Below are 55,383 nucleotides of genomic sequence, written 5' to 3'. Positions count from 1 at the left end.
GGTCCCAGTTGGCCAGGTGCGGCAGGGCGAGTATCACGCCCTTGCCGGCGTCCATGCCGTCGGTGAGGTGGTGCAGGTCCTTGGGGGCGAAGCCGCCCTTGATCCGCTCGGTGCTCCACGCGGGGAGCCGGAAGGACTCCATCCAGTAACGCAGGTACGAGCGCATGCCCGCGCGCGAGAGGGCGGCGAGCCGCTCGGGGCTCGCACCGGGCACCACGCGCGCGTAGTTGCTCTCCAGGCGGCGCACCCCCGCGCCGCGCTGCTTCCACGCGATGTCGGCGATGGTGCGGCCGAGGCGCACGGCGGCGGGTTCGGGGAGCTTCTTCACGGTGCCCCAGCCGGCGCCGTACAGACCGTCGGTCAGCCGGTCCCGAGCGCTCACTTGGCCGCCTCGGTGCCCTGGCTGTCCTGCGCGGCGGCGTCCGCCTCCGCGGCCTCACGGCGGACCGTGACGACGCGCTGGACCAGCGTGACGAGGCTGCCGACGGCGACGATCCACAGGGCGACCGGCAGCAGGTACTGGATGCCGGGGACGCCGAACTTGTGCAGCCCGGCGATTCCGGCGGCGACCAGCGAGATGACGAGGCGCTCGGCGCGCTCGACCAGTCCGTTGACGGCCACCGGCAGGCCGATCGCCTCGCCGCGCGCCTTGGTGTACGACACCACCTGCCCGCTGGCGAGGCAGAAGATCGACACGGCGCACAGCACGTTGTCGTCGCCACCGCCCGCGTACCAGAGGGCGAGGCCGCCGAAGATCGCGCCGTCGGCGACCCGGTCGAGGGTGGAGTCCAGGAACGCGCCCCAGCGGCTGGAGCGGCCCAGCTGGCGGGCCATGTTGCCGTCGACCAGGTCGGAGAAGACGAAGAGCGTGATCACCACCGTGCCCCAGAAGAACTCACCCATGGGGTAGAAGACCAGCGCACCCGCGACCACACCGGCGGTGCCGATCAGCGTGACCGTGTCCGGGCTGACGCCCCGGCGGATGAGAAACGCGGCGAACGGTGTGAGGACACGCGTAAAAAATGCACGCGCGTACTTGTTCAGCATGGCCTTCCCGACGGTCGGTGTGCGCCGCGGCCCTCGCTGGCCACCGGCTGGCCCATCGTAGTCACGCGCGCACGTGGGCGGTGGCCGGGCACCCGGAGCCGTGGGCGAGCGGCCGGTGGGCGCCGGGATCGGGTCCTTCGTATGGACGCGGCGTGACGGGAGTGGAAAGCTCGAAGGACCGCGGGCGTCGCCGGAGCCGCCAGTGCACGCGGTCCCGCGTGTCCGCGCCCACAGTGACCTCACCGTGCACGGGAGGCAAGGACATGGGCGACAAGGCACACACCCATACCGGAGCCGCCGGAAGGGCAACGGCGGCCGACCACCCCACGTCCGTGAGGAACGTGGTGCTGGTCGGCCACTCCGGCTCGGGCAAGACGACCCTGGTGGAAGCTCTCGCGCTGACGGCGGGAGCGGTGAACCGGGCGGGCCGCGTGGAGGACGGCGGCTGCGTCTCGGACTACGACGACATGGAGCACCGCCAGCAGCGCTCCGTACAGCTCTCCCTGGTGCCGGTCGAATGGGACGGCATCAAGATCAACCTGCTGGACACACCCGGATACGCCGACTTCGTCGGTGAGCTGAGGGCCGGTCTGCGCGCGGCGGACGCGGCCCTCTTCGTCGTCTCGGCCTCCGACGGCGTGGACGGCGCGACCCGCATGGTCTGGGAGGAGTGCGCCGCCGTCGGCATGCCGCGCGCCATCGTGATCACGCACCTGGAGGCCGCCCGCGCGGACTTCGAGGAGATGACGCGGATCTGCGCGGAGGCCTTCGGCGGCGACGACCCCGACGCCGTACTGCCGCTGTACCTCCCGCTGCACGGTCCGCCCGCCCCCGACGGACACGCGCCCGTGACGGGGCTCGTGGGGCTGCTGTCGCGGAAGCTGTTCGACTACGCGTCCGGCGAGCGCGTGGCATCGGAGCCCGGCGAGGCGGAGCTGCCGCAACTCGACGAGGCCCGCTCGCTGCTGATCGAGGGGATCATCTCGGAGAGCGAGGACGAGACCCTCATGGAGCGCTATCTGGGCGGCGAGCAGGTCGACGTCAAGACGCTCATCGAGGATCTGGAGCGCGCCGTCGCGCGCGGGGTGTTCTTCCCCGTGCTGGCCGCCGCCCCCGCCGCCGACGGCGCCCGGCAGGGGCTGGGCACGGTCGAGCTGCTGGAACTGATCACGCGCGGCTTCCCGACGCCCCTGGAGCGCACCGCGCCGCGGGTCACCACCCCGGAGGGCGCCGGGCGCGAACTGCGGATGTGCGACCCGGAGGAGTCGCTGGTCGCGGAGGTCGTCAAGACGTCCTCCGACCCGTACGTCGGCCGGATCTCGATGGTCCGCGTCTTCTCCGGCACCCTGCGCGCCGACCAGACGGTGCACGTGTCCGGGCACGGGATGACCGACCGCGGGCACGAGGACCACGACGTCGACGAGCGGATCGGCGCCCTGTCGACGCCGTTCGGCAAGCAGCAGCGGCCGGTCTCGCACGTGATCGCGGGCGACCTCGCCTGCGTGGCCAAGCTGACCCGCGCGGAGACCGGGGACACCCTCTCGGCCAAGGACGACCCGCTGCTGATGGCCCCCTGGGAGATGCCCGACCCGCTGCTGCCGCTCGCCATCGAGGCGCACAGCAAACCCGACGAGGACAAGCTCTCCCAGGGCCTGGCCCGGCTGGTCGCCGAGGACCCGACGATGCGCCTGGAGCACAACCAGGACACCCACCAGGTCGTCCTGTGGTGCCTGGGCGAGGCCCACGCCGACGTGGCCCTGGAACGGCTGCGCAGCCGTTACGGCGTCCAGGTCGACGTCGTACCCCACCGGGTCGCCCTGCGCGAGACGTTCGGCGGCCGGGCGGCCGGGCGCGGGCGGCACGTCAAGCAGTCCGGCGGGCACGGGCAGTACGCCATCTGCGAGATCGAGGTGGAGCCGCTGCCGGGCGGCTCGGGCATCGAGTTCGTGGACAAGGTCGTCGGCGGCGCCGTGCCAAGGCAGTTCATCCCGTCCGTCGAGAAGGGCGTACGCGCGCAGGCCGCCAAGGGCGTCGCCGCGGGCCATCCGCTGATCGACGTGCGGATCACGCTGCTGGACGGCAAGGCGCACTCGGTGGACTCCTCCGACGCCGCGTTCCAGACCGCGGGCGCGCTGGCGCTCAGGGAGGCCGCGGCCGAGGCCAGGATCCATCTGCTGGAGCCGGTCGCCGAGGTGAGCGTGCTGGTCGGCGACGACTACGTGGGCCCGGTCATGAGCGACCTGTCCGGACGGCGCGGCAAGGTGCTGGGCACCGAGCAGACCAGCGGCGGCCGGACCCTCGTCAGGGCCGAGGTGCCCGAGATCGAGATCGGCCGCTACGCCGTGGACCTGCGCTCCCTCTCGCACGGCACCGCCCGCTTCGACCGCCGCTACGCCCGGCACGAACCGATGCCGGCGCAGGTCGCGGACCGGCTCCGCGAGGAGGTCCGGGTGGCCTCCTGACCGAGCCCGGCCCTCCGGTGCGGCCCGCCCGCACCGGAGGACCCGGCTCCGCGCGCCGGCGTCCCCGGCACGGCGCACGACGGCGCGTTCGAGGGTCAACCCGCGCGCGTGGGGGCGCCTTTGGCGGTCCCGTGACGCACGACGGTGCAGGCGGATACGCTGATGACCAGATCAACAGGTGTGCGGGGCAGGGAAGTCGGGAAGGCCGCAGGAGCGACAGTGGTGGCGATCGGGGGCGGGAATGACCGTTGACGGCGGTTACGCGGACTTCTTCGGACCGCAGGTGCCGCGCACGGACGACGGCGGCCAGACGGCCACCTTCGCGCTGGCCTCGGCCGCCTACCGCGACAGCGAGGCCGACGAGATACTCAAGGCCAACAGCGAATGGCACAAGTCGGCCGTGAGCAAGCCCCGGATCAAGTTGTTCCGGCCCAATCTCGGCGAGGCGTACTCCCGGGCGATCATCGACCGGATGCTGGGCCCCAAGCGGGCCCCGCTCATCCAGTCCTTCGGCACCCAGCCGCAGGTCGTCGTGGAGCACAGCCTCGCGGCGCACCGCATACGCAGGGACCGGGACAACTGGCTCAGTGCGGTGATGGTGCTGTGCGGGCTGCTCTTCCTGCCCGGGCTGCTGATCTGGCTGCTCGTCTTCCAGATCCGCACCACCGTCGCCCGGCGCGAGGACAAGCGGGCCGGCGCGCTCGCCACCGCGCTGCTCCTCGCGATGGCGGTCCTCGCCGTGCTCTTCCTGCTCAAGATGCCCTTCAGCGGCTTCTGGGCCTGGTACGCACGCGCCTGCGTCGTCGCCCCGGTGATCGGCTGGTTCTGGGCCAAGCGGATCTGCGAGCGCACGGCGCGGGACCTCCGGGAGCGCTGGAGCGGCCTCCTGTCCGGCGCCGGCGTGGGCGCGAAGGTGCCCGAGGCGGTGCCGAGCAGCCCCGGCGAGACGGCCGCGGAGGAGCTGCGGCAGTCGCTGGCCCGGCTCAGCGCCGAGCAGCAGTCCAACTCCGTCTTCTACGCCGGTCCCAAGGGCATCCTCGGCATGGGCACCCGCTGGGGCAACTGGCAGCTCGCCGAGGAGCTGGTCCCCGTCGACCCGGACCGGGAGATCAACCCGTTCCGCAGCTGGGACGTCGTCAAGGCCATCCACGACCGGCTGCGCATGCTGGAGCGCGGCCCGCTGCACACCGGCGGCTTCACCAAACCGACCGTGCGGCACTGGATCGTGACCCCGATCGGTGAGAACGCCGACTCGGTGTCCCGGCCCGAGGGCACGGACGTGGAGGCGTACCAGGTCAAGCCGCACGCGATACAGGAGATCTGCGACAAGCAGCAGTTCGGCGCGGGCGACCGGCACTACCTGGGCGTGCAGTGGACCCTGTGGGACGGCCAGTTGGTCATCTCCATGCTGATCACGGTGACGGTGCTGCACGAGACGCTGCGCATCGAGGTCACCGGGCACGCCCTGGGGCCGGTGCACTCCCTGTTCACCAGCAAGCCGGCGGCCAAGGAGAAGACGGTCCAGAAGTCCGTCAGGTTCTGGGAGACCCGCACGGTGAAGCTCCCGCTGGTCGACACCGACGAGGTGGTGCGGCTGGCCGCGCGGGCCCCGCTGACCTGGTACCCCCCGCTGCTGTACTGGCTGGGCGGCAAGCTCACGCTGCCGGAGCCCTTCGGCGTGCGGCACGCCTGGGCGGACCGGCCGTGGCGGCACCGCTTCATGGCCGACGACGCGCTGCGCGCGGCCACGCCGGTGCTGCGGGCGGTGCACTCGGCGGCGATCAAGGTGCTGAAGGAGAACGGCGTGGACACGGAGAAGTTCGGTGCCCGCGCGGGCGGCCTGAGCGGGGCGGTGCAGGAGGCGACGCCGAAGAAGGCGGACGTCTACGACGCGTAGGCCTCCGGCGGTCGGGCGGGGGTATTGGGGTGGGCGTCCCTGGGGGCTGCGCCCCCAGACCCCGCTTCGGCCTGGACGGCCTCGTCCTCAAACGCCGGACGGGCTGGTCGGTCCTCCCCTCGGCCGAGGGCTAAGCCGTCGGCCAGGCCTCCGCCAGCATCTTGCGGGTGTCGCCCAGGAGCTGGGGCAGGACCTTGGTGTGGCCGACGACCGGCATGAAGTTCGTGTCGCCGCCCCAGCGGGGCACGACGTGCTGGTGGAGGTGGGCGGCGATGCCCGCGCCGGCCACCGTGCCCTGGTTCATGCCGATGTTGAAGCCGTGGGCGCCGGACGCGGTGCGCAGCGCCGTCATCGCCTGCTTGGTCAGCTCGGCCAGCTCCGCGGTCTCCACGGTGTTCAGCTCGGTGTAGTCGGCGACGTGGCGGTAGGGCACGGTCATCAGGTGGCCGCCGTTGTACGGGTACAGGTTGAGCACCGCGTACACGTGCTCCCCGCGCCGGACGATCAGACCGTCCTCGTCGGACTTGGCCGGGATCGAGCAGAAGGGGCAGCCGTCGTCGGCGCCCGGGCCGCTCGGCTTGTTCTCGCCCTGGATGTAGGCCATCCGGTGGGGCGTCCACAGACGCTGGAACGCGTCCTGCGTCCCCACTCCCAGCTGCTGCTCCGGCTCACTCGTCATGCGTGCAGCATATGGCGTCGCCCAGGGCGGCCGGGAAAGGCCCCCGGGATCTCCCGGGGGCCCCTCACACCTGTCGGACCGGGCGATCAGACCTGCGCCCGCTCCTCGACGACCTTGGCGATCTTCGCGATGGCCTCGTCGGCGGGGATGCCGTTCTCCTGGGAGCCGTCGCGGTAGCGGAAGGAGACCGCGCCGTTCGCCATGTCCTCGTCGCCCGCGATGACCATGAAGGGCACCTTCTGCTTCTGGGCGTTGCGGATCTTCTTCTGCATGCGGTCGGAGGACGAGTCGACCTCGACGCGCAGGCCCTGCCTCTTGGCGTCCGCGGCGAACTTCTCCAGGTACTCGATGTGCGCGTCGCCGATCGGGATGCCCACCGCCTGCACCGGGGCGAGCCATGCCGGGAAGGCGCCCGCGTAGTGCTCGAGGAGCACCGCGAAGAAGCGCTCGATGGAGCCGAACAGCGCGCGGTGGATCATGACCGGGCGGGTCTTGGTGCCGTCCGCGGCCGTGTACTCCAGGTCGAAGCGCTCCGGCAGGTTGAAGTCGAGCTGGATGGTCGACATCTGCCAGGTGCGGCCGATGGCGTCCTTGGCCTGGACGGAGATCTTCGGGCCGTAGAACGCGGCGCCGCCGGGGTCCGCCACGAGCTCCAGGTTCTGCTTCTCGGCGACCTGGCGCAGCGTCTCGGTGGCCTCTTCCCAGGCCTCGTCGGAGCCGACGAACTTCTCCGGGTCCTTGGTGGACAGCTCCAGGTAGAAGTCGTTCAGGCCGTAGTCCCGCAGCAGGTTCAGGACGAAGGTGAGCGTCTTGTCGAGCTCCTCGGACATCTGCTCGCGGGTGCAGTAGATGTGCGCGTCGTCCTGGGTGAAGCCGCGGGCCCGGGTCAGGCCGTGCACGACGCCCGACTTCTCGTACCGGTACACGGTGCCGAACTCGAACAGGCGCAGGGGCAGCTCACGGTAGGAACGGCCGCGCGCGTCGAAGATCAGGTTGTGCATCGGGCAGTTCATGGGCTTGAGGTAGTAGTCCACGCCCTCGTCGAGCTGCATGGGCGGGTACATGCCGTCCGCGTACCAGTCCAGGTGGCCCGAGGTCTCGAAGAGCTTCCCCTTGGTCGCGTGCGGGGTGTAGACGAACTCGTAGCCCTCCTCCTCGTGGCGGCGGCGCGAGTAGTCCTCCATGACCCGGCGGATGATGCCGCCCTTGGGGTGGAAGACGGCGAGGCCGGAGCCGATCTGCTCCGGGATGGAGAACAGGTCCAGCTCGTTGCCGAGCTTGCGGTGGTCGCGCTTCTCGGCCTCGGCGAGGAACTCCAGGTGCGCCTTCAGCTCGTCCTTGGTGGGCCAGGCGGTGCCGTAGATGCGCTGGAGCATCGGGTTCTTCTCGCTGCCGCGCCAGTAGGCGGCGGCGTTGCGCATGAGCTTGAACGCCGGGATGTTGCGGGTGGTGGGCAGGTGCGGGCCCCGGCAGAGGTCCTTCCAGCACAGGTCGCCGGTCTTGGCGTCCAGGTTGTCGTAGATCGTCAGCTCGCCGGCGCCGACCTCGACGTCCGCGCCGTCGTCGTGCGAGGCGGAGCCCTTGAGGCCGATCAGCTCCAGCTTGTACGGCTCGTCGGCGAGCTCGGTGCGGGCCTCGTCGTCGGTGACCACGCGGCGGGAGAACTTCTGCCCCCGCTTCTGGATCTCCTGCATCTTCTTCTCGATGGCCTTGAGGTCATCGGGGTGGAAGGGCTTCTCGACGTCGAAGTCGTAGTAGAAGCCGTCCTTGACCGGCGGGCCGATGCCCAGCTTGGCCTCGGGGAACAGCTCCTGCACGGCCTGCGCCATGACGTGCGCGGTGGAGTGGCGCAGGATGTTCAGACCGTCCTCGGAGGAGATCTCGACGCCTTCGACGGTCTCGCCGTCCCGCACCTCGTGGGCGAGGTCCTTGAGCTCCCCGGACACACGGGCGGCGATGATCGAGCGCTCGCCGGCGAAGAGCTCGGCGGCCGTAGTGCCCGTCGTCACCACGCGTTCTTCCCGCTCGGAATCCCGCTGGATGATCACACGGACGTCTGACACCGGTCTCTCCTGACTGAAGGTGGGGCCGCGGCGCCATACCGGAGCGCACGCATGGGGGCGATCGTACCGACCCCGGGCCACCCAGCGCGAAATCAGTCCCCGCAGTCCCCTCCGTCGCCGCAGGTCTCCTCGAGGAACGCCGCGACCTCCACGTGTTCCTGGACGGCCTTCAGCAGCCGGTCCCGCTCCGCGTCGTCGACCTGTACGGGGGTGATCTCGCAGGCGCCGGTGAGCCGGCGGAACCCGCCCCGGCTCTCCAGCCGCCCGAGCACCCGTACCGGCAGCCCGACGAGGTGGGCGTGCCCGGCGATCCGGTAGCCCTCCTCGTCCAGCGCGACCCGCACGTGCGGCACCTCGGCCCCGGCCAGCACCCGCAGCCGTACGGTGCCCGTGCCGCGTGGTCCGGGCCGGCGCATGCGGACGACGGTGCCGGTGATGCGCACCGGCACGGAGGGCTCCGCGCGCAGGTAGCGGGCGGCGGCCTCGCGCAGGGCGGGCAGGTCTCCGGGGGTGAACTCGACGGGTTCGGCGAGGGCTCCGCAGCCCTCGGGTACGCCCGCGGCCGGCGCCCAGCCGACGGCGATCCGGGCTCCCTCGCTGCCCCGGACCAGGGCGACGAGCGACTCGGCCAGTTCGTGGCTGACGCCGGCGGCGACGGCCGCGTCGAAGGCCTCCATGCCGCCGGTGGCCCGCCGGTAGTCGACGGCCTCACGGGCGGCGTACAGGGCCTGGTGGAGGCGTACGGCGAGGGGGCGCCCGGTGCCGACCGGCAGGAACGCCGTGAGCAGGCGGCCGCCGGGGGCGGGGCCCACCAGGACGTTCTCCAGGGCCGCGCCGGCGGCTCGCCGGTGCCGGGCGCCGTAGTAGCCGGCACGCGCGCGCGTGGCGAGTGCTCCGGCGAGCAGCATCCGGCGGGCGGCGGAGCGCAGCCGCTCCTCCGCGGTCCAGGACGCGCTGTCTCCGGGCCCTGCCGGGATGTCGCGTTCCCAGCGGATCTCGTCGCTGGGGACGGTGAGGGAGAGCAGGATCTCGCGGGCGGCGGGCGTGCCGCTGCGGGACAGGGCGAGCAGCGCCTCGGCGAGCAGGTCGTCGCTGTCGGGGAAGGCACGGCTGGCGGGCACCAGGAGGCTGGTGGCGCCGGCCGCCGGGCCGGGCGGGGTCCAGCGGCCGTAGCGGCCCGGGGCGCCGCCGCGGCGCCGCCAGCCGTGCCGGTGGAGCAGAGCGGTCAGCACGGCCGGGTCGACGGTGCCGGACTCGGGCGGGCGGCCGTCCCCGAGGGGGTCGTCGAGGGCGTCGGCCGGGTGCGGCCGTACCGGCCGCAGGGGTCCGACGGACCGCCGGGGTTCGCCGGCCGGGCGGTGCGTCATGGTCTTCCTCCCGTCCCGACCCGCGTCATGATCTCGCACAGCGCCCGGTCGTCGAAGATCCGCGCGGTCGGTATCCGCACGGTGGTGCGCCGCCGTCCGGTGACGGGGTGTCCGGCGAGGTTGGTCCAGTAGCAGCAGTGCCTGAGGTCGAGCCGGTCGTGGCCGGCGCGCAGCCACTGGTCCCGGGAGCGGGGGACGATCATCACGACCAGGATCTTGTGCACCGACACCGGGGTGCGGGCGAGCTTCGCCAGGTGGTCGTTGTCCAGGGTGAAGGAGAAGAAGCGGCCCGCCGGGTGGGGCGGGAGCTGGTACGTCGCCTTCAGCTGCACCTTGATGGTGACCTCGTCGTCGACGGTGTGGCCGGGGGCGCTGTGGCTGACGTGCCAGTCGATGCCGTTGTCCGGGAAGGGCTGGGAGAGCGAGCAGCCCGCCGCGGCGGCGACGGCGTGGAGGTAGCCGACCTGCAAGGTCTCCATGCAGGCGGTGGTGGCGAGTGAGCCGCGTGAGGGCGCGGTGCGCTCCGGAAGCAGCCCGCCCCGTTCGGGCTGCGCAATGGCCATGACCAACAGCCTTCCAGAACTGGTGAATCCCCGCTGCGGGTCTGTGAACTGCAAAGACCCGTACTCCTGTTGTGTCCTTCCGGCGTACGGCGCAAACAGCCCGGGTATCACCGAACCGGGACAAGGGACGGCGCGTCAGCTGCCGCGCTCGGACGAGGAGTTGAGTGCCCTATGACGAGCTGGTTCGAGGGGCCGCTGGCCGCCTTCGACACGGAGACCACGGGTGTGGACATCGAGACCGACCGGATCGTGTCGGCGGCCCTCGTCGTCCAGGACGCGCCGGGACTGCGGCCGCGGGTGACCCGGTGGCTGGTGAACCCGGGCGTGCCGGTGCCGGAGGCGGCGACGGCGGTGCACGGGCTGACCCAGGAGCACGTGGAGCGGCACGGCCGGTGGCCGGCGCCGGTGATGTACGAGATAGCGGAGGCGCTGACCGAGCAGGCCCGGGCCGGGCGGCCGCTCGTGGTGATGAACGCGCCGTTCGACCTGACCCTGCTGGACCGGGAGTTGCGCCGGCACCGGGCCTCGTCGCTGGGCCGCTGGCTGGAGCGGACGTCGCTGCACGTGCTGGACCCGCGGGTGCTGGACAAGCAGCTGGACCGCTACCGCAAGGGCCGTCGTACTCTCACGGATCTGTGCGCGCACTACTGCGTGGAGCTGGAGGGCGCGCACGACGCGGCGGCCGACGCCCAGGCGGCGCTGGAGGTCGTACGGGCGGTGGGGCGCCGCTTCCAGGCCCGCCTCGAACGCCTCTCCCCCGCCGAACTGCACACGTTGCAGGCGGTGTGGCACGCGGGTCAGGCGCGAGGGTTGCAGGCGTGGTTCGCGCTCAACGGCAGCGAGGAGGCCGTGGACCCGGCCTGGCCCCTGCGACCCGACCTGCCGGCGGCGGCGTGAACCTTCGTTCCCGGCCCGCGTGAACGCCGGGGCGGGGGTGTGGGCGGCGGAGCCCCCACCACGCGCGGCGAAGCCGCGCAGAAACGACGAAGCGACGTGGTCCGCATGGTCTGCGGACACACGTCGCTGTCGTGAGGGTGGGCGATACTGGGTTCGAACCAGTGACCTCTTCGGTGTGAACGAAGCGCTCTCCCACTGAGCTAATCGCCCGGGAACGGACTGAACAATACAGGGCCCGGCACGCTTCCTTCAAACCGCGTTCAGGTGGGCGGCGAGGCCGCGCCGTCCGGCCCGCATCATGAGGCGGTGGTTGGCCCGGAACAGCGGTCGCCCGGGCACGGCGAGGCGGCGCAGCAGCGGCTTGCCGACGACGACCTCCTGGTCGTAGCGGACGACGGTGCCGGAGCCGCGCGGGGCGACCGTCCAGCGTGCCCAGCCCTCCATGTCGCCGCTCATCGCGACCTCCAGCACCCCTGCGGCGGGGTCCCGCCGCCCCTCCCGCACGGTCGTCCTCAGGTCGTACGGGAGGAGGGAGCGGACGCGGATGACGCCGGTGGTGTCGTCGATGCGGGTGACCTCGCGGACCTGGTGCCACCAGCGGGGGTAGTCCTCGATCCGTTCCAGGGCGCGGTAGACGTCCGGGGCGGGTGCGGGCAGCGGCCACAGGCTGCGGAAGCGGTAATGGTTCCAGTCCACCCGTGCAGTGTGCCCGCGCCCGCGTCCCACGCGGGTCCGCTACGGCATCCTGTCCCCCAGGAGTGCGAGGTTCTCGATGGCGGCGAGGCCGTAGAGGGCGGTGTCGTTGGTGGACACCCAGCTCGCCTCGCTGCCCGGGACCAGGGCGGCGGGGCCGGTCAGCTTCTCCGTCCTCCAGGGTGCCGACTCCTTGTAGCCGTCGGAGTCGTAGAACTTCTGCCACGCGCGCGTGGCGAGCTTCTCGTCGCCGGTGCGTACGGCGGCGTAGGCGTCGAGGCGCGAGTGGCCCTGGAAGAGGATGAGGCTGCCGAAGTTGGCGCCGTAGCGTTCGGCCTGTTCCGTCTTGCTGGCGTTGAAGTAGCGGCAGTAGTCGTAGTACGCCGCCTCGAACTTCGGCATGTCGACGAGGTCGATCAGTTCGGCGCACAGTTCGTTCAGGCCGAAGACGGCGGAGAGGTGGGAGACCTCGACCTTCGGGGTGTCGGCGACGGCGAACTTCCCGGTGTCGAGGTCGTACAGGCCGCTGCCCTGGACGAAGCCGTTGGGCTGGGCGGCGATGGTCTCCATGGTGGACAGGACGCGGTCCCTGGCCTTCTCCCACTTGGGGCCCTTGCGTTCCCACTCGGTGAGCCAGGCCGAGACCAGGCCGCTCCAGTCGGTGCCGAAGCCGATCGAGAGGGCGTTGCGGTCGGGGGTGTAGGGCTCGGTGCGGATCTTGCGGAGCGGGTCGAGGGCGAGGAAGGTCTCGTCGGAGTCGACGTTGGCGCGCATGAGGTCGCCGACGCGTTCGTCGGCGGTGAGGAAGTAGTAGAAGCGCCGGTAGGTGGTGTTGGCGATGCGCTGCTGCTTGGCGCTGTCGGCGTAGTGCTGGACGCCGTGCCGGGTGCCGAGGCCGGCCCATTCGCCCAGGTGGTAGACGTCGACCTCGCCGGTGTGCCGGGTCATGGCCTCGGCGAAGCGGAAGATGTCGGCGCGGCCGGAGCGCAGGTAGGCGTACCAGAGCCAGAGGTCCGGGGAGAGTTCGGAGTTGTCCCAGGCGTAGCCGCCGATGTCGTACCGCCAGGTGTGCCGGGCGGCGTCGTAGGTGTGCATGATGTCGCCGTAGTCCCAGAAGCCGTACCAGCGGCGCTGCTCCACCTGGCCCCTGTAGTAGGTGAAGAGGAAGTCGAGGTGGTCCTCGATCTTCGCCTTGGCGGGGGTGGAGCGGTCGGGTTCGGAGTAGAGGCCGGGGCCGAAGACCTTGGCCCTGATGAGCTGCTTGGGCGGGGCGGCGAGTTGCGGCAGGACGCGCACGGCCTCGATCTGTTCGGCGAGCTTCTCGGCGCTCGGGGTGGCGGCGTTGGCCCAGAGGAGCAGTTCCGAGGTGCGGGCGATGCCGTAGGGGGTGCCGAACTCCGGTTCGTAGTCCTCGTAGGTGATGTTGAGGCCCTCGAGCTGTTCGGGGAAGGTGTCCTGGCCCATGCCGTCGTGGTAGAAGCGCAGGTCCATGGGCTGGGCCTCGGGCGACCAGAGCCAGAGGGTGACCTCGGCCTCGTCGGTCTGGGCGTCGCGGATGTCGAGCTGGGCGGGGTGCTTCTCCCAGAAGTCGCGCAGCCCGAAGGAGAGGCCGCCGCTCGCGCCGCCGACGTAGCCGAAGCCGGAGGCGCGCCGTCCGCCGCCGGCGCCGATCCAGCCGTGGCCCTTCTTGGTGCGCTTGCGCAGGGTGAAGCCGTCGGCGGAGAGCTGGGAGAGGGTGTAGTCGCCCCATTCGGGGATGTACTTCAGGCGGGTGGTGACCCGTTGGTCCCAGGTGGCGGGGTCGGGCAGCCTCTCCCCGGCGAACTGGGCAGCCTGGACGGCGGCTCCCGGGTCGCGGCGCAGTCCGGTGATGCCCTTGACCGCCTCGCGGAGCAGTCCGGTGCCCTCGCCGCCGATGCGGACGTGGCGGTCGTAGGCCTCGTCGCGCATCGGGACGGTGAAGCGGACGCCGAGTCCGCGGATGAAGTCGCCGCTCGCCTTCCCGGGCTCCTGCGTCCCGTCGAAGGTGACGGTGTGCACCATGCGGAAGGAGTCGGCGCCCGCGTAGAAGTAGAGGCGGACGGAGAAGGGGAGCCAGCCGCGGTGGCCCTTGCGGTGCTTGCCGTCGATGCGGACGACGGCGCGGACCGGCCCGTCCTGCTCGACCTTCACCTCGTCGATGGCGCCGTCGAAGCGCTCGTACTTCACCGTGCCCCGGTCGCCGTCCTCGATCTCGGGCTGGCGCAGCAGGACGAGGCGGCCGTTCTTCGCGATCTCGGTGGAGCCCCGGACGACCGACTTGATCAGTGTTGATCCCGACTTGCCGATTCTCGCGGTGATGACGCCGGTCGATATGTCGATGGTGCCGCCGTGCCGGTCGACGGTGACCTTCCTGGCGGGGGCGGCGGGTGTGCCGGCGGCCAGGGTGAGCGTGCCGCTTCCGGAACCGACGGCGTGGGCCGTCCACTTGAGGGAGCCGTCGGGCCAGTACGCGAGCGGCCAGGACTGTACGGGGACGGACGTGCCGTCCGCGTCGGTGACGGCGAACGGCTGGTCCTCCCGGAAGGTGCCCTTCGGCCAGGGGACGCCGACGGTGGAGCCGGGGGCGGCGCCGAGGCCGCCGTCCTCGAGCCAGGTGAGGGTGACGGGGCTGTCGTCGGCGACCGGTGCGGCGGCGGGCGCGGCCTGGGCGCTCTTCGTGCCGAGCGCCCAGCTGAACTGCGCGGCGGCGCCGGCGACGGCGGCCGCCTTGAGGAGGGACCTGCGGGGGATGGGGGACATGGCCTTTCCTTTCCGTGCGAGTGTGCAGGGGTGTCAAGGGCATGACAGGTGGAGGTGCGGCGCTGGGGCGCCGACCTCGGGTGCGGAGGGGGGCGGCCGGGCACGGGGCCGCCCCGTCATCAGCGGCGCCGGTGGCGTTCCTCGACCGCCACGGCCGCCGCGGCGACGGCGCCCAGGACGGCGACGGCCAGCGGTGCGCTGAACCAGGCGGAGCAGACCACGACGGCCAGCCCGCCGACGAGGAGGAAGGAACCGGCGGGGTCGAGCACGGTGCGCCGGCCCGCCCGCGCGAGCAGCGACCGCCAGGAGGCGCCGGGGTGCCAGTCCGCCGCCGCGCGCAGCCCCGCGACGGCCGCGCCGATGAGGGCGAGGACGCCGACGGCGCCGACCAGCGGGCCGCCGGGCAGGCCGTCCCGCACGGCCCGTACGTCGATCCAGACGACCGCCGGGGCGGCCCACCCGGCGACCCCGACGAGCCAGCCGTGCCGCACCGCCGCCCGGAAGTCGGCGGCGAACTCCCGCCAGCCACCGCTCTCGTGGGCCAGCCGGCGCCCGAGATGCCGCGCGCCGGCCGCGAAGGCGGCGGGGTAGGTGACCAGCGGCAGCGCCGCCACCGCGATCCACACGCCGGTGAGCAGGCACTCGGCGAACAGGGCGAAGCCCTGGGCGAACCGGGACTCCCCCGGCTCCGTACGGGCCTCGGCACGCGCTTCGGTCATCGGAACCCCACCTCAGCCCTTCAGGCCGGACGTCGCCATGCCGTCGATCAGATAGCGCTGGAAGGCCAGGAAGAAGGCGAGGACCGGCAGCAGGGCGACCAGCGACATGGCGATCATGCCGCCGTAGTTCGCCAGGCCCTCCTGGTCCACGAACATCTTCAGGCCGAGGGAGATCGTGTACTTGCCGGGCTCGTTGAGGTAGATCAGCGGGCCCATGAAGTCGTTCCAGGAGTTGATGAAGGTGAAGATCGCGCTGGTGATCAGCGCCGGCCGGCACAGCGGCAGCACGATCGACCAGTAGATCCGCAGGTGCCCGCAGCCGTCGAGGCGGGCGGCCTCGTCCAGTTCCCTGGGCAGGTTGCGCATGAACTGCACCATCAGGAAGACGAAGAACGCCTCGGTGGCCAGGTACTTCCCCAGCAGCAGCGGGGTGTACGTGTTGATCATGTCCAGGTTGCGGAAGAGCACGTACTGCGGGATGAGCAGCACGTGGTACGGCAGCAGCAGGGTGCCGATCATCAGCGTGAACAGCAGGTTGCGGCCGGCGAACCTGATCCTCGCGAAGGCGTAGGCCGTCAGCGAGCAGGACACCACGATGCCGATCACGGAGCCGACGGCCAGGAAGAGCGAGTTGACGAAGAACGTGGAGATCGAGATGTCCGCGATGCCGTCGGCGAGGCTCGTGTAGTTGTCCGTGATCGGGTCGCCCGGGAAGAGGTCGAGGCTGCCGACGATGTCGCCGCTCTCCTTGAAGGAGCCGCCGATCACCCAGAGCACCGGGTAGAGGATGACGGCGAGGATCGCCAGCGACCCGAGGTGCCAGGCGAGCGACCCGGGCAGCCGGCGCCGGAGCGCGGCCGCCCTGGTGGACCGGGGCGGTGGGGCGCCGGTGGCCGGTGTGACGTCGGTGGCCTGCGCGCTCATCGGCCGCCCTCCTCGTAGTGCACCCAGCGCTTCTGGGACCAGAACAGCACCGCGGTGACCAGGGCGACCGCGACCAGCAGCATCCACGCCATGGCGGAGGCCAGGCCCATGCGGCTGTTCTCGAAGCCCTGGACGTACAGGTAGCAGGTGTAGACCATCGTGCCGTCCGCGGGACCGCAGGCGTTGCCTCCGGCGCCGCCGCCGACGATGTAGGCCGAGCTGAAGATCTGGAAGGAGTGGATGGTCTCCAGCAGGACGTTGAAGAAGAGGACCGGGGAGATCATCGGCAGGGTGATGTTCCAGAACTGCCGCAGCTTCCCCGCGCCGTCCACGTCGGCGGCCTCGTACAGCTCGCGCGGAACCTGCTTGAGACCGGCCAGGAAGATGACCATCGGGGCGCCGAACTGCCAGACGGTCAGCGCCACCAGGCTGTAGATGATCAGCTCCGGGTCGCCGGTCCAGCCGCCGGCGTCGATCCCGAAGAGCTGCTGGGTGCGGTCGACGACCGCGTCGTCCGAGAAGATCGCCTTCCACACGATGGCGACGGACACGCTCGCGCCGATCAGGGACGGCGCGTAGAAGGCGGCCCGGTAGAAGGCCTGTCCGCGCCTCTTCTGGGCCAGCAGCAGCGCGACGCCGAGCGCCGCGATCAGCTTGATCGGCGTGCCGACGACGACGTACCAGAGCGTGATCCTGACCGAGTGGCGCCAGCGCGGGTCGCCGAACATCTCGGAGAAGTTGTCCAGGCCGATCCACCTGGGGGCGTCGAACAGGTTGTAGTCGGTGAACGCGAAGTAGAGCGAGGCGGCCATCGGGCCGGCCGTCAGCAGCAGGAACCCGGCGATCCAGGGGGACATGAAGAGGTATCCGGCCAGGTTCTCCCGGCGGCGCCGCCGCTTCAGCTCGGCGGGGCGCGGGGACTTCACCGGGCCGTGCCGCGGCTCGGGGGCCGTCCGGCCCTCCAGCGCGGGGGCGTGTGTCACGGCGCTTCCCATCAGCCGGCGAGAGCCGTCTTCGACTCGGTGAAGAACTGCTCGACGGCCTCCTCGACGGACCGCGAGCCGAGCGCCATCTCCTCGGCGATGCGCAGGAACGCGGCTTCGCAGATGTCGGCGCCGTTGGGGTGCGGGGTGATCTGCTCCAGGACGCCGGCCTCGACGAGCGACTCCTCGTAGGCGGCGATGGCCTTGTTGACCGGGTCGGTCGGGCGGTAGGCGTCGTACTGGGCCTGTGTGGTGGGGACACCGCGGTCGTAGCCCATGATCTTGGCGACCTCGGGGTCGTGGACCATGAAGTCGATGAACCGGGCGACCTCCTTGGGGTGCTCGGTGCGCTTGTAGCCGCTGAGCATCAGCGAGCCGAGGTACTGGCCGGTCCGCTTGCCGTCCGTGGTCGGGATGGGCGCGAGTCCGTACTCGCTCTTGCCCTCGGAGGTGTAGCGGACGGTGAAGTTGTCCCAGGTGAACTCACTGCCGGCGAGTTCCGCGGAGAGGGCCGACTTGGGCTTGATCTGGGCGACCTTCTTGGGGTCGGCGAACAGGCCGGTCTGCACGCCCTTCTCCGCCTTGGTCCACCAGGTGGTCAGGTCCGCCTCGGTGAAGCCGAGTCCGTCCTCGGTGAAGAAGGCCTTGCCGTTCTGGCGGAGGTACAGGTCGTAGAGGTACATGACGCCGTACATGCCGCTGTCCCCGGCGCGGCCGGTCTTGTCCCGGACCTTGGTCATCGCCTCGTCGAAGTCGTCCCACGTCCAGCCCTGTTCGGGCTTGACGCCGGCCCGGGTGTAGACGGGCTTGTCGATGACCAGGGCCATCGAGTTGGAACCGACGGGCACGCCCAGGAGTTTGCCGTCGATCTCGCCGAACTTCTCCAGGCCCGCGCGGAATCCGTCCATGGAGAGGTTTCCCGCCTCGACCTGCCCGCTCAGGTCGAGCAGGACATTCTTGGCGTCGTATTTGCGGAGAAATCCAATGGCATTCTGGAAGACGTCCGGTGGATTGCCTCCGGAGGCCTGGGTGTTGAACTTCTTCCAGAAGTCGGTGTACGGCTGGAAGTCGGTCTTGACCTTGATCTTCGGATACTTCTTCTCGAAGAGCGCGATGGTCTTGTTGATGCGCTCGGCCCGGTCCTCGGCCCCCCACCAGGAGTAACGGATCGTCACCGTTCCGTCCCCGGAGCCGCTGCCGCCGCCGCACGCGGTGGCCGTGGCCCCGAGGCCGGCGACGGCCAGCGAGGCCCCCGCCGCCTTGAGGACCGTGCGCCTTCCGGCCTGCCGCTCCGCATTCCCGCCCTGCTGCATACGAGCCTCCCCGCGACGTCGCTTCCGCCTCATGAATCGTTTCAAGTAAGCGCTTGCTGGCACAAGGTACGGAGGGCCCGGGGGTGCGTCAATGATTCGGACAGGAATTGATGGACAGGGGTCACGGGCGGCTCGGCGCACCTCTCAGGAAATGCCGTCCGGCGCCCCGGAGAACCCACAGGTCGGCGCGGCGCGACCGACCGGCCGAACAGCCGCGGGGCCGCGGAGCGCCGCGACGCCGAAGGTCACGGTTGGGTGAAGGCGGGCGGAAGCGGAATGCCCGGGCGCCCGGACGCGGCGCACACGAAGGCGGCCCGGCTCACGAGGGTGAGCCGGGCCGCCTGCTGATCCGGTGGGCGATACTGGGTTCGAACCAGTGACCTCTTCGGTGTGAACGAAGCGCTCTCCCACTGAGCTAATCGCCCGGACGCAGGAAGAACATTACCGCATGTCAGAGGCGCCCGTGACCACGGGGGCCGCCGACGGCGCACCCCCGCCGACGATCACTGGTCCTTGATGTTCCAGGGCATCTCGAGGCCGAACTTCCAGAGGTAGATCCCGGCCAGCGCGGCGATGATCACCACACCGATGGAGGTCAGGATGATGTTGCGGCGCCGCACCTTCGGATCGAGGGCACGCTGCGCCGCCTCGGTGACCTTGCGCTTGGTCCAGCGCAGCACCAGCTGGGCCCAGACGAACTCGGTCGCCCAGATCGCCATGCCGCCGAAGATTACGACCCAGCCCGGTCCGGGCAGCACCAGCATGGCGACACCGGCCGCCACGACCGCGAGGCCGACGATGAAGACGCCGACCTGCCAGCTCAGGTGCAGCACACGACGCGCCTTGACGAAATCCGGTGCCCGCGAACCCAGCGCCCGCTCGGCCGTGGCCTCGTCCGTCCCCGTACGGTCTTCCGCCACGGCCGTCTCGCCGTGCTTGTCACTCCCCGTGTTCATACGGCCAAACACTACCGGAGCGAAACCTGTCACCGGAATGGGCGCACGACCCGAACGATCTCTCGGCCGGAAGAGTTACGTAAACACACGCAAAACACTCAGAGGGGTTTACAACGGCACCGTAGGTGGCATGTCGATTTCGCCGACGTGCGAATCCCCGAGCGCACACTGAGCGAAAGGCCCTGGCGCTTATGAACACCACGGTCAGCTGCGAGCTGCACCTGCGCCTCGTTGTGTCGAGCGAGTCCTCCCTGCCTGTCCCCGCAGGCCTGCGGTACGACACGGCCGACCCCTACGCCGTGCACGCCACCTTCCACACCGGAGCCGAGGAGACCGTCGAGTGGGTGTTCGCCCGCGACCTCCTCGCCGAAGGCCTCCACCGTCCCACCGGGACCGGCGACGTCCGCGTCTGGCCGTCGCGCAGTCACGGCCAGGGCGTCGTGTGCATCGCTCTCAGCTCCCCGGAGGGCGAAGCACTGCTCGAGGCCCCCGCGCGGGCCCTGGAGTCCTTCCTGAAGCGCACAGACGCCGCCGTGCCCCCCGGCACGGAACACCGGCACTTCGATCTCGATCAGGAGCTCTCGCACATCCTGGCGGAAAGCTAGGGCGGGGCCCCGCGTGAAGCCGCCCGTCGCCGTCGACTCGGGGTGACGGCACGGGCCCGGACAACCGCATACGGCACACACCGGCGTCGCCGCCGCGGATCTCCGCGGGGGCGGCGCCGCCGTGTGCGCGGCGCCGGGAACGAAGGCGGGCCGGCCTCCGTTGACGGGACGGGGCACGACCGGGACCGGATCGCGGCCGCTCCGCCCGCCGCGCGAGCCACTACCATCGGCCAGCATCGGCGGGCGCCCGCCCGACCCCCAGGCCAGGGAGCGAAACGTGCTGATCACCCACGACACCCGGTGCGCGCTCGACACCGTGGTGGATCTGGTGAACACCGTGCCGGAGGACGAAACGGCTCCGGACGGGCTGCCGGACGTCGCAGCCCTCCAGGAATTCGTGGGAACACACGAAATCAGCGACGTAGGGGTGCTCTCGGAACTCGACCTCTCGGCCGTGCGCAGGATCCGCGGCCGGTTCGCGGCGGTCTTCGCCGCCCCCGACGCCCGCACCGCGGCGGGACTGATCAACGACCTCGTCGCGGCCGCCGGCACCACGCCCCGGCTCACCGACCACGACGGCTACGACTGGCACATCCACTACTTCGCGCCCGGCGCCTCGGTCGCGGACCACCTGACCGCGGACTGCGGGATGGCGCTGGCGTTCTTCGTGGTCGCCGGGGAGCAGGAGCGGCTGCGGCGCTGCGAGGCGCCCGACTGCCGGCGCGCCTTCGTCGATCTGTCCCGGAACCGGTCGCGGCGGTACTGCGACAGCCGCACGTGCGGAAATCGCTTGCACGTGGCCGCCTACCGGGCCCGGCGCAAGGAGGCGGCGGGCTGACGCCGTCCTTCCGGACCCCGAGTGGCAGCGGATGCCGTAGGAGGGGCGACGCGGCCCCCGGCGGGTGGCGCCGGGGAGCGCGGGTACGGCTCACAGCAACAGCAGATCGTGCAACGAAGCCATGAGCAGCAGACACCCGATCACCGCAAGGAAGATCATGAGCGGTGGCTGGGAAAGGGCGAAGAGGCAGCCGCGTGGTTCGTCCTTCGTCCGCGCGGTTTCGCTCTGTCTCGTGTCCAGCTGGGAGTCCAGCTGAGTGGTGTCCGGCATCTCGCCGCGATGATGACGCAGCAGGTGATGTCTTCGCGATCAACACGCACGTCGAGACCGGGAGTTCGTTGAATGTCGCGATGTCCGGTCGGATCGTGATCATTCCGGAGCGCACGCTGTCGGCCTCGGACCGCTGTGCCGCCTCAGCCCCCGGCGCCGGCCGCCGTGTTCCGGCCGCCGGGTGTCATATCCCGTGCTTCTTGAGGATGGCCTCGATGTCGCTGAAGTCGTCGTCCCCGCCCCGGGACGCCTTCGCCGGTCGGGGCGCGGGCTCGGCGGCCGGGCGGGCGCCCGGTCCGAGGGACGGCGCGGAGGCTCCCGGGGCCACCGCGTCGCGCCGTGCGGCGGCCCGGGCCTCCTTGCGCTCCTTGCGGGTGCCGCCTCGGCGGCGCTCCACGGCACGGGTGGTCATGAAGAGCACCCAGGCCACGCCCAGGACTCCGAAGCCGGCCCAGGCCACCGGGCTGAAGGCCGTGTCGGCCAGCCACTCGACGACTCCGGTCATCACCAGGCCGATCGGCACCAGCGAGTAGGCCGCGATGCGGGCGGCGGTGAGGAAACGCCTGCGGTACGCGGTGACCGCCGCGATGCCCAGGCCCGCCGCGGACACCGCGGAGCAGACGGTCTCGGCAATCATCCGGTCCTCCAGGCTGGGCTCGGTCGGGCATGAGTACTTCGTCCCTTCCATCCTGCACCGTCCGCCCACCGTGAGGCCATGCCGGAGGCCGGAGATCAGGGTGATCTCGGGGTCGGCTCCTCCGGAGGTGCCGGTGGGTGGTGTACGGCACCGGTTGGGGCGGCGCACCGCGGACTGGGAGGATGGGGGCATGAGCGACTCCTCCCCCGCCCGTCCCGCCGCGCCCGTCCTCGACGTCTGGTGCGAATTGCAGTGCCCGGACTGCCACACCGCCCTGGACGACCTCCGTGCCCTGCGCGCCCGCTACGGCGACCGTCTGGAGGTGCGGCTGCGGCACTTCCCGCTGGAGAAGCACAAGCACGCCTTCGCCGCCGCGCAGGCCGCCGAGGAGGCCGTGGCCCAGGGCATGGGCTGGCCGTACGCCGAAGCCGTGCTGGGCCGGGTCGCGGAGCTGGACCGCAAGGGAGAACCCCTCCTGGTCGAGGTGGCCGGGGAACTGGGACTGGACGCGGAGGAGTTCGACACGGCGCTCGTCGACGGCCGGCACATCCTGATCGTCGACGCCGATCAGGCCGAGGGCAAGGCGATCGGCGTGACCGGCACCCCCACGTACGTGATCGGCGGCGAGCGCCTCGACGGCGGCAAGAGCCAGGAAGGGCTGCGCGAGCGCGTCGAGGAGATCGCCGACCGGCTGCTCGGCGAGCAGCGGGGCTGAGCGCGGGAGCGGGCGGCCGGCTCCGGCCGCCCACCCTCACAGCAGCGGCTTGCAGTAGCTGTACCGGGTGGCCGTGTAGCCGAGCGACTCGTAGAGCCGCTCGGCCGCGGTGTTCCCCGTGAAGACGTTGAGGCCGATCAGGGGGCGGCCGGCGGCGACCGTCTGGGCCTCGGCCAGCAGCATCAGGGTGCGGCCGTGTCCCCGGCCCCGGTGGGCCGCTTCGGCCTCGACGTCGAAGACGAAGGCCCGGTCCTCCCGCAGCGCCAGCCACAGGGTCCCGACCCGCTCGCCCTGGTGCTCCAACACGCTGAACAGCATGTTCTCGGTGTCCTGCCCCCGGGGCAGCAGCACTTCGTGATCACGGCGGGCCTTCGCACGCGCGTCGGCCTCGGGCACGCCCCGCTCCATCCAGGTCCGGGCGTAGTGCTCCGCCTCGTACGCCAGCCAGGTGGCGAAGTCCTCCGGTGTCATGGGCCGGGCCCGGCTGCCCTCGGGCAGGGCGGGCGGGGTGCCGCCGAGCGGCTTGGTCATGGTGCGGTTCCGCAGGACGTAGCCGAGCGCCTCCGCGAGCCGCGTACCACCCTCGGCGTCTCCGGCGACGCTCGCCTCCATCAGCCGGCAGCCCCAGCCGCGCGCCACCTCCTCCGCGGCGAGCGCGGCCACCGTGCCCCGGCCGCGCCGGCGGTCCGGTTCGTCGACGCGCAGCTTGTGGACCACGGCCACCGAGTCGCCGAGTTCGCGTGACGTGCCGAGGTGCAGCACGCCGACGGGACGGCTGTTCACACACACCTGGTAGTGGCGTGAACGGGTCCCGTCGGCGGCGCGCTGGAGCGGCTCGGTCGGCCGCAGGGTCGTTGTCATCACGGCAGTTCTACCCACTGCGGACGGCTACGGCAGCCGAATATCGGCGGCCCGAGGATCCGGGTCACGGATCCAGGTCGTCCCCGGACCGCTCCTCGAAGACGCGCATGGCCTTGGCCGTCACCGGCCCCGGAGCGCCCGGCAGTTCGCGGTCGTCGACGCGGTGCACGGCCTGTACGTCCCGCAGCGTGGAGGTCAGGAACACCTCGTCGGCGCGGTCCAGGACGTCCAGCGGAAGATCGGTCTCGCGCGCCCCGGTCCACTCGACCGCCAGGGCGCGGGTGATCCCGGCGAGGCAGCCGGAGGCGACCGGCGGGGTGTGGATCTCGCCGTCGAGGACGACGAAGACGTTCGACCCGGTGCCCTCGCACAGCCGGCCCACCGTGTTGCCGAACAGCGCCTCGGTGGCGCCCCGTTCGCGGGCGCGGGCGAGGGCGACGACGTTCTCGGCGTACGAGGTGGTCTTGAGGCCGGTGAGCGCGCCGCGTTCGTTGCGGGTCCAGGGCACGGTGATCACGGCGGTGGAGTCGGGGCGGCGGCCGGTCTCGCCGAGGGCGACGACGAGGGTCGTGCCGTGCGCGCCGCGGTCCGAGCCGAGGGGGCCGTGGCCGCCGGTGTAGGTGATGCGCAGTCGGCCGAGGGACATCGGGTTGGCCTCGACGACGGCGGCGCAGGCGCGGCGCACCTCGTCCAGGTCCGGGTCGGGCAGGCCGAGGCCGCGGGCCGAGCGGGTCAGCCGGTCCAGGTGCCGGGTCAGCGCGAACGGCCTGCCGTCCACCGCCTTCACCGTCTCGAAGATGCCGTCCCCCACGGTCAGCCCGTGGTCGAACACGGAGACGCGGGCGGTCTCGGTGTCCTGCAACCCGCCGTCGAGCCAGATCTTCACGTCGCCGGTGCCTCTCCACTCACGTTCGCCTCGTACACCCCCGACGCTACCGCGAGGAGACGGGACGCCTTCAGTTCGGTCTCCCGCCATTCGCCCTCCGGGTCGGATCCCCAGGTGATGCCGGCCCCGGTGCCGAAGCACAGCCGCCCCGCGGCCCGGCCGCCGGACCGGTCGATCCAGAAGGTACGGATGCCGACGGCCAGCTCGCCGGTGCCCCGGTCGGCGTCGACCCAGCCGATGCCCCCGCAGTACGGTCCCCGGGGCGCGGTCTCCAGCGCGTCGATGATCCGCAGGGCGCTCGACTTGGGCGCGCCGGTGACGGAACCGGGCGGGAAGGCGGCGTCGAGGAGCTCGGGCCAGCCGGCGCCCGCGCGCAGCTCGCCGCGCACCGTGGACACCAGGTGGACGAGGCCGGGGTGCTTCTCCACGACGCACAGGTCGGGCACCGAGACCGTGCCCGTGGCGCAGACCTGTCCCAGGTCGTTGCGGACCAGGTCCACGATCATGACGTTCTCGGCGTAGTCCTTCTCCAGCAGGTCGGCCTCGGTCCGCCCGGTGCCCTTGATCGGACCGGATTCGACGGTCCGGCCGTCCCGGCGCAGGAACAGCTCGGGCGACGCGGTGGCGATCTCGACGCCGTGTCCGGGCAGGCGGATCGTTCCGGCGTACGGCGCCGGGTTGCCGCGGGCCAGCAGGGCGGTGAGCGCGTCCACGTCGGCGCCGGGGCCGATCGGCGCCGTCAGCACCCGGCAGAGGTTGGCCTGGTAGACCTCGCCGGCGGCTATGTGCGCGCGGATGCGCCGTACGCCCGTGGTGTAGGCGACGCGGTCGAGGGAGGACGTCCAGTCGCCGACCGCGGGGCCCCGCCACGCGCCCGGGGTGGGCGCGGGCACCGGCGCGGTCCGTACGTCGGCGAAGCGGGCGCAGGTCAGACGGCCTTCGAAGTCCGCGCAGACGGCCCAGAACCCCTCGGAGTCGAGGGCGGCGGGATCACTCGTGACGTCGCGGAGACCGGTGGCGACGCGGTCGCCGAAGCGGGCGAGGGGAGGGTGGTCGAGCACCCTTCCGAGTCTAGGCGGGTGGCCCCGAGGTGACCCGAACGTGTCCTTCCGGGTGCCCTGACCAGGTCCGCGAGCGGGCGCACCGCAGCACGCTGCACAAACGCGTTTTTGTGCTGGCCCCGGAATCCGCTAGAGTTCATCACGTCGCCGGGCCGCGCAAGCGGACCGAACCGACAGGCGGACGTAGCTCAGTTGGTAGAGCGCAACCTTGCCAAGGTTGAGGTCGCGAGTTCGAGCCTCGTCGTCCGCTCGCAGGAACAGGGGGCCTCCCGGGCCTCCTACACTCCTGGTGGAGTGGCCGAGAGGCGAGGCAACGGCCTGCAAAGCCGTCTACACGGGTTCAAATCCCGTCTCCACCTCCAAGGACGATTAGCTCAGCGGGAGAGCGCTTCCCTGACACGGAAGAGGTCACTGGTTCAATCCCAGTATCGTCCACTGGTCCGCAAGGATCACCGGTCCGCAAGGATCCCGCGCGATTAGCTCAGCGGGAGAGCGCTTCCCTGACACGGAAGAGGTCACTGGTTCAATCCCAGTATCGCGCACGCAGTACTCTGCTTCACCGCAGCACTCCCAGGACGATTAGCTCAGCGGGAGAGCGCTTCCCTGACACGGAAGAGGTCACTGGTTCAATCCCAGTATCGTCCACACCCACCGAAGCCCCCGGCCGTCTCGAACGGCCGGGGGCTTCGTCGTGCTCCGGTCAGCTGGAGAAGAGCATGCGGCCGAAGCTCTTCTGACGGTGGTGGCCGTAGTGGCCGTGACCGCCGCCGTGCGGGGCGCCCCACGCCGGAGCCTGGGCCGCCGGGTACGCCTGCGGCGCGGCGGGCGGGGGCGGCGGAGCGGGCTGGGACCACTGGGCCTCCAGGCGGGTCAGCGACTCCAGCTCACCGTAGTCGAGGAAGATGCCGCGGCAGCCGCTGCACTGCTCGATCTGAACGCCGTTGCGGTTGTAGGTGTGCATCGGTGCGTGGCACTTGGGGCACTGCATGCTCGGCTCAACTCCTCGCCGGTCGGTCCTGCTTCACGTTTCGCCAGGACAGACTCTGTCCCGCCGCAGGTCGGTTGCACCCTACTGCGCGGAACTTCGGCTCAACCCCGAGGGGCGTCGGGCCGGACGGACGCCATCCGCGCGCAGGCGTCGACGAGGCGGCCCTCGACCTCGTCCAGCGGCCGGTCAGCCAGAACCGCCTTGGTGACGGCCCGGGCCGCGGTCTGCGCGGTGAGGGCGCGCGCGGGGACGTCCAGGACGGGCCAGGGGTCGCCGTCGGCGGGTACGGCGGGGCCGCCGGAGGCGCGGTAGGCGGTGAGGAAGCGGTGCCACTCCTCGGGCGGAAGCAGCCCGCAGGCGTACCAGGCCGCCGGACGGGCCAGGTCCCAGGCCGGGACGCCGGTGCCGAGGTCGTCGACGTCGATCAGCAGCCAGGGGCCGTCGGGGGCGGGGTGGCGTATGAGCTGGCCGAGGTGGAGGTCGCCGTGGCAGAGGGTGGTGGTGTCCGGCATGGCGGCCGCGCCGCGCGCCCAGGCGGGGAGCGCGGACCAGGCCGCCAGTACGGGCGCGGTGGCGGGGTGGTGGGGCGCGGCCTCCCGGAGGCGTGCCACGGCGAGGGCCGCCTTCGCGGGGCCGCGCATGGGAGGTACGGGGGTGGGCGCCGCGGTGCGGTGGAGGCGGGCGAGGAGGGTGGCCGCGGCCTCCCACGGTGCCGCGTCCGGATCCTCCGGGTCCACGGGCGCGCCGTAGGGCCAGTACGTGACCGGCCGCCCGTGCAGGACGACGGGGGCCGGGGCGAGCGGGGGCAGGAGTACGCCGGGGAGGCGGGCCGCCGCGGTGACGCGGAGGGACAGCTCGGCGGGGTCGGCGCCCGCGGCATGGGCCTTGGCGACGGTGCCGGCGTGCCGGACGACGGTGGCGTCGGGGCGGTCGGCGAGGGTGGCCGCGCCGCAGGGACAGGCCGGGGTGCGGGCGTGGGCCGTTTCCCTGACGCGGGCCTCGAGGGCGGGAAGGAGGGGGTGGGCGTCCGTGGTCACGTGGGTGAGGGTACGCAGGGTGCGGCGCGGGGACGGGCGCCGTTCCTGTCCCGCGACGCCGACGGCCTTGATGCCCTGGGCCCGCGCCCGTGACGCCTCGGGCCTGCGAAGGTGCCCCGGCCCGGCTCCGTCGCCGTCCGGGTGTGCGTCGTCGGGCGGCACGGAGGGGAAAAGCAATGCCGGCGCAGCTCCCCAGCTGCGCCGGCATTTTGCCGTCCGCCGCACCCCCGTCCCCACGGGGTTTCATGGATGGATGTCCCCGCCCGGACCGCTCTTCCGGGCCTGGGGTCGCCGCTCAGCGCCCCAGCACCACACCCACGGACGACGCCTGTGTGGCCACTGTCTCCCACCCGTCGAAGACGAGGAGGAGCAGGACCGCCAGGGGGAGGGCCATGAGCGTCGCCACCGCGGGGTGGCGACGGCCCTGACGGCGGCTTTCCCGTGTGCGGACCAGCGTCCGCGGCACCGTCTGAGCCATGGTCCCTCTCCTGACCGATTCGTTGTCTCGTTGCAGCGGCGGGTGTCTGACCTCGGGGGACGAGTGCTGCACCCGCCGCTTGACCTCAAATCTATGCGTCGGGCGATCGTCCGACGTCATGCCCTCGTACCGATTGCCGGGCCTCCCGGAGGATGAGCCTCGACCTGCCGCGTACTCCCCTGGGTGGAGACCGGCTCCCGGGTCTCGGGGTCTTCCCGGACGGGGTGCCCACCGTGTCCGGGTATCTCCGGGCTGTCCGGTGACTTCGCTCACTCCGGCGATCTCCCCGCCTGCCTCCGTCGCCGGTCCGAAGCCTCCTCGGCCACCCGCCGCAGCCCTGCCGCGCGGCCTCTCCCCGCCCTCCGCGGCCCTCCCCTCCCGGTCGCCCCCTGCCGGTCCAATCCCCCGGCGCCCGCGGCCGGTTGGGATCACGGGCGGCGGACGGCCGGTTCGCCCAGGCGTTCACTGACCGTTCCTCAACTCTCGCGCCGGGCACTGACAATCCGTTGTCCCGAGAGGGCGCGGCCTCTGCGCGCGGGCGGCCGTGGAAACGTAAGCTGTGGCACGTCACAGGGACCGGGCAGCGGGGATGAACATGGCGATGATGCGCCTGAGGCGCGAGGACCCGCGCGTCGTCGGCTCGTTCAGGCTTCACAGGCGGCTCGGCGCGGGTGGGATGGGCGTGGTCTACCTGGGCTCCGACAAGAAGGGGCAGCGGGTCGCGCTGAAGGTCATCCGGCCGGACCTGGCGGAGGACCAGGAGTTCCGTTCGCGGTTCGCGCGTGAGGTGTCGGCGGCCCGGCGCATCCGGGGCGGCTGTACCGCCCGGCTGGTCGCCGCGGACCTGGAGGCGGACCGCCCCTGGTTCGCCACGCAGTACGTGCCCGGCCCCTCCCTGCACGACAAGGTCGTCGACGGGGGGCCGCTCGGCGCGGCCGACGTCGCGGCCGTGGGCGCCGCGCTGTCCGAGGGCCTGGTCGCCGTGCACGAGGCCGGGGTGGTGCACCGGGACCTGAAGCCGTCCAACATCCTGCTGTCCCCGAAGGGGCCGCGGATCATCGACTTCGGCATCGCCTGGGCCACCGGTGCCTCCACCCTCACGCACGTCGGCACCGCGGTCGGCTCCCCCGGGTTCCTCGCGCCGGAGCAGGTGCGCGGGGCCGCGGTCACTCCGGCGACGGACGTGTTCTCGCTCGGCGCCACGCTGGCGTACGCGTCGATGGGTGACTCGCCCTTCGGGCACGGCAGCTCCGAGGTGATGCTGTACCGCGTGGTGCACGAGGAGGCCCAGCTGCACGGCGTGCCGGACGCGCTCGCCCCGCTGGTGCGGGCCTGCCTGGCCAAGGACCCCGAGGAACGCCCCAGCACCCTTCAACTGTCGCTGCGGCTCAAGGAGATCGCCGCCCGGGAGGCCCAGGGCATGGCCGACGTCCGGCCGCCCGCGCCGCGCAGTGGTGAGGCGGACGTGGCCACGGGCCGGCTCGCCGACACCTATCCGGAGCGTGCCCAGCGGCGTCCGCAGGGCCGGGCGGGCGCGCAGGGCACTCCGGCACCGCGCGGCACGCCGGGATCGCGGGGTCCCGCGTCCCGGGGCTCCGGTTCCGTTCCGTCACGGGGTTCCGGTTCCGTTCCGTCGCGGGGTGGGACGCCCGCGCGTGGCGGGACGCCGTCGCGGGGCGGCGGTGCGGGGGCGCGCTCCGGGTCCAGGCCCACGCCGTCCGCCCGCGACACGACCGGCCGGAGGGCCTCCCGCACCGACGGTGGCCGGCCCGCGCCGCGCAGTGGAGCCGGCCGTACGGCGCCGAGGACGACGGGGACCGGCTGGCGGCGGCCCGCCAACCCGCGGCTGCTGCGCCAGCGTCTGTTCGTGTTCGTGGTGGTGACGCTGCTCGTCGCGTTGGGCATCGCCGCCGCACAGGGCTGTCAGGGACCTTCGCGCGGGCTCGGCGACGACCGGAGCGGCGTGCGGGCGGCGGCGCAGCGGGACCGGGCGGTACAGCAGGAGCCGGTGGACCCGACCGGCGGCCTTCCGGGGCAGCGGGCGTCCCGGCCCTGAGCGCCGCAGGCGGTTTACGCCGGGGGGCGTCCCGCCGTCACCGCGTAGAAGGCGACCGCGGCCGCCGCGCCCACGTTCAGGGAGTCGACGCCGTGGGACATCGGGATGCGCACCCACGTGTCGGACTTCGCGAGGGCCCGCCGGGTCAGGCCGCTGCCCTCGGCGCCCAGCATGAGGGCCACCCGGTCCATCCGGTGCGGGGCGACCGCGTCGAGGGGCTCGGCCCGCTCGTCGGGGGTGAGGGCGAGGAGCGTGAAGCCCGCGTCGCGGACCTCCCCCAGCCCGGCCGGCCAGACGTCGAGGCGGGCGTACGGCACGGAGAAGACCGCGCCCATCGAGACCTTGACGCTGCGCCGGTACAGGGGGTCGGCGCAGTCCGGGGAGAGCAGGACCGCGTCCATGCCGAGCGCGGCGGCGGAGCGGAAGATCGCGCCGATGTTGGTGTGGTCGTTGACGGACTCCATGACGACGACGCGGCGGGCACCGGTCAGGAGACCGGCGGCCGTGGGCAGCGCCTTGCGCTGCATCGAGGCGAGCGCGCCGCGGTGCACGTGGTAGCCGGTGACCCGTTCGGCGAGCGCCGGGTCGACGACGTACACCGGGGCCGGGGCCTCGTCGATGACGTCGCGCATGGTGTCGACCCACTTGGCGGACAGCAGCATCGAGCGCATCGCGTAGCCGGCCTCGCCGGCCCGCCGGATGACCTTCTCGCCCTCGGCGATGAAGAGGCCCTCGGCGGGTTCGCGGCGGCGGCGCAGCTCGACGTCGGTCAGGCCCGTGTAGTCGTGCAGGCGCGGGTCGTCGGGGTCGTCGATGGTGATGAGGCCGGCCACGTCAGACCGTCCCGTGCGGGCCTACGGCGACGACCGCGCCGACGACGATGACGGCGGGCGGCCTGACCTCCTCGGCGACGACCGTCTCGGCGACGGTGGCGAGGGTCGCGTCCACCCGGCGCTGGGCGGCCGTGGTGCCCTCCTGGACGAGGGCGACCGGGGTGTCGGGGGACTTGCCGTGCGCGACGAGGGTCTCGGCGATCTTGCCGATCTTGTCGACGCCCATGAGGATCACGAGCGTGCCGGTCAGCTTCGCCAGGGACGGCCAGTCGACCAGGGAGCGCGCGTCGTCGGGGGCGACGTGCCCGCTGACCACGGTGAACTCGTGGGCGACGCCCCGGTGGGTGACCGGGATGCCGGCCGCGCCGGGGACCGAGATGGTGCTGGAGATGCCGGGAACGACGGTGCAGGCGATGCCCGCCTCGGCCAGCGCCTGCGCCTCCTCCATGCCCCGGCCGAAGACGAACGGGTCGCCGCCCTTGAGCCGTACGACCGACTTGCCCTGCTTGGCGTGTTCGATCAGCGCGTTGTTGATGGCCTCCTGGGCCATGTAGCGGCCGTAGGGGATCTTGGCGGCGTCGATGACCTCGACGTGCGGCGGCAGTTCGGCGAGCAGGTCGCGGGGGCCGAGCCGGTCGGCGATGACGACGTCGGCCTCGGCGAGCAGGCGGCGGCCGCGGACGGTGATCAGGTCCGGGTCGCCGGGACCGCCGCCGACCAGGGCGACGCCGGGCGTACGGGTGCGCCGGTGCGGGGCGACGAGGGTGCCGTCGCGCAGGCCCTCCACCACCGCGTCGCGGATGGCGGCGGTGTGGCGGGGGTCGCGGTGGCGTGCGTCGGTGGTGAGTACGGCGACGGTGACGCCCTCGCTGTGTCCGGTCGCCGGGGTCCAGGCCGTTGCCAGGTCCGCGTCGTCGGAGCGGACGCACCAGACGCGGTGCCGCTCGGCCTCGGCGGAGGCCGCGTTGTTGGCCCCGGTGTCGCTGGTGGCGATCAGGGCGTACCAGGCGTCCGCGAGGTCCCCGTCCGCGTAGGGGCGCCGCTCCCAGGTGATCTCCCCGCTGTCCGCCATGGCCTCGACGGACGGGGTCGCCACCGGGGAGACGAGGCGGATGTCGGCACCGGCCGCGATCAGGGCGGGCAGGCGGCGCTGGGCGACCTGGCCGCCGCCGAGGACGACCACGCGACGGCCGGTGAGGCGGAGGCCTACGGGGTAGGCGGGGTGTTCGGCCATGAGGGGACGGCTCCTCTTGCGGCGGTGGCGCTGACGTGCGGATTTTACGGCGGGACGGCTGGTGGGGGCGCGGACGGTCCGGTGGGTGGACCGCTGGACCGGTGGCTGGACGGCCGACGGACGGGGTACGGGCACGCGGGCCCCGCGGGGTCCGGCCCGGACGGGGTACGGGCACGCAGGCCCCGCGGGGCCCGGCACCGTGGTCCCGGGCCCCGCGTCGTGCGACCGCTACTTCTCGGTGACGCCCGCCGAGTCGAACGTCGCCACCTCGTGCATGGCCCGCGCGGTGCTCTGCACCATCGGCAGCGCGAGCAGTGCGCCGGTGCCCTCGCCGAGGCGGAGGTCGAGGTCGACCAGCGGCCGCAGGCCCAGCTTGTTGAGCGCGGCCACGTGGCCCGGCTCGGCGCTGCGGTGACCGGCGATGCAGGCCGCCAGGACCTCGGGGGCGATCGCGCGGGCCACCAGGGCGGCGGCGCCGGCGCTGACGCCGTCCAGGATCACCGGGGTGCGCAGGGACGCGCCGCCGAGCAGCAGGCCGACCATGGCCGCGTGCTCGAAGCCGCCGATCGCCGCGAGCACGCCGATCGGGTCGGCCGGGTCCGGCTGGTGGAGTTCCAGGGCGCGGCGCACGACCCCGGTCTTGCGGACCAGCGTCTCGTCGTTGATGCCGGTGCCGCGACCGGTGACCTCGGCCGGGTCGGCGCCGGTGAACACGGAGATGAGCGCTGCGGACGCGGTCGTGTTCGCGATGCCCATCTCGCCGGTGAGCAGCGCCTTGTTGCCGGCCGCCACCAGGTCGCGGGCGGTCTCGATGCCGACCTCGATGGCCTGCTTGGCCTCCTCGCGGGTCATCGCGGCGCCGGTGGTCATGTCGGACGTGCCCGCGCGCACCTTGCGCGGCAGCAGGCCCGGCGTGGCGGGCAGGTCGGTGGCGACACCCACGTCCACGACGCACACCTCGGCGCCGACCTGGGTGGCGAAGGCGTTGCACACCGCTCCCCCGCCCAGGAAGTTGGCCACCATCTGGGCGGTGACCTCCTGCGGCCAGGGGGTGACGCCCTGGGCGTGCACGCCGTGGTCACCGGCGAAGACCGCGACGGCCGCGGGCTCGGGGATGGGCGGCGGGCACTGCCGGGAGAGTCCGGACAGCTGGGCGGAGATGATCTCCAGCATGCCGAGCGCCCCGGCCGGCTTCGTCATCCGCTTCTGCCGCTCCCAGGCCTCGCCGAGCGCCTTGGCGTCCAGCGGCCGGATCTGCGCGACGGTCTCGGCGAGCAGGTCGTGCGGCGCCTCGCCGGGCAGGGCCCGACGGCCGTACGTCTCCTCGTGGACCACCCAGGACAGCGGGCGGCGCTTGGACCAGCCGGCCTGCATCAGCTCGGGCTCGTCCGGGAACTCGTCGACGTAGCCGACGCACAGGTAGGCGACGACGTCCAGGTGCTCGGGCAGGCCGAGGGCGCGGACCATCTCGCGCTCGTCGAAGAAGCTGACCCAGCCGACGCCGAGGCCCTCGGCGCGGGCGGCGAGCCACAGGTTCTCGACGGCGAGCGCGGAGGAGTACGGCGCCATCTGCGGCTGGGTGTGGCGGCCGAGGGTGTGGCGGCCGCCGCGGGTCGGGTCGGCGGTGACGACGATGTTGACCGGGGTGTCGAGGATGGCCTCGATCTTCAGTTCCTTGAACTGCTTGGCCCGGCCCTTGGGCAGCGACTTGGCGTACGCGTCGCGCTGACGCGTCGCCAGCTCGTGCATCGCCCGGCGGGTGTCGGCGGAGCGGATGACGACGAAGTCCCAGGGCTGCGAGTGGCCGACGGACGGCGCGGTGTGCGCGGCCTCCAGGACCCGGAGCAGCACCTCGTGCGGGATGGGGTCGCCGCGGAAGCCGTTGCGGATGTCGCGGCGCTCGCGCATGACCTTCAGTACGGCCTCGCGTTCGGCGTCGTCGTAGGCGGGGGCCGCCGGTCCCGCGGACCGCGGTGCTTCCGCGACCTCGGCCGTGCTCGCCTCGTCCGGGGCCTCCTGCGGGGCCTCCTGCGGCGCGAGGGCTTCCTGCGGCGCGGGGACTTCCTGCGCACCGGCCACGTCCTGGGGCGCGGGGTCCACGTGAGTCGCCTCGGGCGCTCGCACCGTATCCGCCGCTTCGGCCTCGTTGTCCTCCTGGCCGGCGCCGCGGGTGTCCAGGTCGTCGGCGCTCTGGAGGAGTTCGGGGTCGGACTCGCGCGGCGCCGGTACCGCGGCCGCGGGTTCCGCGGCGAACGGCTCCGCGGCGGTCTGCTCCGGTGCCGGGGCCTCCGGCGGGACGAGCACGGCTTCGGGCGGCGTGGGCGCGAGGTGCGGGGTCGTGGGTACCTGACCGCCGTCGACGGGCACGAACTGCCCCGCGGGCCCGCCGGGGTGCGCCTCCGGGACGACGGGGCCCTGGGCCGGTGCGGGCTGCGGCTCCTGCGCGGTGGTGCCGGGGGTGCCGGTGGCGGCCGCCTCGGTCCGTACGGGCTCGTGCGCGGCCTCGGCCACGGGCACCTCCTGCGGCTGCGGCTGCGGTTGCGGCTGCTCGTCTTCCCGCTTCTCTCCCCGCTCCGTTTCCTGTTCCTGCTCCTGCGCCTGCTCCTGCGGTGCTTCGGCGTTCGCGAGGGCCTGGGGACCCTGGGCAGGCTGTGGTGCGGGGGCCTCCGGAGCGGGCTGCGCCACCGGTTGCGGCTGCGCGGGCGCCTCCTGGACGGGCGCGGGCTGCTCGGGCGCCCCCTGGATCTCCTGGACCGGGGACGGCCCGGGCGCGGGCACCCCGGGCACCCCGGGCACCCCGGGCGCCTCGACGGCCTCGGGCGCGTCCGGCGCCTGGGCGTCGGCGGCCTCGGGTCCGGGTGCCTCGGAGGGCGCGGCTTCCTGCGGTGCGGGGGCCACCGTGGCGTCGGCCGCCTGAGGCTCCTCGGGTCCCTGAGGCTCTTCGGGACCCTGCGGTGCTTCCGCCGGTGCCTCCTCCGGTACCGACTGCTGAGTCTCCTGGGCCTCCAGAGCGTTCGGAGTTTCCGCGGCCTCCGGGGCGGGTTCACTCACGGGTGCCGCGGTGACCGGCTCGGGAACCGGTACGGCTTCCTGCGCGGCAGCGGCGTCCTGCTCCGGTTCGGCGTGCGGGGCCGGCGGTGCGGCGGGGTCCTCCGGCACGGCGTGCACGACCGGACCGCCCTGCTCGGCCTGTCCGTCCTGCGCGGCCTCGGGCACGGCCGGCGCGGCCTCGGGCACGGCCTGCGCCGCCTCCGGCACGGTCTGCGCCGCCTCCGGTACGGCCTCCTCGCGCGGTTCGCCGGGCTCTCCGTCGTCCGTGCCCGCGGCCGCCCCGCCCGTCGCCGCCACGGCCTCCGTGGCCACGCGGGTCACGAGCGCCTGGGCCGCGCCCACCGGCTCGGCCGACTGCTGCTCCGGTACCGGAACAACCGTTTCCGCATGCCCCGCCCCGGCGTTCACCGGGACCTCCTGGGCCTGCGGTGCCGTCTGCTGCGCCCCCCAGGGCGCCGCCGCCTGCGGGGTCGCCACGGCGGCCTGCGGGACGTCGAGGTACTCGGGCCCCGCGGTCGGCGGGCCGGGATGCCGTACGGGTGCGTCGGCGGGGCCGCGGTCGGCGAGGGAGCGGACCGGGCTGGCGGAGGTGTCCGGGATCGGCGGACCGAGGTGGAGGGGTCTGCGCGGCGGGGCCGGGGCGGACGCGGCGTCCTGCGCCGGGTCGGGCAGGCGGACGCCACTGAGGTCGACCGAGCCGCTGTCGCGACCGGACATCTCGTGCGGGCCGGGCTGGTGGACGGTCTCGACGACCGGCTCCGGCGCCGGCGGAGCGACCTCGTTGCCCCAGGCACTCTGGGCTCCCGGCAGCAACAACAGGTCCTCGTCCTCGGTGGTGGCCTCGGAGAGGTAGGTGTACGCGCCGGGTGCGGGGACGCCCGGCTGCTCCACCATGCCTGCGTTCTCCGGCAGCCCCTCGCCCGGGATCTGGCCGGTGTCGGTCATGCGTAACCCCTCGCCCATTGGTTAGTGCTTCTACGACCAGCTCACCCGGGACGGCGCACCGACCGCCCCACAGTGAAGAACGAGCGTGCGTGCCCAGCGGCACGAACGACCCGCGGGAAAGACGACAAAGCCATTCAGTGGCATTGTCGCGGTCGTTCCCCCGCCACGACAGCTTGATCCGCGACGGCCCGCTGTGGACTGCGCCACGTTGCGCGTCCTCCGGTTCTGCCGTACCACACCCGGCCCCGAAGGTACGGGTTTTTACGGACATCGCCCGACGAACTGCCGGGTGTCCGCACGCGGTACAACAATCCGCCAGCCTACCTCGCGCGGTATGAACAACGGATCACGGGGCGCGGTCGCCGTCGGCCCTCAACGGGCCGCTTCGCGCCGCACGATCTCACCGCTGAGCAGGAACGCGACGCTCCGCTCGGTCTCCGTCCAGGCCCGGGTGTCGAGTCCGACGGACTGGAGCAGGGCGCACTCGACGCGGTAGCCGTGCTCCGTCAGGTCCCTGCCCACGAGTTCGGCCGCGTCGCGGGTCGCGGCGTGCGCGACGATGCGCTGCGGACGGCGGTCGGCGACCGCGGAGACCACGGCCGCTCCCCCGCCGCCGACCCGGACGACGTCGGGTTCGGGGAGGTTCTCCAGGATGTGCGGGGCGTTGCCGTGCACGGTCTGGACCTGGACGCCGAAGTTCCGTGCGGTGGCCTCGGTGCGGGCGCAGGCGTCCCGGTCCCGGTCGACCGCGATGACGGCGGCGCCGGCGCGGGCGGCCTCGGTGGTGAAGGCGCCGCTGCCGCAGCCGATGTCCCACACGAGGTCGCCGAGACGGGGGCCGAGACGGGCGAGTTGGGCCGTGCGGAGCAGGTCGGTCTCGCCCTCGCCCAGGTCGCCGCCGTACGCGGTGGCGGGCAGGGACCAGCCGCGCGGTCCGGTGGCGGGGTCGCGGCCGGCGATCCAGCCGGCGCCGTCGCCCGCGGTGGCCGGGCCGGTGCTCCCGCCGGCCACGATGACGACGTTCGGGTCGCGCCAGGTGTGGTCGGCGGCCTTGTCGGAGGTGACGACGGTGACCCGTTCGCGGGTGGTGCCGAGTTCCTCGCAGATGACGAAGGTGCGGTGGACGCCCTCCATCAGCAGGCCGAGTTCGGCCGGTCCGGCGCCCGGTGAGGTGAGGACGGCGACCTTGGTGTGGGCGCGGCACACGTTCACCGCGCGCCGCAGGGTGCGGGGGTGGGCGACGACCACCTGGGCGTCGTCCCAGGGCATCCCGGCGCGGGCGAAGGCGGCGGCCACGGAGGAGACGGCGGGGACGACCTCGACCTCCAGGCCGAACTCGGGGGCCCGCAGGGTGCGTACGACGCCGAAGAAGCCGGGGTCGCCGTCCGCCAGGACGACCGTCGTACCGCGATGGGCGGCGAGGCGGCGGGCGGCGAGGGCGACGCTGCCGAGACGGATGCGCTCCGCGGTGGGCGGTACCTCGGGAAGTGCCAGGTGGTGTGCGGCGCCGGCCACCAGCGTGGCGGCACCCAGTGCGGAGCGTGCCGCAGCGGTCAGCGGCGAACCGTCCCAGCCGATCACCGTGACCCGGTCGGCCATCGTCGTCAGTCTCCAGGGTTTTCGCAGGTGGTGGTTGCAAAACCGTCTCGGGCGCGCCCCGAGAGGGTACCTGGTGCGGCCCGGGTACGGGGCGGTGGCGCCGGGCGCCCCCCGTGTATCAGTTCCAGTCCGTGAAGGTGGTGAAACCGTCGGCGTCGGTCAGCTGTCCGGTGGCGCCCTCCAGGTCCTCCGGCAGCAGGCTCCACACGATGAAGTCGGTGCGTACGTCCGTCCAGACGCCGTCGTTGGTGCGTGCGCGCGCCATGCAGGCGCCGCGCAGGACGCCCTCGCTGATGCAGCCGATCTTCTGGGCGACCTGCTGGGAGGCGGTGTTGTCGGCCGCGGTGCGCAGCTCGACGCGTTCGAACTTCTGGTCGCCGAAGAGCCACTGGGCGGTGGCCAGCGCGGCCTCGGAGGCGTACCCCTCACCCCGGGCCCAGGGGGCGACTATGTAGGAGAGTTCGGTGGACCGTACGTGCCAGTTGGTCTTGGTCAGCTGGATGAGGCCGACCAGTCGCTGGGTGAGGAACTCGGTGACGGCGAGGTCGAGCCCCCGGCCCGCGGTGCGCTCGGCGGGGGCGTGGTCCCCGATCCAGGTGGCGGCGTCGGCCTCGGTGAAGGGCTGGGGGACGTGGGTCCAGGCGGCGACCTGCTCGTCGTTCATCATCGCGGCCAGCGCGGGGACGTCGTCCTCGTCGAGGGGGCGCAGCACCAACCGCTCCGTGCTGATGGAGATGTTGGGGAAGGTGCTCGTCATGCGCCGCTCCGTAACCTGTGTAGCCGTCAGGGCCTGCTCGAACTGCCCAGCATGCAGCATGAAAGCACTCAACCACACCACCGGGTCCGCCCCGTAGGCACGGAGCGGACCCGGTGGGTGACGCGGGGTTCCGGCCCGGGAGGCGGGCCGGGAGCAGGGTCAGAACGAGGGCAGGACCGCGCCGTCGTACTTGTCCTCGATGAACTTCTTCACCTCGGGCGAGTTGAGGAGCTTCGCGAGCTTCTTGACGCGCGGGTCGTCCTCGTGGCCCTCCTTCACGGCGAGGAGGTTGCTGTTCGGGTTGCCCTTGGCGCTCTCCAGGACGAGGGCGTCCTCGGCGGGCTTCAGGTCGGCCTCGATCGCGTAGTTGCCGTTGACGACCGCGGCGTCCACGTCGTCGAGGGAGCGCGGGGTCTGGGCCGCCTCCAGCTCCTTGAACTCGAGGTTCTTCGGGTTCTTGGTGATGTCGGCGGGGGTCGCCGCGGTGCCGACGCCGTCCTTGAGGGTGATGATCCCGTTGGCGGCGAGCAGTTGCAGCGCGCGGCCCTCGTTGACGGTGTCGTTGGGGACGGCGACGGTCGCACCGCTCTTCAGGTCGTCGGCCTTCTTCACCTTGTGCGAATAGAGGCCCAGGGGCTCCAGGTGCACGTCGACGACGGACACCACGTGGGTGCCGTTCTTCTTGTTGAAGTCGTCGAGGTAGGGCTGGGTCTGGAAGTAGTTGGCCCCCACGGAGCCGTCCTCCGTCGCCGTGTTCGGCGTGACGTAGTCGGTGAACTCCTTGACCTCGAGGTCGAGGCCCGCGTCCTTCGCCAGGTTGTCCTTGACGTAGTTGAGGATCTCGGCGTGCGGGGTGGGGCTCGCGGCGACGATCAGCGGGCCGGAGGTGTCGGAGGCGGAGTCCTTGTCGGAGCCGCAGGCGCTGAGGCCGAGGGTGAGGGCTCCGGCGGCGAGGACGGCGGTGGTGATCTTGGCGGTGTTACGCACGAAAAGTGCCTTTCCTGAGGTGGTGCGACCCCGTTCCGGGTGGCGGACGGGGAGTCTTGAGGGGGCGGGGGCTACGCGACCTTGCTCACGTCGGCCGCCGCGGGCTCCTTGGCCCTGAGCAGCCGGAGCCTGGGCCCCGCGCCACCGCGTCCGCCGCGGCGGTGCAGGGTGCGGGCCGCGTAGTCGCCGGTGAACTGGATGAGGGAGATCGCGACGGCGAGGAGCGCGACGGTGATCCACATGAAGCCGGGCTCGAAGCGCTGGTAGCCGTAGCGGACGGCGAGGTCGCCGAGGCCGCCGCCGCCGACGGTGCCGGCCATGGCGGAGTACCCGATGAGGGCGATGACCGTGGTGGTGGTGGAGGCGATCAGGGAGGGGAGCGCCTCGGGGACCAGCACCTTGCGGACGATGGTCCAGGTGTTGCCGCCCATGGACTGGACGGCCTCGACGAGCCCTCCGTCCACCTCGCGCACGGCGGTCTCGACGAGCCGCGCGAAGAACGGGATGCCGCCGATGGCGAGCGGCACGATCGCGGCCTCGCTGCCGATGGTGGTGCCGGTGACCCAGCGGGTGAAGCTCATCAGCGCGACCATGAGGATGATGAACGGCATCGAGCGGCCGATGTTCACGATCTGCCCGATGACCTTGTTGACCACGACGTTCTGCAGCAGGCCGTCGCGGTCGGTGAGGACGAGGAGCACGCCGAGCGGGAGTCCGACGACGACGGCGATCAGGGTGGACCAGCCGACCATGATCAGGGTCTCCCAGGAGGCCTGCTCCAGCAGCGGCTGCATCTGCGACCAGGTCACTTGGCACCTTCCTTCACCAGCGAAGCCGACGGGGCCGGTGTCTCCGGCGTCTCGTTCACCACGTCGATCTGCAGTCCCTGTTCGCGCAGGAAGCCGACGGGCACGACGTTGTCCTCGTAGCGGCCGGGCAGTTCGATGCGCATCCGGCCGACCTGGAGGCCGCCGACGGTGTCGATGGCGGCACCGAGGATCGATATGTCGATGTTGTAGGTGCGCGAGAGCTGGGAGATGACGGGCTGGGTCGCGGCCTCGCCGTGGAAGGTGACGTCGAGGACGGTGCGGTCGTCCCCGGTGGCGTCGCCGCCGACCGGGAAGAGCGCGGCGGCCAGTTCGGATCCCGGGGTGGCGAGGAGTTCGCCGACCGTGCCGGACTCGACGATGCGGCCCCGGTCCATGAGGGCGGCCGAGTCGCAGACGCTCTTGACGACGTCCATCTCGTGGGTGATGAGCAGGACGGTGAGACCGAGCTGCCGGTTCAGGTCGCGCAGCAGCTGGAGGATGGAGCGGGTGGTCTCCGGGTCGAGGGCGCTGGTGGCCTCGTCGGAGAGCAGGACCTTGGGGTCGCCGGCCAGGGCGCGGGCGATGCCGACGCGCTGCTTCTGGCCGCCGGAGAGCTGGGCGGGGTAGGCCCTGGCCTTGTCGGCGAGTCCGACGAGGTCGAGCAGCTCCAGCGCCTTGCGGGAACGTTCCTTCCCGGACTTGCCGAGGATCTCCAGCGGCAGTTCGACGTTGTCCTGGACGGTCCGGGAGGAGAGCAGGTTGAAGTGCTGGAAGACCATGCCGATACGGCTGCGCGCCTGCCGCAGTTCCCGGCCCGCGCGGGGGCCGCGCCCGGCGAGCGCGGTGAGGTCCTGGCCGGCGACGGTGACCGTGCCGGCGGTGGGGCGCTCCAGGAGGTTGACGCAGCGGATGAGCGAGGACTTGCCGGCGCCGGACTGGCCGATGACGCCGTACACCTCGCCCTCGCGGACGTGCAGGTCGACGCCGTCCAGGGCGGTGACCTCACGGCCGCGTGAACGATAGACCTTGGTGAGGCCCGATGTGGTGATCACGTGGGTTTCCGTCACTGTCGAGTGCGCGGCGCGGTGATGTGCGCCGGGCACGGGGCGTTGTTCTTCGGGTTCTCGGGCCCTTCGGAACGCGGCACGGTTCTCGCGGTGGCGGTGCGCCATGGCGGTGGGACCGGGGAGAAACGTGTGCGCGGGGCGTGGCTCGGCCGCGCGCGCAATGGGCGCGGGCGGACAGGCGCGGGCGCTCGCTTCGGGGCGCGAGGCTCAGGTGGTGCGGGGGCCCTCTAGAAGGCGCACATTCGAAGGCACATACAACGAGCACCGGGCGTCGTGGTCGCCTCGGTCGCAGGGGTGCGGTCGCTCGTGGTGCTCATGCGGATCAGTAAAGCAGACCGGCTCCTGTGAGCGGACACCGCTGTCCGCATGGTGGACAGCGGTGGACGGTGGCCGGTCTCCGGGGGCGCGGTTCAGTCCCGTACGGAGATCTCGATGCCCGCGTCGGTGACCAGTGCGGACAGGGCCGAGAGGTCGTCGACGACCAGGTCGGCACCGAGTTCGCCGGCCGGGTGGGTTGTGGCCAACGCCACGGTCCGCATTCCGGCGGCGCGGCCGGACTGGAGTCCGGCGGGGGCGTCCTCGAAGACGACGCAGTCGGCCGGGTCGACGCCCAGGGCGCGGGCACCGAGCAGGTAGGGCTCGGGGTCGGGCTTGCCGCGGGTGATGTCGTCGGCCGCCACGAGGGTCTTGGGGAGGATGCCGACGGCGTCGAGGCGGGCCTCGGCGAGGCGGCGGGTGGCGGAGGTGACGACGGCCCAGCGGTCGGCGGGGAGCGCGTCGAGGAAGGCGCGGGTGCCGGGCAGCAGGTGCACGCCCCCGCCGGGCACGTCCTCGACCTCCAGTTGCTCGATCCGTGCGACGGCCTCGGCGACCCTCGCGGCGGGCAGCAGGTCGGCGGCTATCTCGGCGGCCGGCCGCCCGTGCAGTTCCACCCGCCCGAACTGCTCGGCGGTGATCCCGTACTCGACGGCCCAGCGCGTCCAGCAGCGGCGCACGGATTCGAGGGAGGAGACGAGGGTGCCGTCGTTGTCGAACAGGAGGGCCTGTGCGTGGAGCTTCATGCCCCCGACCCTACGGGGCCGGGGACGGGAGGCCTTTTCGGCCGTAATAGGCTCGCTGCCATGCTTGACGTCCTGACGCTGGTGACCGGCGTCGCCGCCCTGCTGCTCGCCGCCTGGTGCGGCTGGGCCGCCTACCGTGACCAGCCGACGAAGGACTGGCACTTCATCGGCATGGCCGTGGTCTCGGCACTGGCGCTGATCCAGCTGGTGGTCGGGATCGTGCAGCTGGCGCGGGGCGAGGATCCGGAGCAGGGCACGACGATCTTCGTGGCCTATCTGCTGGGCGCCTTCGCCTGCGTACCGGCGGCGGGCTTCATGTCGCTGGCCGAGCGCACCCGCTGGGGCTCGGTGACGGTCGCCGCCGGCGGTGTCGTCCTCGCCGTGCTGGAGGTGCGGCTGTATGACATCTGGGGAGGCTGACGTGGTGGCTACCGAGGAGAAGCAGACCGGGCGGCGGCTGATCACCGGGCCCGGCATCCTGCTGGTGTGGCTGTACGGCGTGATGGTCGTCGGCGCGGTGTCGCGGTCCGCGTACCAGATCGCGACCGAGCTGGACCGGGCGCCGCTCGCCTACTCGCTGTCGGCCGTCGCGGGCGTCGTCTACGGATTCATCACGTACACCCTGGTGCGCGGCGGCGAGCGGGCCCGCAGGGCGGCGCTGGTGTGCTGCGCCGCCGAGCTGGTGGGTGTCCTGACGGTCGGCACCTGGACGCTGGTGGACCCCTCCGCCTTCCCCGACGCGACCGTCTGGTCGGACTACGGGATGGGGTACCTCTTCATTCCGGTGCTGCTGCCGCTGTCGGCCCTGTACTGGCTGCGCCGGGCCCGCACCGCGTAGCGGCGGCCGGACCCGGGCGGCGGCTCAGGCCGTGGTCGCGTACGTCTCCGCCGGCTTCTCCAGGACGATCATGGGCACGCCGTCCGTGCCCTCGGCGGTCCCCACCGTCTCGTAGCCGACCCGGCGGTACAGCCGCAGGTTGCTCTCGCTGCGGTGCCCGGTGTGCAGCCGGAAGCGCTTGGCGCCGCGCTCCCCGCCCAGAGCGGACTCGGCGGCCCGCAGCAGCCTGGCCCCGATGCCGTGCCCCTGGAGGCGGGGGTGGACGCAGAGCTTGCCGATGGACGCCGCCCCGTCCTCGGTCACCCGCCCCCGTACCGAACCGACGACCTCGTCGCCGAGCCGCGCCACGAACACGCAGTCGGAGACGACCTCCTCGCGCACGGAGTCCAGGGTCTGGACGAGCGGGTCGATGCGGTAGTTGCCGTACAGCGCCGCCTCGCTCTGGAAGCAGAGGTACTGCAACCGGAAGATCTGCTCGGCATCCTTTTCGGTCGCCGCCGAGATGGTCACGCTCATGCCCATGTGCGCATGCCTCCCGCTCACCTGATCACCTGTGGTCCCCCACTCCTATCCCCGTCCTCAGCCCGCCGCAACCTCCGGCGTCAGCAATCGACGCAGACATCCCAGACATCGGGAGCGTTCCGGGCCAAGACTGCCCTGTGAGATACCCAACTCCCCCGCGATTTCCCGGTATGTGAGGTCCCTGGGTGACAGCAGGGCCTCCAGCAGCCGGGGGCAGCGGCCCGGCAGCCGGCGCACGGCCTCACGCAGGGCGCGGTGCCGTGCCGCGGTCAGCGCGAGCCGCTCGGGCTCGTACGCGGACTCGGCGACACCCACGGGTTCCGTCCCGTACGGCCGCTCGTTGCGGACCCTGCGGAGGGTGCGGCGGGCCTCGGTGCGCACGGCGCCGCGCAGCCAGCGCTGCGGGTCGGAGGGCGGGCCCTCGGCCTCCAAGCGTTCCAGCAGGCGCAGCCAGACCGCCTGTTCCAGGTCGCCGGGTTCGGCTCCGGAGGCATATGCCTCGGCCGAGGCCTCGGCGGTGAGGAGAGGGCGCAGGGAGGTGACCAGGTCATGCGTCATATGCACGTCGACGCGGCCGCCCGGGCGACGGGTTGCCCGGGCGGCCGAAGCTCACCCCAACCGGGGGTGTGCGCTCAGCTGTTGACGAAGTCCTCGCGGGCCAGCAGGCCCGTGTCCGGGTTGTCCGTGAAGACGCCGTCGATACCGGTGGCGAAGTAGGTGCGGAACGCGCCGAAGACGTCGCCGTAGGCGTCGGGGTCGTCGCCCTTGCGGAACTCCGCGGGCAGGAAGGGGTTCTCGTTGCGCATGGTGTACGGGTGCAGGATCAGACCGGCACGGTGCGCGTCGCGGACGAGGGTCGTCGGCTCGGTGAGGCGGCCCGCGGAGTCCTTCGGGATGATCAGGTCCAGGGTGGGACCGATGCCCTGCGCGTAGGAGGCGATCTCCTTCAGTCCCTCCGGCGTGACGAGGTCGGCGGTCGTGCGCGGGTCCCCGGTCTCGACGAAGTCCCAGGGACGGCTGTTCGCGCCGGACAGCAGGACGGCCAGGGGGTTGTCGACCAGCTTGTTCATCCGCTGGATGCTGGTGGGTTCGAAGGACTGGATGATGACGGGCGAGTTCTTGCGGTGCTTGCCGTACTTGCGCAGCAGCCGTGCCAGGCGCTCCTCCGTGCCCAGGCCCAGCTTGCGGAAGTAGGTGGGGTGCTTGAGTTCGGGGTAGATCCACACCTGCTTGCCGCGCCTGCGGGTCTGCTCGTTCTGCCAGCGGAGCACCTCCTCGAAGGTGGGGATCTCCCAGCGGCCGTCGTAGAGGGTGTTGTGCGGCCGGTTGGCCGGGATGCGCTCGGTGGCGCGGAGCGTCTTGAGCTCGGCGAGCGTGAAGTCCTCGGTGAACCAGCCGGTGACCGAGACGCCGTCGAGCGACTTGGTGCGCCTGCGGTCGGCGAACTCGCGGTGGTCGGCGACGTCGGTGGTGCCGCCGATCTCCGGCTCGTGCCGGCAGACGAGGTGACCGTCCCGGGTGGGCACGAGGTCACCGGCCTCCACGATGTCGGCGCCCAGGTCCAGGGCCAGCTCGTAGGAGCCGAAGGTGTGCTCGGGGCGGTAGCCGCTGGCCCCGCGGTGGCCGATGACGGTGGGGACGGGCAGGCTCTTCACTCCGCCGCCGTGGCCGCCGCCGCGCCGGGCGTCGGTGGCTCTCGCCGTGCCGGGCAGGCCCAGTACGGCCCCGCCCGCGCCGAGCACCGCCGCGCCGAGGAGCGCCCGCCGTCCGGTGCCGCCGCCCGCCTGCTCGTCCGAGTCCTGCGTTCCCATGGGGCCCTCCTGCCGTTGACCGTCCCGTGCGGGCCGATCGTAGGGGCGCGTACATGACGAGCGGGAGACCGCGACCGGAACACGCGGGTGCGCGGGGGTGTCGTGTCGCGCGCGCAGGGGGTGCCGTTCGGGCGGGAGGGCCGGCTTGGCGGCGGTCCGGCGGGGTAGGCGCGAGGTACGGGTGCGGTGGTGCCGTCCGGACGGCGCGCCTCCCGCGCCCGGCGTGTCGTACGTGCTTCGATCCGGGCCGTGTCCGCACACGGAACCGTGCACAGGGAACGAGCGCGTGGAACCGTCGCCGTGTTCCTGCCGGGCGCGACCTGCCTCACATCCGGGGACGGCGCGGCCGCCGTACGGCACCCCGGCACCGCAGGTGAACGCGCGTCAACACCGCGGAGGACCCGGGAGACCCGAGGTGCGGGACCCCCCGGACCGCGAGTAATGTCCTCACCTGCACAGACTCATACCGCACCCCGACACCGGAGGACCCGTTGTCCCGCTTCGTGTTCATCAAGGCAGTGCTCGGTCCGATCATGCGCCTGATGTTCCGCACACGAGTGGAGGGTGTGGAGAACATCCCGGGCGACGGTCCGGTGATCCTGGCCGGCAACCACCTCACCTTCATCGACTCGGTGATCATGCCGCTGACCTGCGACCGGCAGGTCTTCTTCATCGGCAAGGACGAGTACGTCACGGGCAAGGGCCTCAAGGGCCGGCTGATGGCCTGGTTCTTCACCGGGGTCGGCATGGTCCCGGTCGACCGGGACGGCGGCCGGGGCGGGGTGGCGGCGCTGATGACCGGCCGCCGCATCCTGGAGGAGGGTCACGTCTTCGGCATCTACCCGGAGGGCACCCGCTCCCCCGACGGCCGCCTCTACCGCGGCCGCACCGGCATCGCCCGGCTCACCCTGATGACCGGCGCCCCGGTCGTCCCGTTCGCCGTCATCGGCACCGACAAGCTCCAGCCGGGCGGCGCGGGCCTGCCGCGCCCGGGCAGGGTCACGGTCCGCTTCGGCGAGGCGATGGAGTTCTCCCGGTACGAGGGCATGGACCGCGACCGCTATGTCCTGCGGGCGGTGACCGACTCCGTGATGACCGAGGTCATGCGGCTGTCGGGCCAGGAGTACGTCGACATGTACGCGAGCAAGGCGAAGGCGGCGTAGGTCCGCACACGGTACGGGGACGGCGGGCCGCTCGGTGAGCGGCCCGCCGTTTCGTTCCCCGCGCCCTGCCGTTACGGGTGTTCCGCTCCGTCCTCCAGGCGCTGGCCCCGCAGCAGGAACCAGGCTGCCGCCGCGGCGGCCAGGAGCACGGCGGCCCCGACGCCCGCCGCGAGGGTCAGGCCGTCGACGAAGGCCTGGCGGGCGGAGTCCAGCAGGGTCGCGGCGGTGGGGGCGGGGAGCCCGGCGGCGGCCTCCACCGCGCCGCCCAGTGACTCGTGGGCCGCCTCCGGGGTGCCCGCCGGACCGGTGAAGTCCCGGTAGACGCCGGTCACGATGGAGCCGAGCACCGCGATGCCGAGGGCGGCGCCGAGTTCGTACGCCGTCTCGGAGACCGCGGAGGCGGCGCCCGCCTGTTCTCCGGGCACGCTGGAGAGGATCACGTCGGCGGTGACGGTGAACGCGAAGCCCGCGCCGAGGCCGACGACGAGCAGGGCCGTGCCGAGCAGCGGGTAGCCGGTGTGCTGGCCGATGACGGTCAGCGCGGCGAGCGCGAGACCGACGGCGGCGAGTCCGCCGGAGACCACGGCGCGGACCGAGAAGCGCCGGGCCGCGCGGCCGGCGACGAGGCCGGCGACCACCGCGCCGACGGCGGCGGGCAGTTCGGCCAGGCCCGCCTCGAAGGGCCGCCTGCCCTGGACGAGTTGCAGGTACTGGGAGAGGAAGAACACCAGGCCGGACAGGCCCAGGATGGTCAGCAGGTCGGCCAGGACCGCGCCGCTGAAGCCGCGGTTGCGGAACAGCCGCATGTCGAGCAGCGGCACCGGCATGGTCAGCTGGCGGCGGACGAAGCCGTAGAGCGCGGCGACGCCCAGCAGGCCGGCGCCGAGCGTGGCCCACGCGAACCCGTGGGCGGCGGTCTCCTTCACGGCGTACACGACGCCGACCATGCCGACCAGGGAGAGGGCGACGCTGAGCAGGTCCCAAGGGCCCGGGTTCGGGTTGCGGGACTCGGGCAGCAGCTTCACGCCGACGACGACCAGGACGGCCATCACGGGCAGGTTGATCAGGAAGACGGAGCCCCACCAGAAGTGCTCCAGCAGGAACCCGCCGACGACCGGTCCGACCGCCGCGCCGGCGGAGGCGGCCGCGCCCCAGATGCCGACGGCGAGGCTGCGTTCGCGCGGGTCGTGGAAGAGGTTGCGGATCAGGGCCAGGGTGGCGGGCATCAGGGTGGCGCCCGCGACGCCGAGCAGGGCCCGGGCGAGGATCAGCACCTCGGGCGTGTGCGCGTAGGCGTTGAGCACGGAGATCGCGCCGAACGCCGTGGCGCCGACGAGCAGGATCCGTTTGCGGCCGATGCGGTCGCCGAGGCTGCCCATGGAGACGAGCAGACCGGCGATGACGAAGGAGTAGACGTCGCCGATCCAGAGCAGCTGGGTGCCGGAGGGGGCGAGGTCCTCGCTGATGTAGGGGGTCGCGAGACCGAGGACGGTCGCGTCGACGGCCACCAGCAGCACGGCCAGCACCAGGACGGACAGCGCCAGCCAGCGGCCGGGGCGCTTCACCGCCTCTGTCGGGCGGGCCGGCCGCAGGGTGCGGTTCATGGTTCCTCTCTCCGGAGTGCGCCGCCGAGCAGCAGCTCGACGATCATGTGGGTGAAGTCGTTGCGGGCCACGCGGCCCTCGGCCACCGCCCAGGCGCCGGAGGCCAGCAGGCCGTACAGCGCCTCGGTGAGCCAGGCGGGCGTGAGGTCGATGCGGAACTCGCCGCTCTCCTGGCCTCTGCGGAACAGCGCGGTGAGCCCGGCGTCGATGCGGGCCCAGCCCTCGTTCTGCTCCTCGCCCTCGAAGAGCTGGTTCTCGGTGTAGAGGAGGGCGAGCAGGGCGGCGGAGGGCTCCATCGCGCGGACCAGCCGGCGCACCGCGTCGGCCGCCGGCCCCTCCTCGGTGCGGGCCGCGTCGAGGGCGGCCTCGCACTCGGCGATGCCCAGCGACTCCAGCGCCCGCACGAGGGCGTCGCGCCCGGCGAAGTGCCGGTGCAGGGTGGCCCGGCTGATCCCGGCGGCCTTGGCGACCTCGTCCATGGTCGCGGTGGATTTGCGGGTCAGCAGCGCCGCGGCGCTGCGCAGTACCTGTTCGGAATCGACGGCCATGAGACAACGATAACCCACATGAGACAACTTTGTCTCACTCCGGGAGTGCGTCACTCACCACTCGGGGTCGGTCACGGAATGCGGGGGCTCAGTGCCAGGGCAGCTGTCTGCGCCGCTCCCAGTAGGCGTCCGGGGTTTCGACGAGGGTGCCGAGGCGTGCCACCTGGTCGCCGTCGAGGTCGACGGCGGCGGCGTGCAGATTGGAGCCGAGCTGGTTCACGGTCGCGGCGCCGGACAGCACGACTCCGGCCCACGGCTGACGCAGGACCAGGGCGAGGGCGACGGCGTCGCAGCCCAGCGCCGTCTCCTCCGCGACGGCCTTGAGGACGTCGGGCGCGTGACGGTCCGCGAGGCGGCCGTTGGCCATGCCCTCCTTGACGATCACGGTGAGTCCGGCCTCGTGCGCCTCGGCGAGCGCGGGCCCGGCGGAGGTCTCCAGCGCGTTGTACGTCGACTGGACGGTACGGAAGAGGGGCTCGCCGTCGACGGTCACGGCGAGCGCGGCGCGGATGGCGTCGGCCTGGGCGGGACCGCTGGTGGAGAAGCCGATGGTGCTGCCCTGCGCGGCGGCCTCGGCCAGCCTGGCGTGCAGGTCCTTGTCGGTGAGGGCCGGGCTGTCCGGGGTGAGCGAGTGGATCTGGTACAGGTCGAGCCGGTCGCCGAGCAGGGCGTCGGTCTCGGCGCGCTGGCGGTCGTAGGTGGCCACGCCGTGGTCCTTGACCTCGTGCTTCTCGGCCTCCGTCGACCAGTCGGCGGTGTAGGTGTAGCCCCACTTGCTGCCGACGACCACGTCGTCGGCGTCGGGGCGGTCCCGGAGCCAGTCGGCGAGGAACTCCTCGGAGCGCCCGTAGGAGCGGGCCGCGTCGAAGTAGCGCACGCCCTGGGCGTAGGCGGCGTCGAGGAGGTCGTGGGTGCGTTCGCGCAGCGCCTCGACGGTGCGGGCCGCTCCGAGGTCGCGGTCGCGGTCGAGGTTGATGTAGCCGGGGCGCCCGACGGCGGCGAGACCGAGGCCGAGGTGGCAGGTCGGGGTCGTTGCTGTGGCCAGGCGGGCGAAGGGCATCGCGGGCTCCGTTCGGTCGACTGCTGAAGCTCTGAGGCTCCTGAAGCTGTTGACCAACGTAACCGCGATACCCCTCGGGCACACCGGCTGCCGCTGCTCGCCGCTACTTCTTGGCGTCCGCCCAGGCGTGCTGGGCCGCCACGTCGGCCTTCACCTCGGCGAGCTGGACGGCGACCGCGCTGGGCGCCGTGCCGCCGCGGCCGTCGCGGGAGGCGAGGGCTCCGGGGACGTTGAGGACGGTGCGCACCTCGGGGGTGAGGTGCTCGGAGATCTTGGCGAACTGCTCGTCGGTCAGCTCGTCCAGCTCCTTGCCGTCGGCCTCGGCGACCTTGACGCACTCGCCCGCCACCTCGTGCGCGACACGGAACGGCACGCCCTGCCTGACCAGCCACTCGGCGATGTCGGTGGCGAGCGAGAACCCGGCCGGGGCCAGCTCCTCCATCCGCTCGCGGTGCACGGTGAGGGTGGCCATCATGCCGGTGAAGGCGGGGAGCAGGACCTCCAGCTGGTCGATGGAGTCGAAGACCGGCTCCTTGTCCTCCTGGAGGTCTCGGTTGTACGCGAGCGGGAGCGCCTTGAGGGTGGCCATCAGACCGGTCAGGTTGCCGATCAGCCGCCCGGACTTGCCGCGGGCCAGCTCGGCGATGTCGGGGTTCTTCTTCTGCGGCATGATCGAGGAGCCGGTGGAGAAGGCGTCGTGGAGGGTGACGAAGGAGAACTCCTTCGTGTTCCAGATGATGATCTCCTCGGCGATCCGGGAGACGTTGACGCCGATCATCGCGGTGATGAAGGCGAACTCGGCGACGAAGTCGCGCGAGGCGGTCCCGTCGATGGAGTTGCCGGCGCTGCCGTGCTCGAAGCCCAGGTCGCGGGCGACGGCCTCCGGGTCCAGGCCGAGGCTGCTGCCCGCGAGCGCGCCCGAGCCGTACGGGGAGACGGCCGTGCGCTCGTCCCACTGGCGCAGCCGCTCCGCGTCCCGGCCGAGCGCCTGGGCGTGGGCGAGCACGTGGTGGGCGAAGAGCACCGGCTGGGCGTGCTGGAGGTGGGTGCGGCCGGGCATGGCCACGTCCGGGTGGGCCTCGGCGAGGCCGATCAGCGCGTCCTGGAGGTCGGCGATCAGAGCGCCGACGACCCTGGCGTGGTCGCGCAGGTACATGCGGAAGAGGGTCGCCACCTGGTCGTTGCGGGACCGGCCGGCGCGCAGCTTGCCGCCGAGGTCCGCACCGAGGCGCTCCAGCAGCCCGCGCTCCAGGGCCGTGTGGACGTCCTCGTCGGCGATGGTGCCGGTGAAGGAGCCGTCGGCGACGTCCGCCTCCAGCCGGTCCAGCCCGGCGATCATCCGGGTCAGCTCGTCCTCGGTGAGCAGACCCGCCTTGTGCAGCACGCGCGCGTGGGCACGCGAACCGGCGATGTCGTAGGGCGCGAGCCGCCAGTCGAAGTGGACGGACGCGGACAGCTTCGCCAGGGCCTCGGCGGGACCGTCGGCGAAACGGCCGCCCCAGAGCCGGACGTCACCGCTGTTGCTGCTCACTGGGTCGCTCCTCACCGTACGATCACTGTCATGCATGAGTATGCAGAACTCTGCATGATTCGTCAATCTGGCGGGCCGGCGGCGCCCATCGCGTCCCGAGCCCTCATAATCGTTAGACATGGGAAAGACTTATGAGCGCATAGACGGCAGACTCCGCGCCTTCATCGAGGCGCAGCCCCTCTTCTTCACCGCCACCGCTCCCCTGGCCGGCGACGGCACGGTCAACCTGTCCCCCAAGGGCCTCACGGGCTGCTTCGCGGTGCTCGACGAACTTACCGTGGCCTACCTCGACTTCGCGGGCTCCAACGCGGAGACCATCGCCCACCTGCGGGAGAACGGTCGGATCACCCTGATGTGGTGCGCCTTCCAGGGCCCGCCGAACATCGTGCGGGTGCACGGCCGCGGCGAGCCGGTCTTCCGCGACGACCGCCGCTTCCCGGAACTGCTCACCCACTTCCCGGACATCGACCCCACCACGCACGGACTGCGCGCGGTCATCGTCGTGAGCGCCGAGCTCATCCGCGACACCTGCGGCTACGCCGTCCCCTTCATGGCGTACGAGAGCGACCGGGACCTGCACGGCAAGCGGTTCGCGCGGGAGGACGACGCCTCGCTCGACGCGTACTTCACCAAGAAGGAGTACATCGCCTCCAGCATCGACGGCCTCCCCGGGCTGCCGCTCCCGCTGCCCCCCTCTACCGTCTGAGCCATGCGCCCCGGTGTCCTCGTCGCCGTCCTCGTCTCCGCCTCCCTCCTCACGCTCGGCGCCGCCCCCGCCGGCGGGTCCCCTCCCCGGCCGCTGCCCGCCCGGATGGCGGACACCGGCGGCGGCACCCAGCTGATCACCGCCGTCGCGCCGGACACCGGCTCGACCACGGGCACGGTGACCTGGTGGGACCGCGGGGACGGGCGCGACGGAGGCTGGGTGGCGGCCGGTTCCGCACCCGCCCGCTTCGGGTCCGGCGGACTCACCGACGGGGCGACGCGCGTCCAGGGCACGAACACCACCCCGACCGGCCTGTACGACCTGCCGTACGCCTTCGGCATCGAGGCGGCGCCGCGCGGGACGGCGTACCGCTACCGTCCGGTCCACGCGGACTCCTGGTGGTGCCAGGACAACGCCTCCCGCTCCTACAACCGCTGGACCGAACCGCGCCCCGCCGACTGCCGGGCCGCCGAGGCCGAGCACCTGGTCACCTACGCGACGCAGTACGCGCACGCCCTGGTCGTGGGCTTCAACTACGACCGCCCGGTGCGCGGCCGCGGCGCGGGCATCTTCCTGCACGTCGACGGGCGCGGGGCGACGGCCGGGTGCGTGTCGGTGCCGAAGGAGGCGATGCGGCGGATCCTGCGCTGGGCCGAGCCGGGGGAACGGCCGCACATCGCGATCGGCACGGCGGGCGGAGCCACGGCGGTCACCGGGTACTGAACGCGGACGGCATCGCCGGCGCGGGCTGAACGCTCGCCCGGCACGGCGCGTATCTGTGGGCCAAGGGTCAAGTCCCCACGGAGGAACCGTGACCACCACGCTCGCCGGCGGCCGTGCCGCCCGCCGTCAGACCATGCGGCGCATCCGTCCGCGCCGCTCCCCCGCCGTACCCCTGCTGCTCGCCGTGTGGGCGGGCGCGGCGGGCGTGTTGTGGCTGTGGTGGCGCAACACGCCCGCCATCTCCGACGACACCGGCAGGATCCTCGGCGCGGGCCGGATCACCGGTCTGCTGGCCGGGTACCTGATGGCGCTGGTGGTGCTCCAGATGGCCCGGGTCCCGGCACTGGAACGGCGCGTCGGGTCCGACCGGGTCGCCCGCTGGCACGCCATGACCGGCCGCTACACCCTCTGCCTGGTCCTGGCCCACGTCTTCCTGATCATGTGGGGCTACGCGGCGCAGGCCGGCAAGGGCCTCGGTGACGTCGTCGCCCAGACGGTCGACTCCGTGAACCAGCTGCCCGACATGGGCAAGGCGGCCGTCGGCACCGGCCTGCTGGTCGTCATCGGGCTCCTGTCCGTCGGCCCCGTCCGCCGCCGCATCCCGTACGACGCCTGGTACCACGTGCACCTGCTCACCTACGCGGCGGTGTTCCTGACCTTCTGGCACCAGTTGACCACCGGCAACGAGTTCGCCGTCGAGCCGCTCGCCAAGACCGTCTGGTACGCCCTGTACGGCTCGGTGACCGCTCTGGTGCTCTGGTACCGGGTGCTGACCCCCCTGCGCCTCAACCTGCGGCACCGGATGCGGGTGGAGGCGGTGATCGAGGAGACGCCCGGCATCGTGTCGGTGCTGATCGGCGGGCGCCGGCTGCACCGGATGGGCGCGGAGGCGGGCCAGTTCTTCCGCTGGCGGTTCCTGGCACCCGGCATGCGCTTCAGCTCGCACCCGTACTCGCTGTCGGCGGCGCCCCGTCCGGACCTGCTGCGGATCACCGTGAAGGCGATCGGCGACCACAGCGCCCGGCTGCGCGAGCTGACGCCGGGCACGCGGGTGTGGGCGGAGGGCCCGTACGGCGCCCTGACCGCGCAGCGCCGCAGCCGCGGCAAGGTGCTGCTGGTGGCGGGCGGGGTGGGGATCACACCGATGCGGGCGCTGTTCGAGACGCTGCCCGGCGCGTCCGGCGACATCACGCTGCTCTACCGGGCCAACAGCACCCAGGACCTGGCGCTCTGGGACGAGCTGGCCGGCATCGCCGACGAGCGCGGGGCCCGGCTGATGTACGCGGTCAACAGCCCGGACGGGGAGCGCCCGGACATCTCGGCCGAGACCCTGGCCCGGAAGATCCCGGACGTCGAGCGCCACGACGTCTTCCTGTGCGGGCCGCCCGGCTTCGCCCAGTCGGTGTACGAGGCACTGCGCGGCGCGGGGGTCCCCGCTCGCCGTATCCACCACGAGTCGTTCGCGATGTGAGCGACGGACATCGGGAGTCCAGGCAGATGAGGAAGAGCCACCCCGTTCGGCGTGCCGTGCTCGCCGGGGCCGCCACCGTGTCCGGGATCGTGCTGCTGCTGTCGCTGAAACCGGCGTCCGACCCGGGCTCCGCCTCGGCGGCGGGCGGCGCGGCACCGCCCGTGGCCGCACAGTCGCCGCAGGGCGGCCGGGGCGCCGGGGCCGGCACGGTCACGGGTGACGCGGCCCGTACGCAGTACGGTCCCGTACAGGTCAGGGTCACCGTCAGCGGCGGGAAGATCACCGGGGCCGAGGCCGTGCAGGCCCCCAAGGGCGGGCAGAGCGACCAGGTCACCGCGGACGCGGTGCCCAAGCTCAACCGGGCGGCCGTCGCGGCCGGGAACGCCGACATCGACGCGGTCTCCGGCGCCACCTACACCAGCGCCGGGTACACGCAGTCCCTCCAGTCGGCCCTCGACAAGGCGGCCGCTGCCGCCGGATCCGCCGGGCGGGAGCCGAGTGGCTCCGGGGACGGCGCGGGCGGGGGCGGCGCCGGGCAGGGCACGCAGGTGCTCACCGGTGACGCCGCGCAGACCCAGTACGGAACCGTGCAGGTCAGGGTCACCGTCAGCGGCGGGAGGATCACGGACGCCGAGGCCCTCCAGGCGCCCAGGGGCGGCCGCAGCGACCAGGTCACCGCGGACGCCGTGCCCAAGCTCAACCGGGCGGCCGTCGCGGCCGGGAACGCCGACATCGACGCGGTCTCCGGCGCCACCTACACCAGCGCCGGGTACACGCAGTCCCTCCAGTCGGCGCTGGACCGGGCCGGTGGCTGACACCGGGGCCGGGTCCGCCGAGGCTCCCGCCGCGGTGCGTCACGTGGAGGAGGCGATGGGGACCGTCTTCTCCTTCGACGTCCGCGGCGGGGAACCCGCGGCCGTACGGGCGGCGCTGGACGCGGCGGTCGCGGAACTGCACCGGGCCGACGAGGTGTTCAGCACCTACCGGGACGGCAGCGAGGTCTCCCGCCTGGCACGCGGGGAGCTGGCCCTCGACGCGTGCGCGCCGGAGGTCGCCGAGGTGCTGGAGCTGGCGGCCGAGGCGGAGCGGGTGAGCGAGGGCTGGTTCAGCACGCGGTACCGGGGCCGGCTCGACCCGACGGGGATCGTCAAGGGCTGGGCCGTCGAGCGCGCCGCCCGGCGGATCACGGCGGCGGCCGGTGCCGGCGGGGTCAGCGTCAACGGGGGCGGGGACGTGCAGGTGCTCGGAACGCCGGGAACGGAGCGGCCCTGGCGGGTCGGTGTCTCC

At 72.5% G+C, this 55,383-nt stretch carries 52 protein-coding genes and 7 tRNA genes (2 of these 59 cut by a window edge); 20 read left to right on the top strand and 39 right to left on the bottom strand.

Translation table 11 applies throughout. The annotated features are described in order from the left end of the window. On the bottom strand, positions 1-382 hold the beginning of the coding sequence (locus Sco07f_RS25155; protein ID WP_087791950.1) for a phosphatidylinositol mannoside acyltransferase. It extends 548 nt beyond the left edge of the window; the window shows 382 of its 930 coding nt (coding positions 1-382); the start codon lies at positions 380-382; its stop codon lies beyond the left edge, outside the window. Beyond that, positions 379-1,047 carry a phosphatidylinositol phosphate synthase gene (pgsA, locus tag Sco07f_RS25150; protein WP_108989266.1) on the bottom strand — a complete coding sequence of 223 codons (669 nt, stop codon included), beginning with the start codon at positions 1,045-1,047 and terminating at the stop codon, positions 379-381. The genes Sco07f_RS25155 and pgsA overlap by 4 nt, the downstream gene beginning before the upstream one ends. A 263-nt stretch (positions 1,048-1,310) precedes the next feature. On the opposite strand from pgsA, the gene Sco07f_RS25145 reads away from it, so the two are divergent. Both Sco07f_RS25145 and Sco07f_RS25140 read left to right on the top strand, forming a co-directional pair. Then, positions 1,311-3,509, top strand: coding sequence for an elongation factor G-like protein EF-G2 (locus Sco07f_RS25145; protein WP_108989265.1), 2,199 nt, complete (start codon positions 1,311-1,313; stop codon positions 3,507-3,509). Positions 3,510-3,750: 241 nt separating this feature from the next. Then, complete coding sequence (locus Sco07f_RS25140) at positions 3,751-5,406, top strand: AbeC-like domain-containing protein (protein WP_007447604.1); 1,656 nt, start codon at positions 3,751-3,753, stop codon at positions 5,404-5,406. Positions 5,407-5,536: 130 nt separating this feature from the next. Here the strand turns inward: Sco07f_RS25140 and Sco07f_RS25135 are convergent, their stop codons facing one another. From Sco07f_RS25135 to Sco07f_RS25120, 4 genes are all read right to left on the bottom strand, one after another. Next, on the bottom strand, positions 5,537-6,085 hold the full coding sequence (locus tag Sco07f_RS25135) for an HIT family protein (protein ID WP_054103140.1): 549 nt from the start codon (positions 6,083-6,085) through the stop codon (positions 5,537-5,539). 86 nt (positions 6,086-6,171) lie between these two features. Then, positions 6,172-8,148 carry a threonine--tRNA ligase gene (gene thrS / locus Sco07f_RS25130; protein ID WP_108989264.1) on the bottom strand — a complete coding sequence of 659 codons (1,977 nt, stop codon included), beginning with the start codon at positions 8,146-8,148 and terminating at the stop codon, positions 6,172-6,174. 92 nt (positions 8,149-8,240) lie between these two features. Continuing rightward, on the bottom strand, positions 8,241-9,515 hold the full coding sequence (locus Sco07f_RS25125; RefSeq protein ID WP_108989263.1) for a hypothetical protein: 1,275 nt from the start codon (positions 9,513-9,515) through the stop codon (positions 8,241-8,243). Beyond that, a complete protein-coding gene (locus Sco07f_RS25120; protein ID WP_054103143.1) occupies positions 9,512-10,078 on the bottom strand; it encodes a DUF4365 domain-containing protein in 567 nt (188 codons plus the stop codon). The genes Sco07f_RS25125 and Sco07f_RS25120 overlap by 4 nt, the downstream gene beginning before the upstream one ends. Before the next feature lie 171 nt (positions 10,079-10,249). Between Sco07f_RS25120 and Sco07f_RS25115 the strand changes: the two genes are divergently transcribed. Beyond that, complete coding sequence (locus Sco07f_RS25115; RefSeq protein WP_007447639.1) at positions 10,250-10,975, top strand: 3'-5' exonuclease; 726 nt, start codon at positions 10,250-10,252, stop codon at positions 10,973-10,975. Between the two features lie 138 nt (positions 10,976-11,113). Here the strand turns inward: Sco07f_RS25115 and Sco07f_RS25110 are convergent. The 9 genes from Sco07f_RS25110 to Sco07f_RS25070 form a co-directional block, all read right to left on the bottom strand. Next, positions 11,114-11,185: transfer RNA gene (locus Sco07f_RS25110), tRNA-Val, on the bottom strand. A gap of 39 nt (positions 11,186-11,224) precedes the next feature. Next, on the bottom strand, positions 11,225-11,671 hold the full coding sequence (locus Sco07f_RS25105) for an SRPBCC family protein (RefSeq protein WP_007447630.1): 447 nt from the start codon (positions 11,669-11,671) through the stop codon (positions 11,225-11,227). A 39-nt stretch (positions 11,672-11,710) separates the two neighbouring features. Next, positions 11,711-14,449 carry an exo-rhamnogalacturonan lyase family protein gene (locus Sco07f_RS25100; RefSeq protein WP_108989262.1) on the bottom strand — a complete coding sequence of 913 codons (2,739 nt, stop codon included), beginning with the start codon at positions 14,447-14,449 and terminating at the stop codon, positions 11,711-11,713. A 119-nt stretch (positions 14,450-14,568) separates the two neighbouring features. After that, positions 14,569-15,168, bottom strand: coding sequence for a hypothetical protein (locus Sco07f_RS25095; RefSeq protein ID WP_108989261.1), 600 nt, complete (start codon positions 15,166-15,168; stop codon positions 14,569-14,571). Between the two features lie 12 nt (positions 15,169-15,180). Next, positions 15,181-16,092, bottom strand: coding sequence for a carbohydrate ABC transporter permease (locus Sco07f_RS25090; protein ID WP_108989260.1), 912 nt, complete (start codon positions 16,090-16,092; stop codon positions 15,181-15,183). After that, entirely contained in the window at positions 16,089-17,087 is a 999-nt protein-coding gene (locus tag Sco07f_RS25085) for a carbohydrate ABC transporter permease (protein ID WP_167468217.1), read from the bottom strand. Before Sco07f_RS25085 ends, Sco07f_RS25090 begins: the two co-directional genes overlap by 4 nt. Continuing rightward, the gene (locus Sco07f_RS25080) at positions 17,087-18,388 is read right to left on the bottom strand and encodes an ABC transporter substrate-binding protein (protein ID WP_108989259.1); all 1,302 of its coding nucleotides are present in this window, start codon (positions 18,386-18,388) and stop codon (positions 17,087-17,089) included. Before Sco07f_RS25080 ends, Sco07f_RS25085 begins: the two co-directional genes overlap by 1 nt. Before the next feature lie 353 nt (positions 18,389-18,741). After that, positions 18,742-18,813: transfer RNA gene (locus Sco07f_RS25075), tRNA-Val, on the bottom strand. A 78-nt stretch (positions 18,814-18,891) separates the two neighbouring features. Further along, the gene (locus Sco07f_RS25070) at positions 18,892-19,344 is read right to left on the bottom strand and encodes a TIGR02611 family protein (RefSeq protein WP_007447611.1); all 453 of its coding nucleotides are present in this window, start codon (positions 19,342-19,344) and stop codon (positions 18,892-18,894) included. 191 nt (positions 19,345-19,535) lie between these two features. Between Sco07f_RS25070 and Sco07f_RS25065 the strand changes: the two genes are divergently transcribed. Beyond that, positions 19,536-19,949, top strand: coding sequence for an SsgA family sporulation/cell division regulator (locus Sco07f_RS25065; RefSeq protein WP_004002642.1), 414 nt, complete (start codon positions 19,536-19,538; stop codon positions 19,947-19,949). 277 nt (positions 19,950-20,226) lie between these two features. Beyond that, the gene (locus tag Sco07f_RS25060; protein ID WP_007447619.1) at positions 20,227-20,787 is read left to right on the top strand and encodes a CGNR zinc finger domain-containing protein; all 561 of its coding nucleotides are present in this window, start codon (positions 20,227-20,229) and stop codon (positions 20,785-20,787) included. 90 nt (positions 20,788-20,877) lie between these two features. Here the strand turns inward: Sco07f_RS25060 and Sco07f_RS25055 are convergent, their stop codons facing one another. Both Sco07f_RS25055 and Sco07f_RS25050 read right to left on the bottom strand, forming a co-directional pair. Beyond that, entirely contained in the window at positions 20,878-21,057 is a 180-nt protein-coding gene (locus Sco07f_RS25055) for a hypothetical protein (protein WP_007447613.1), read from the bottom strand. A gap of 184 nt (positions 21,058-21,241) precedes the next feature. Continuing rightward, a complete protein-coding gene (locus Sco07f_RS25050; protein ID WP_054103147.1) occupies positions 21,242-21,694 on the bottom strand; it encodes a hypothetical protein in 453 nt (150 codons plus the stop codon). 190 nt (positions 21,695-21,884) lie between these two features. Between Sco07f_RS25050 and Sco07f_RS25045 the strand changes: the two genes are divergently transcribed. Further along, a complete protein-coding gene (locus tag Sco07f_RS25045; protein ID WP_007447627.1) occupies positions 21,885-22,409 on the top strand; it encodes a DsbA family protein in 525 nt (174 codons plus the stop codon). Positions 22,410-22,445: 36 nt separating this feature from the next. Here Sco07f_RS25045 and Sco07f_RS25040 read toward each other — a convergent pair whose 3' ends face one another. The 3 genes from Sco07f_RS25040 to Sco07f_RS25030 form a co-directional block, all read right to left on the bottom strand. Continuing rightward, positions 22,446-23,270: a GNAT family N-acetyltransferase gene (locus Sco07f_RS25040; protein WP_167468216.1), complete on the bottom strand. Its 825-nt coding sequence runs from the start codon at positions 23,268-23,270 to the stop codon at positions 22,446-22,448. A 64-nt stretch (positions 23,271-23,334) separates the two neighbouring features. Continuing rightward, the gene (locus Sco07f_RS25035) at positions 23,335-24,156 is read right to left on the bottom strand and encodes an aminotransferase class IV (RefSeq protein WP_108989257.1); all 822 of its coding nucleotides are present in this window, start codon (positions 24,154-24,156) and stop codon (positions 23,335-23,337) included. Then, positions 24,153-25,217, bottom strand: coding sequence for a chorismate-binding protein (locus Sco07f_RS25030; RefSeq protein ID WP_108989256.1), 1,065 nt, complete (start codon positions 25,215-25,217; stop codon positions 24,153-24,155). Before Sco07f_RS25030 ends, Sco07f_RS25035 begins: the two co-directional genes overlap by 4 nt. A 177-nt stretch (positions 25,218-25,394) precedes the next feature. Between Sco07f_RS25030 and Sco07f_RS25025 the strand changes: the two genes are divergently transcribed. The 5 genes from Sco07f_RS25025 (at position 25,395) to Sco07f_RS25005 (ending at position 25,862) form a co-directional block, all read left to right on the top strand. Then, positions 25,395-25,467: transfer RNA gene (locus tag Sco07f_RS25025), tRNA-Gly, on the top strand. Between the two features lie 38 nt (positions 25,468-25,505). Further along, positions 25,506-25,579, top strand: a tRNA-Cys gene (locus Sco07f_RS25020). A 1-nt stretch (position 25,580) separates the two neighbouring features. Further along, positions 25,581-25,652 (top strand) — tRNA-Val (locus Sco07f_RS25015). A 35-nt stretch (positions 25,653-25,687) separates the two neighbouring features. Beyond that, positions 25,688-25,759, top strand: a tRNA-Val gene (locus tag Sco07f_RS25010). A 31-nt stretch (positions 25,760-25,790) separates the two neighbouring features. Beyond that, positions 25,791-25,862: transfer RNA gene (locus Sco07f_RS25005), tRNA-Val, on the top strand. Between the two features lie 55 nt (positions 25,863-25,917). Here Sco07f_RS25005 and Sco07f_RS25000 read toward each other — a convergent pair. The 3 genes from Sco07f_RS25000 to Sco07f_RS24990 form a co-directional block, all read right to left on the bottom strand. Beyond that, positions 25,918-26,205 (bottom strand): TFIIB-type zinc ribbon-containing protein, encoded by a 288-nt coding sequence (locus Sco07f_RS25000; RefSeq protein ID WP_007447626.1) that lies wholly within the window; start codon positions 26,203-26,205, stop codon positions 25,918-25,920. Between the two features lie 101 nt (positions 26,206-26,306). Next, positions 26,307-27,242: a phosphotransferase family protein gene (locus Sco07f_RS24995; protein WP_108989330.1), complete on the bottom strand. Its 936-nt coding sequence runs from the start codon at positions 27,240-27,242 to the stop codon at positions 26,307-26,309. 295 nt (positions 27,243-27,537) lie between these two features. After that, entirely contained in the window at positions 27,538-27,720 is a 183-nt protein-coding gene (locus tag Sco07f_RS24990) for a hypothetical protein (protein ID WP_007443462.1), read from the bottom strand. 589 nt (positions 27,721-28,309) lie between these two features. Between Sco07f_RS24990 and Sco07f_RS24985 the strand changes: the two genes are divergently transcribed. Continuing rightward, positions 28,310-29,776, top strand: coding sequence for a serine/threonine-protein kinase (locus tag Sco07f_RS24985; RefSeq protein ID WP_244942148.1), 1,467 nt, complete (start codon positions 28,310-28,312; stop codon positions 29,774-29,776). 14 nt (positions 29,777-29,790) lie between these two features. On the opposite strand, the gene Sco07f_RS24980 is transcribed toward Sco07f_RS24985, so the two are convergent. From Sco07f_RS24980 to Sco07f_RS24940, 9 genes are all read right to left on the bottom strand, one after another. Next, positions 29,791-30,609, bottom strand: coding sequence for a TrmH family RNA methyltransferase (locus tag Sco07f_RS24980; RefSeq protein WP_108989255.1), 819 nt, complete (start codon positions 30,607-30,609; stop codon positions 29,791-29,793). A 1-nt stretch (position 30,610) separates the two neighbouring features. Next, positions 30,611-31,843, bottom strand: a complete 1,233-nt coding sequence (cobA, locus tag Sco07f_RS24975) for a uroporphyrinogen-III C-methyltransferase (RefSeq protein WP_108989254.1) — start codon at positions 31,841-31,843, stop codon at positions 30,611-30,613. A gap of 228 nt (positions 31,844-32,071) precedes the next feature. After that, complete coding sequence (cobT, locus tag Sco07f_RS24970; RefSeq protein WP_108989253.1) at positions 32,072-35,839, bottom strand: nicotinate-nucleotide--dimethylbenzimidazole phosphoribosyltransferase; 3,768 nt, start codon at positions 35,837-35,839, stop codon at positions 32,072-32,074. 372 nt (positions 35,840-36,211) lie between these two features. Beyond that, the gene (gene cbiE / locus Sco07f_RS24965; protein WP_007447675.1) at positions 36,212-37,438 is read right to left on the bottom strand and encodes a precorrin-6y C5,15-methyltransferase (decarboxylating) subunit CbiE; all 1,227 of its coding nucleotides are present in this window, start codon (positions 37,436-37,438) and stop codon (positions 36,212-36,214) included. A gap of 118 nt (positions 37,439-37,556) precedes the next feature. Further along, positions 37,557-38,195: a GNAT family N-acetyltransferase gene (locus Sco07f_RS24960; RefSeq protein WP_167468215.1), complete on the bottom strand. Its 639-nt coding sequence runs from the start codon at positions 38,193-38,195 to the stop codon at positions 37,557-37,559. A gap of 159 nt (positions 38,196-38,354) precedes the next feature. Beyond that, complete coding sequence (locus Sco07f_RS24955) at positions 38,355-39,182, bottom strand: MetQ/NlpA family ABC transporter substrate-binding protein (RefSeq protein WP_054103152.1); 828 nt, start codon at positions 39,180-39,182, stop codon at positions 38,355-38,357. 71 nt (positions 39,183-39,253) lie between these two features. Further along, positions 39,254-39,991: a methionine ABC transporter permease gene (locus tag Sco07f_RS24950; RefSeq protein WP_167468214.1), complete on the bottom strand. Its 738-nt coding sequence runs from the start codon at positions 39,989-39,991 to the stop codon at positions 39,254-39,256. Next, positions 39,988-41,043, bottom strand: coding sequence for a methionine ABC transporter ATP-binding protein (locus Sco07f_RS24945; protein WP_007447683.1), 1,056 nt, complete (start codon positions 41,041-41,043; stop codon positions 39,988-39,990). Before Sco07f_RS24945 ends, Sco07f_RS24950 begins: the two co-directional genes overlap by 4 nt. 425 nt (positions 41,044-41,468) lie before the next feature. Then, entirely contained in the window at positions 41,469-42,119 is a 651-nt protein-coding gene (locus Sco07f_RS24940) for an HAD family hydrolase (RefSeq protein WP_087791920.1), read from the bottom strand. Positions 42,120-42,179: 60 nt separating this feature from the next. Between Sco07f_RS24940 and Sco07f_RS24935 the strand changes: the two genes are divergently transcribed. Beyond that, positions 42,180-42,539, top strand: coding sequence for a hypothetical protein (locus tag Sco07f_RS24935; RefSeq protein ID WP_007390225.1), 360 nt, complete (start codon positions 42,180-42,182; stop codon positions 42,537-42,539). Between the two features lies 1 nt (position 42,540). Beyond that, positions 42,541-42,957: a hypothetical protein gene (locus tag Sco07f_RS24930; protein WP_108989251.1), complete on the top strand. Its 417-nt coding sequence runs from the start codon at positions 42,541-42,543 to the stop codon at positions 42,955-42,957. Positions 42,958-42,981: 24 nt separating this feature from the next. Here Sco07f_RS24930 and Sco07f_RS24925 read toward each other — a convergent pair whose 3' ends face one another. From Sco07f_RS24925 to Sco07f_RS24915, 3 genes are all read right to left on the bottom strand, one after another. Continuing rightward, positions 42,982-43,479 carry a GNAT family N-acetyltransferase gene (locus Sco07f_RS24925; protein WP_108989250.1) on the bottom strand — a complete coding sequence of 166 codons (498 nt, stop codon included), beginning with the start codon at positions 43,477-43,479 and terminating at the stop codon, positions 42,982-42,984. A 57-nt stretch (positions 43,480-43,536) separates the two neighbouring features. After that, positions 43,537-44,037, bottom strand: coding sequence for an RNA polymerase sigma factor (locus tag Sco07f_RS24920; RefSeq protein ID WP_007390224.1), 501 nt, complete (start codon positions 44,035-44,037; stop codon positions 43,537-43,539). Between the two features lie 74 nt (positions 44,038-44,111). Continuing rightward, positions 44,112-45,290: a glycerophosphodiester phosphodiesterase gene (locus Sco07f_RS24915; protein ID WP_108989249.1), complete on the bottom strand. Its 1,179-nt coding sequence runs from the start codon at positions 45,288-45,290 to the stop codon at positions 44,112-44,114. Between the two features lie 533 nt (positions 45,291-45,823). Between Sco07f_RS24915 and Sco07f_RS24910 the strand changes: the two genes are divergently transcribed. Beyond that, entirely contained in the window at positions 45,824-46,453 is a 630-nt protein-coding gene (locus Sco07f_RS24910) for a lysophospholipid acyltransferase family protein (protein WP_161337092.1), read from the top strand. A gap of 71 nt (positions 46,454-46,524) precedes the next feature. Here Sco07f_RS24910 and Sco07f_RS24905 read toward each other — a convergent pair whose 3' ends face one another. From Sco07f_RS24905 to argH, 4 genes are all read right to left on the bottom strand, one after another. Then, positions 46,525-48,057 (bottom strand): MFS transporter, encoded by a 1,533-nt coding sequence (locus Sco07f_RS24905; RefSeq protein WP_108989248.1) that lies wholly within the window; start codon positions 48,055-48,057, stop codon positions 46,525-46,527. Continuing rightward, the gene (locus tag Sco07f_RS24900) at positions 48,054-48,605 is read right to left on the bottom strand and encodes a TetR/AcrR family transcriptional regulator (RefSeq protein ID WP_007447699.1); all 552 of its coding nucleotides are present in this window, start codon (positions 48,603-48,605) and stop codon (positions 48,054-48,056) included. The genes Sco07f_RS24905 and Sco07f_RS24900 overlap by 4 nt, the downstream gene beginning before the upstream one ends. Before the next feature lie 88 nt (positions 48,606-48,693). Beyond that, positions 48,694-49,665 (bottom strand): aldo/keto reductase, encoded by a 972-nt coding sequence (locus Sco07f_RS24895; RefSeq protein ID WP_087791911.1) that lies wholly within the window; start codon positions 49,663-49,665, stop codon positions 48,694-48,696. 103 nt (positions 49,666-49,768) lie between these two features. Next, complete coding sequence (argH, locus tag Sco07f_RS24890) at positions 49,769-51,196, bottom strand: argininosuccinate lyase (RefSeq protein ID WP_108989247.1); 1,428 nt, start codon at positions 51,194-51,196, stop codon at positions 49,769-49,771. Between the two features lie 118 nt (positions 51,197-51,314). Between argH and Sco07f_RS24885 the strand changes: the two genes are divergently transcribed. From Sco07f_RS24885 to Sco07f_RS24865, 5 genes are all read left to right on the top strand, one after another. After that, positions 51,315-51,902, top strand: coding sequence for a pyridoxamine 5'-phosphate oxidase family protein (locus Sco07f_RS24885; protein ID WP_108989246.1), 588 nt, complete (start codon positions 51,315-51,317; stop codon positions 51,900-51,902). Positions 51,903-51,905: 3 nt separating this feature from the next. Beyond that, entirely contained in the window at positions 51,906-52,625 is a 720-nt protein-coding gene (locus Sco07f_RS24880; protein ID WP_108989245.1) for a L,D-transpeptidase family protein, read from the top strand. Positions 52,626-52,713: 88 nt separating this feature from the next. Beyond that, the gene (locus Sco07f_RS24875) at positions 52,714-54,096 is read left to right on the top strand and encodes a ferredoxin reductase family protein (protein ID WP_007447707.1); all 1,383 of its coding nucleotides are present in this window, start codon (positions 52,714-52,716) and stop codon (positions 54,094-54,096) included. 26 nt (positions 54,097-54,122) lie between these two features. Continuing rightward, positions 54,123-54,911 carry an FMN-binding protein gene (locus Sco07f_RS24870; RefSeq protein WP_167468213.1) on the top strand — a complete coding sequence of 263 codons (789 nt, stop codon included), beginning with the start codon at positions 54,123-54,125 and terminating at the stop codon, positions 54,909-54,911. 55 nt (positions 54,912-54,966) lie between these two features. Continuing rightward, positions 54,967-55,383: the 5' portion of an FAD:protein FMN transferase gene (locus tag Sco07f_RS24865; RefSeq protein WP_108989327.1), read on the top strand. 324 nt of this gene lie beyond the right edge of the window; only the first 417 of its 741 coding nucleotides appear in the window; the start codon lies at positions 54,967-54,969; its stop codon lies beyond the right edge, outside the window.

The organism is Streptomyces coelicoflavus (assembly GCF_003112555.1).
Lineage (GTDB): Bacteria > Actinomycetota > Actinomycetes > Streptomycetales > Streptomycetaceae > Streptomyces > Streptomyces coelicoflavus.
The sequence above is the reverse complement of the archived record's forward strand: the minus strand, read 5'-3'. Positions and strand labels throughout refer to the sequence as shown.

What these genes read in the sequence shown, in the direction of transcription:
- Sco07f_RS25120 (WP_054103143.1), bottom strand. Translation starts at nt 10,078, where the DNA reads ATGGCCATTGCGCAGCCCGAACGGGGCGGGCTGCTTCCGGAGCGCACC.
- pgsA (WP_108989266.1), bottom strand. Translation starts at nt 1,047, where the DNA reads ATGCTGAACAAGTACGCGCGTGCATTTTTTACGCGTGTCCTCACACCG.
- Sco07f_RS25090 (WP_108989260.1), bottom strand. Translation starts at nt 16,092, where the DNA reads ATGAGCGCGCAGGCCACCGACGTCACACCGGCCACCGGCGCCCCACCG.
- Sco07f_RS24935 (WP_007390225.1), top strand. Translation starts at nt 42,180, where the DNA reads ATGCTTGACGTCCTGACGCTGGTGACCGGCGTCGCCGCCCTGCTGCTC.
- Sco07f_RS25095 (WP_108989261.1), bottom strand. Translation starts at nt 15,168, where the DNA reads ATGACCGAAGCGCGTGCCGAGGCCCGTACGGAGCCGGGGGAGTCCCGG.
- cobA (WP_108989254.1), bottom strand. Translation starts at nt 31,843, where the DNA reads ATGGCCGAACACCCCGCCTACCCCGTAGGCCTCCGCCTCACCGGCCGT.
- Sco07f_RS25040 (WP_167468216.1), bottom strand. Translation starts at nt 23,270, where the DNA reads ATGACAACGACCCTGCGGCCGACCGAGCCGCTCCAGCGCGCCGCCGAC.
- Sco07f_RS24915 (WP_108989249.1), bottom strand. Translation starts at nt 45,290, where the DNA reads ATGGGAACGCAGGACTCGGACGAGCAGGCGGGCGGCGGCACCGGACGG.
- Sco07f_RS24880 (WP_108989245.1), top strand. Translation starts at nt 51,906, where the DNA reads ATGCGCCCCGGTGTCCTCGTCGCCGTCCTCGTCTCCGCCTCCCTCCTC.
- Sco07f_RS24990 (WP_007443462.1), bottom strand. Translation starts at nt 27,720, where the DNA reads ATGGCTCAGACGGTGCCGCGGACGCTGGTCCGCACACGGGAAAGCCGC.
- Sco07f_RS24900 (WP_007447699.1), bottom strand. Translation starts at nt 48,605, where the DNA reads ATGGCCGTCGATTCCGAACAGGTACTGCGCAGCGCCGCGGCGCTGCTG.
- Sco07f_RS25000 (WP_007447626.1), bottom strand. Translation starts at nt 26,205, where the DNA reads ATGCAGTGCCCCAAGTGCCACGCACCGATGCACACCTACAACCGCAAC.
- Sco07f_RS25050 (WP_054103147.1), bottom strand. Translation starts at nt 21,694, where the DNA reads ATGATTGCCGAGACCGTCTGCTCCGCGGTGTCCGCGGCGGGCCTGGGC.
- Sco07f_RS24885 (WP_108989246.1), top strand. Translation starts at nt 51,315, where the DNA reads ATGGGAAAGACTTATGAGCGCATAGACGGCAGACTCCGCGCCTTCATC.
- Sco07f_RS25145 (WP_108989265.1), top strand. Translation starts at nt 1,311, where the DNA reads ATGGGCGACAAGGCACACACCCATACCGGAGCCGCCGGAAGGGCAACG.
- Sco07f_RS24870 (WP_167468213.1), top strand. Translation starts at nt 54,123, where the DNA reads ATGAGGAAGAGCCACCCCGTTCGGCGTGCCGTGCTCGCCGGGGCCGCC.
- Sco07f_RS25100 (WP_108989262.1), bottom strand. Translation starts at nt 14,449, where the DNA reads ATGTCCCCCATCCCCCGCAGGTCCCTCCTCAAGGCGGCCGCCGTCGCC.
- Sco07f_RS25080 (WP_108989259.1), bottom strand. Translation starts at nt 18,388, where the DNA reads ATGCAGCAGGGCGGGAATGCGGAGCGGCAGGCCGGAAGGCGCACGGTC.
- Sco07f_RS24925 (WP_108989250.1), bottom strand. Translation starts at nt 43,479, where the DNA reads ATGGGCATGAGCGTGACCATCTCGGCGGCGACCGAAAAGGATGCCGAG.
- Sco07f_RS24910 (WP_161337092.1), top strand. Translation starts at nt 45,824, where the DNA reads ATGCGCCTGATGTTCCGCACACGAGTGGAGGGTGTGGAGAACATCCCG.
- cbiE (WP_007447675.1), bottom strand. Translation starts at nt 37,438, where the DNA reads ATGGCCGACCGGGTCACGGTGATCGGCTGGGACGGTTCGCCGCTGACC.
- Sco07f_RS24920 (WP_007390224.1), bottom strand. Translation starts at nt 44,037, where the DNA reads ATGACGCATGACCTGGTCACCTCCCTGCGCCCTCTCCTCACCGCCGAG.
- Sco07f_RS25070 (WP_007447611.1), bottom strand. Translation starts at nt 19,344, where the DNA reads ATGAACACGGGGAGTGACAAGCACGGCGAGACGGCCGTGGCGGAAGAC.
- Sco07f_RS25140 (WP_007447604.1), top strand. Translation starts at nt 3,751, where the DNA reads ATGACCGTTGACGGCGGTTACGCGGACTTCTTCGGACCGCAGGTGCCG.
- Sco07f_RS24960 (WP_167468215.1), bottom strand. Translation starts at nt 38,195, where the DNA reads ATGACGAGCACCTTCCCCAACATCTCCATCAGCACGGAGCGGTTGGTG.
- Sco07f_RS25115 (WP_007447639.1), top strand. Translation starts at nt 10,250, where the DNA reads ATGACGAGCTGGTTCGAGGGGCCGCTGGCCGCCTTCGACACGGAGACC.
- cobT (WP_108989253.1), bottom strand. Translation starts at nt 35,839, where the DNA reads ATGACCGACACCGGCCAGATCCCGGGCGAGGGGCTGCCGGAGAACGCA.
- Sco07f_RS24985 (WP_244942148.1), top strand. Translation starts at nt 28,310, where the DNA reads ATGAACATGGCGATGATGCGCCTGAGGCGCGAGGACCCGCGCGTCGTC.
- Sco07f_RS24940 (WP_087791920.1), bottom strand. Translation starts at nt 42,119, where the DNA reads ATGAAGCTCCACGCACAGGCCCTCCTGTTCGACAACGACGGCACCCTC.
- Sco07f_RS25045 (WP_007447627.1), top strand. Translation starts at nt 21,885, where the DNA reads ATGAGCGACTCCTCCCCCGCCCGTCCCGCCGCGCCCGTCCTCGACGTC.
- Sco07f_RS25085 (WP_167468217.1), bottom strand. Translation starts at nt 17,087, where the DNA reads ATGGGAAGCGCCGTGACACACGCCCCCGCGCTGGAGGGCCGGACGGCC.
- Sco07f_RS25135 (WP_054103140.1), bottom strand. Translation starts at nt 6,085, where the DNA reads ATGACGAGTGAGCCGGAGCAGCAGCTGGGAGTGGGGACGCAGGACGCG.
- Sco07f_RS25055 (WP_007447613.1), bottom strand. Translation starts at nt 21,057, where the DNA reads ATGCCGGACACCACTCAGCTGGACTCCCAGCTGGACACGAGACAGAGC.
- Sco07f_RS25065 (WP_004002642.1), top strand. Translation starts at nt 19,536, where the DNA reads ATGAACACCACGGTCAGCTGCGAGCTGCACCTGCGCCTCGTTGTGTCG.
- Sco07f_RS24905 (WP_108989248.1), bottom strand. Translation starts at nt 48,057, where the DNA reads ATGAACCGCACCCTGCGGCCGGCCCGCCCGACAGAGGCGGTGAAGCGC.
- Sco07f_RS24895 (WP_087791911.1), bottom strand. Translation starts at nt 49,665, where the DNA reads ATGCCCTTCGCCCGCCTGGCCACAGCAACGACCCCGACCTGCCACCTC.
- Sco07f_RS25125 (WP_108989263.1), bottom strand. Translation starts at nt 9,515, where the DNA reads ATGACGCACCGCCCGGCCGGCGAACCCCGGCGGTCCGTCGGACCCCTG.